Origin of the sequence: Streptomyces sp. NBC_00989 (assembly GCF_045162655.1) — a bacterium.
Lineage (GTDB): Bacteria > Actinomycetota > Actinomycetes > Streptomycetales > Streptomycetaceae > Streptomyces.
Window position 1 is genome coordinate 4941667 of the sequence record NZ_CP108728.1, and the last position, 55394, is coordinate 4997060.

General features: G+C 67.1%; 60 protein-coding genes and 3 tRNA genes (1 of these 63 running past the window's edge). 31 read left to right on the forward strand and 32 right to left on the reverse strand.

Translation table 11 applies throughout. From position 1 onward, the window contains the following. Nucleotides 1–146: 146 nt before the first annotated feature. The 3 genes from OG714_RS21460 to OG714_RS21470 are packed head-to-tail and all read right to left on the reverse strand — an operon-like array spanning nt 147 to nt 1358. Entirely contained in the window at nt 147–353 is a 207-nt protein-coding gene (locus OG714_RS21460) for a hypothetical protein (RefSeq protein ID WP_406123208.1), read from the reverse strand. Further along, on the reverse strand, nt 350–1021 hold the full coding sequence (locus OG714_RS21465; protein WP_406123210.1) for a hypothetical protein: 672 nt from the start codon (nt 1019–1021) through the stop codon (nt 350–352). The genes OG714_RS21460 and OG714_RS21465 overlap by 4 nt, the downstream gene beginning before the upstream one ends. After that, the gene (locus OG714_RS21470) at nt 1014–1358 is read right to left on the reverse strand and encodes a WhiB family transcriptional regulator (protein ID WP_406123212.1); all 345 of its coding nucleotides are present in this window, start codon (nt 1356–1358) and stop codon (nt 1014–1016) included. The genes OG714_RS21465 and OG714_RS21470 overlap by 8 nt, the downstream gene beginning before the upstream one ends. A gap of 275 nt (nt 1359–1633) precedes the next feature. Here OG714_RS21470 and OG714_RS21475 point away from each other — a divergent pair, with 275 nt between their 5' ends. The 5 genes from OG714_RS21475 (at nt 1634) to OG714_RS21495 (ending at nt 4443) form a co-directional block, all read left to right on the forward strand. Continuing rightward, entirely contained in the window at nt 1634–2101 is a 468-nt protein-coding gene (locus tag OG714_RS21475; RefSeq protein ID WP_406123213.1) for a helix-turn-helix domain-containing protein, read from the forward strand. Nucleotides 2102–2471: 370 nt separating this feature from the next. Then, nucleotides 2472–2885: a hypothetical protein gene (locus tag OG714_RS21480; RefSeq protein WP_406123215.1), complete on the forward strand. Its 414-nt coding sequence runs from the start codon at nt 2472–2474 to the stop codon at nt 2883–2885. 142 nt (nt 2886–3027) lie between these two features. Beyond that, nucleotides 3028–3627 (forward strand): phage tail protein, encoded by a 600-nt coding sequence (locus tag OG714_RS21485; RefSeq protein ID WP_406123216.1) that lies wholly within the window; start codon nt 3028–3030, stop codon nt 3625–3627. A 91-nt stretch (nt 3628–3718) separates the two neighbouring features. Continuing rightward, nucleotides 3719–4009, forward strand: coding sequence for a hypothetical protein (locus OG714_RS21490; protein WP_200691634.1), 291 nt, complete (start codon nt 3719–3721; stop codon nt 4007–4009). Nucleotides 4010–4074: 65 nt separating this feature from the next. Further along, nucleotides 4075–4443, forward strand: a complete 369-nt coding sequence (locus OG714_RS21495) for a hypothetical protein (protein ID WP_406131903.1) — start codon at nt 4075–4077, stop codon at nt 4441–4443. Nucleotides 4444–4485: 42 nt separating this feature from the next. On the opposite strand, the gene OG714_RS21500 is transcribed toward OG714_RS21495, so the two are convergent. Next, nucleotides 4486–5400 (reverse strand): hypothetical protein, encoded by a 915-nt coding sequence (locus OG714_RS21500; RefSeq protein ID WP_406123218.1) that lies wholly within the window; start codon nt 5398–5400, stop codon nt 4486–4488. Between the two features lie 288 nt (nt 5401–5688). Between OG714_RS21500 and OG714_RS21505 the strand changes: the two genes are divergently transcribed. Further along, nucleotides 5689–5895 carry a hypothetical protein gene (locus OG714_RS21505; RefSeq protein WP_033279999.1) on the forward strand — a complete coding sequence of 69 codons (207 nt, stop codon included), beginning with the start codon at nt 5689–5691 and terminating at the stop codon, nt 5893–5895. Between the two features lie 28 nt (nt 5896–5923). Here OG714_RS21505 and OG714_RS21510 read toward each other — a convergent pair whose 3' ends face one another. Beyond that, entirely contained in the window at nt 5924–6355 is a 432-nt protein-coding gene (locus tag OG714_RS21510; RefSeq protein WP_406123220.1) for an ATP-binding protein, read from the reverse strand. Between the two features lie 160 nt (nt 6356–6515). Between OG714_RS21510 and OG714_RS21515 the strand changes: the two genes are divergently transcribed. After that, nucleotides 6516–7367, forward strand: a complete 852-nt coding sequence (locus tag OG714_RS21515) for a helix-turn-helix domain-containing protein (RefSeq protein ID WP_406123222.1) — start codon at nt 6516–6518, stop codon at nt 7365–7367. Nucleotides 7368–7378: 11 nt separating this feature from the next. Next, nucleotides 7379–7573, forward strand: a complete 195-nt coding sequence (locus tag OG714_RS21520) for a DUF397 domain-containing protein (RefSeq protein WP_406123224.1) — start codon at nt 7379–7381, stop codon at nt 7571–7573. A gap of 269 nt (nt 7574–7842) precedes the next feature. On the opposite strand, the gene OG714_RS21525 is transcribed toward OG714_RS21520, so the two are convergent. From OG714_RS21525 to OG714_RS21535, 3 genes are all read right to left on the reverse strand, one after another. After that, the gene (locus tag OG714_RS21525; protein WP_406123225.1) at nt 7843–8271 is read right to left on the reverse strand and encodes a DUF3592 domain-containing protein; all 429 of its coding nucleotides are present in this window, start codon (nt 8269–8271) and stop codon (nt 7843–7845) included. A 277-nt stretch (nt 8272–8548) separates the two neighbouring features. Then, nucleotides 8549–8965, reverse strand: a complete 417-nt coding sequence (locus OG714_RS21530; RefSeq protein WP_406123227.1) for a hypothetical protein — start codon at nt 8963–8965, stop codon at nt 8549–8551. Between the two features lie 61 nt (nt 8966–9026). Next, on the reverse strand, nt 9027–9440 hold the full coding sequence (locus tag OG714_RS21535) for a hypothetical protein (RefSeq protein ID WP_406123229.1): 414 nt from the start codon (nt 9438–9440) through the stop codon (nt 9027–9029). Nucleotides 9441–9951: 511 nt separating this feature from the next. On the opposite strand from OG714_RS21535, the gene OG714_RS21540 reads away from it, so the two are divergent. The 14 genes from OG714_RS21540 to OG714_RS21605 all read left to right on the forward strand — a co-directional run bounded on the left by OG714_RS21540 (nt 9952) and on the right by OG714_RS21605 (nt 23182). Continuing rightward, complete coding sequence (locus OG714_RS21540) at nt 9952–10920, forward strand: hypothetical protein (RefSeq protein ID WP_406123230.1); 969 nt, start codon at nt 9952–9954, stop codon at nt 10918–10920. Nucleotides 10921–10946: 26 nt separating this feature from the next. After that, nucleotides 10947–12143 (forward strand): phage tail protein, encoded by a 1197-nt coding sequence (locus OG714_RS21545; protein WP_406123231.1) that lies wholly within the window; start codon nt 10947–10949, stop codon nt 12141–12143. Further along, complete coding sequence (locus tag OG714_RS21550; RefSeq protein WP_406123233.1) at nt 12140–13423, forward strand: tape-measure protein; 1284 nt, start codon at nt 12140–12142, stop codon at nt 13421–13423. Before OG714_RS21545 ends, OG714_RS21550 begins: the two co-directional genes overlap by 4 nt. 36 nt (nt 13424–13459) lie before the next feature. After that, nucleotides 13460–14383 carry a phage distal tail protein gene (locus tag OG714_RS21555; protein WP_406123234.1) on the forward strand — a complete coding sequence of 308 codons (924 nt, stop codon included), beginning with the start codon at nt 13460–13462 and terminating at the stop codon, nt 14381–14383. Between the two features lie 4 nt (nt 14384–14387). Further along, on the forward strand, nt 14388–15581 hold the full coding sequence (locus tag OG714_RS21560) for a hypothetical protein (RefSeq protein ID WP_406123236.1): 1194 nt from the start codon (nt 14388–14390) through the stop codon (nt 15579–15581). Between the two features lie 111 nt (nt 15582–15692). Further along, nucleotides 15693–16916, forward strand: a complete 1224-nt coding sequence (locus tag OG714_RS21565) for a hypothetical protein (RefSeq protein ID WP_406123237.1) — start codon at nt 15693–15695, stop codon at nt 16914–16916. After that, entirely contained in the window at nt 16913–18103 is a 1191-nt protein-coding gene (locus tag OG714_RS21570; protein WP_406123239.1) for a hypothetical protein, read from the forward strand. The genes OG714_RS21565 and OG714_RS21570 overlap by 4 nt, the downstream gene beginning before the upstream one ends. A gap of 103 nt (nt 18104–18206) precedes the next feature. Beyond that, nucleotides 18207–19313: a hypothetical protein gene (locus tag OG714_RS21575; RefSeq protein ID WP_406123241.1), complete on the forward strand. Its 1107-nt coding sequence runs from the start codon at nt 18207–18209 to the stop codon at nt 19311–19313. Continuing rightward, entirely contained in the window at nt 19310–20443 is a 1134-nt protein-coding gene (locus OG714_RS21580; RefSeq protein WP_406123242.1) for a hypothetical protein, read from the forward strand. The genes OG714_RS21575 and OG714_RS21580 overlap by 4 nt, the downstream gene beginning before the upstream one ends. Continuing rightward, nucleotides 20443–21138, forward strand: coding sequence for a hypothetical protein (locus tag OG714_RS21585; RefSeq protein ID WP_406123243.1), 696 nt, complete (start codon nt 20443–20445; stop codon nt 21136–21138). Before OG714_RS21580 ends, OG714_RS21585 begins: the two co-directional genes overlap by 1 nt. A gap of 20 nt (nt 21139–21158) precedes the next feature. Continuing rightward, the gene (locus OG714_RS21590) at nt 21159–21590 is read left to right on the forward strand and encodes an ATP-binding protein (protein WP_406123244.1); all 432 of its coding nucleotides are present in this window, start codon (nt 21159–21161) and stop codon (nt 21588–21590) included. Between the two features lie 149 nt (nt 21591–21739). Beyond that, the gene (locus OG714_RS21595; RefSeq protein WP_406123246.1) at nt 21740–22618 is read left to right on the forward strand and encodes a peptidoglycan-binding protein; all 879 of its coding nucleotides are present in this window, start codon (nt 21740–21742) and stop codon (nt 22616–22618) included. Nucleotides 22619–22643: 25 nt separating this feature from the next. Next, the gene (locus tag OG714_RS21600; protein WP_406123248.1) at nt 22644–22919 is read left to right on the forward strand and encodes a hypothetical protein; all 276 of its coding nucleotides are present in this window, start codon (nt 22644–22646) and stop codon (nt 22917–22919) included. Further along, nucleotides 22916–23182, forward strand: coding sequence for a hypothetical protein (locus OG714_RS21605; protein ID WP_406123250.1), 267 nt, complete (start codon nt 22916–22918; stop codon nt 23180–23182). Before OG714_RS21600 ends, OG714_RS21605 begins: the two co-directional genes overlap by 4 nt. A 56-nt stretch (nt 23183–23238) precedes the next feature. On the opposite strand, the gene OG714_RS21610 is transcribed toward OG714_RS21605, so the two are convergent. The 10 genes from OG714_RS21610 to OG714_RS21655 form a co-directional block, all read right to left on the reverse strand. Next, nucleotides 23239–27138, reverse strand: a complete 3900-nt coding sequence (locus tag OG714_RS21610; RefSeq protein ID WP_328680157.1) for a DNA-directed RNA polymerase subunit beta' — start codon at nt 27136–27138, stop codon at nt 23239–23241. A 94-nt stretch (nt 27139–27232) separates the two neighbouring features. Beyond that, nucleotides 27233–30718, reverse strand: coding sequence for a DNA-directed RNA polymerase subunit beta (gene rpoB, locus OG714_RS21615; RefSeq protein ID WP_406123252.1), 3486 nt, complete (start codon nt 30716–30718; stop codon nt 27233–27235). A gap of 571 nt (nt 30719–31289) precedes the next feature. After that, nucleotides 31290–31670: a 50S ribosomal protein L7/L12 gene (rplL, locus tag OG714_RS21620; RefSeq protein ID WP_266776508.1), complete on the reverse strand. Its 381-nt coding sequence runs from the start codon at nt 31668–31670 to the stop codon at nt 31290–31292. A 122-nt stretch (nt 31671–31792) separates the two neighbouring features. Next, nucleotides 31793–32323, reverse strand: coding sequence for a 50S ribosomal protein L10 (rplJ, locus tag OG714_RS21625; protein WP_019055481.1), 531 nt, complete (start codon nt 32321–32323; stop codon nt 31793–31795). A 361-nt stretch (nt 32324–32684) separates the two neighbouring features. After that, nucleotides 32685–33626 carry a hypothetical protein gene (locus tag OG714_RS21630; RefSeq protein WP_406123254.1) on the reverse strand — a complete coding sequence of 314 codons (942 nt, stop codon included), beginning with the start codon at nt 33624–33626 and terminating at the stop codon, nt 32685–32687. Between the two features lie 159 nt (nt 33627–33785). After that, the gene (gene rplA / locus OG714_RS21635) at nt 33786–34511 is read right to left on the reverse strand and encodes a 50S ribosomal protein L1 (protein WP_406123256.1); all 726 of its coding nucleotides are present in this window, start codon (nt 34509–34511) and stop codon (nt 33786–33788) included. Between the two features lie 79 nt (nt 34512–34590). Then, nucleotides 34591–35025: a 50S ribosomal protein L11 gene (rplK, locus tag OG714_RS21640; RefSeq protein ID WP_019072313.1), complete on the reverse strand. Its 435-nt coding sequence runs from the start codon at nt 35023–35025 to the stop codon at nt 34591–34593. A gap of 206 nt (nt 35026–35231) precedes the next feature. After that, nucleotides 35232–36089 carry a transcription termination/antitermination protein NusG gene (gene nusG, locus OG714_RS21645; protein ID WP_406123258.1) on the reverse strand — a complete coding sequence of 286 codons (858 nt, stop codon included), beginning with the start codon at nt 36087–36089 and terminating at the stop codon, nt 35232–35234. A gap of 77 nt (nt 36090–36166) precedes the next feature. After that, a complete protein-coding gene (gene secE, locus OG714_RS21650) occupies nt 36167–36454 on the reverse strand; it encodes a preprotein translocase subunit SecE (protein WP_405862856.1) in 288 nt (95 codons plus the stop codon). A 113-nt stretch (nt 36455–36567) separates the two neighbouring features. Continuing rightward, nucleotides 36568–36640, reverse strand: a tRNA-Trp gene (locus OG714_RS21655). Nucleotides 36641–36899: 259 nt separating this feature from the next. On the opposite strand from OG714_RS21655, the gene OG714_RS21660 reads away from it, so the two are divergent. Both OG714_RS21660 and OG714_RS21665 read left to right on the forward strand, forming a co-directional pair. Next, nucleotides 36900–38126, forward strand: coding sequence for a pyridoxal phosphate-dependent aminotransferase (locus tag OG714_RS21660; RefSeq protein ID WP_406123260.1), 1227 nt, complete (start codon nt 36900–36902; stop codon nt 38124–38126). Between the two features lie 129 nt (nt 38127–38255). Further along, nucleotides 38256–39296: an adenosine deaminase gene (locus OG714_RS21665; RefSeq protein ID WP_406123262.1), complete on the forward strand. Its 1041-nt coding sequence runs from the start codon at nt 38256–38258 to the stop codon at nt 39294–39296. On the opposite strand, the gene OG714_RS21670 is transcribed toward OG714_RS21665, so the two are convergent. Then, nucleotides 39277–39942: a hypothetical protein gene (locus OG714_RS21670; protein WP_406123264.1), complete on the reverse strand. Its 666-nt coding sequence runs from the start codon at nt 39940–39942 to the stop codon at nt 39277–39279. The two genes, OG714_RS21665 and OG714_RS21670, sit on opposite strands and share 20 nt — an antisense overlap. 30 nt (nt 39943–39972) lie before the next feature. After that, nucleotides 39973–40611 (reverse strand): TetR/AcrR family transcriptional regulator, encoded by a 639-nt coding sequence (locus OG714_RS21675; protein ID WP_406123266.1) that lies wholly within the window; start codon nt 40609–40611, stop codon nt 39973–39975. A 123-nt stretch (nt 40612–40734) separates the two neighbouring features. On the opposite strand from OG714_RS21675, the gene OG714_RS21680 reads away from it, so the two are divergent. Then, complete coding sequence (locus OG714_RS21680; RefSeq protein WP_406123268.1) at nt 40735–41367, forward strand: NAD(P)-dependent oxidoreductase; 633 nt, start codon at nt 40735–40737, stop codon at nt 41365–41367. A gap of 19 nt (nt 41368–41386) precedes the next feature. Here OG714_RS21680 and OG714_RS21685 read toward each other — a convergent pair whose 3' ends face one another. The 8 genes from OG714_RS21685 to OG714_RS21720 form a co-directional block, all read right to left on the reverse strand. Further along, nucleotides 41387–42442: a UDP-N-acetylmuramate dehydrogenase gene (locus OG714_RS21685; RefSeq protein WP_406123269.1), complete on the reverse strand. Its 1056-nt coding sequence runs from the start codon at nt 42440–42442 to the stop codon at nt 41387–41389. A gap of 234 nt (nt 42443–42676) precedes the next feature. After that, nucleotides 42677–44149, reverse strand: a complete 1473-nt coding sequence (locus OG714_RS21690; RefSeq protein ID WP_406123271.1) for a DHA2 family efflux MFS transporter permease subunit — start codon at nt 44147–44149, stop codon at nt 42677–42679. 96 nt (nt 44150–44245) lie between these two features. Then, a complete protein-coding gene (locus OG714_RS21695) occupies nt 44246–44815 on the reverse strand; it encodes a TetR/AcrR family transcriptional regulator (protein WP_406123272.1) in 570 nt (189 codons plus the stop codon). A gap of 178 nt (nt 44816–44993) precedes the next feature. Further along, nucleotides 44994–45422: a MaoC family dehydratase gene (locus tag OG714_RS21700; RefSeq protein ID WP_266860859.1), complete on the reverse strand. Its 429-nt coding sequence runs from the start codon at nt 45420–45422 to the stop codon at nt 44994–44996. A 1-nt stretch (nt 45423) separates the two neighbouring features. Further along, nucleotides 45424–45876: a MaoC family dehydratase N-terminal domain-containing protein gene (locus OG714_RS21705; protein WP_406123273.1), complete on the reverse strand. Its 453-nt coding sequence runs from the start codon at nt 45874–45876 to the stop codon at nt 45424–45426. A 121-nt stretch (nt 45877–45997) separates the two neighbouring features. Next, nucleotides 45998–46162, reverse strand: a complete 165-nt coding sequence (rpmG, locus tag OG714_RS21710) for a 50S ribosomal protein L33 (RefSeq protein WP_003948671.1) — start codon at nt 46160–46162, stop codon at nt 45998–46000. An 88-nt stretch (nt 46163–46250) separates the two neighbouring features. Continuing rightward, nucleotides 46251–46323 (reverse strand) — tRNA-Met (locus tag OG714_RS21715). Between the two features lie 46 nt (nt 46324–46369). After that, a tRNA-Thr gene (locus OG714_RS21720) sits at nt 46370–46442 on the reverse strand. A 270-nt stretch (nt 46443–46712) separates the two neighbouring features. Here OG714_RS21720 and OG714_RS21725 point away from each other — a divergent pair. Beyond that, a complete protein-coding gene (locus tag OG714_RS21725; RefSeq protein WP_406123274.1) occupies nt 46713–47990 on the forward strand; it encodes an amidohydrolase family protein in 1278 nt (425 codons plus the stop codon). Between the two features lie 143 nt (nt 47991–48133). Then, on the forward strand, nt 48134–48790 hold the full coding sequence (locus tag OG714_RS21730; protein ID WP_406123275.1) for an NAD(P)H-binding protein: 657 nt from the start codon (nt 48134–48136) through the stop codon (nt 48788–48790). A gap of 77 nt (nt 48791–48867) precedes the next feature. Here OG714_RS21730 and OG714_RS21735 read toward each other — a convergent pair whose 3' ends face one another. From OG714_RS21735 to OG714_RS21745, 3 genes are all read right to left on the reverse strand, one after another. Then, nucleotides 48868–49080 (reverse strand): hypothetical protein, encoded by a 213-nt coding sequence (locus OG714_RS21735; RefSeq protein ID WP_266860852.1) that lies wholly within the window; start codon nt 49078–49080, stop codon nt 48868–48870. Between the two features lie 47 nt (nt 49081–49127). Further along, on the reverse strand, nt 49128–49940 hold the full coding sequence (locus tag OG714_RS21740; RefSeq protein WP_406123276.1) for a polysaccharide lyase family 7 protein: 813 nt from the start codon (nt 49938–49940) through the stop codon (nt 49128–49130). Nucleotides 49941–50318: 378 nt separating this feature from the next. Beyond that, entirely contained in the window at nt 50319–50711 is a 393-nt protein-coding gene (locus tag OG714_RS21745) for a hypothetical protein (RefSeq protein ID WP_406123277.1), read from the reverse strand. Nucleotides 50712–51019: 308 nt separating this feature from the next. Between OG714_RS21745 and OG714_RS21750 the strand changes: the two genes are divergently transcribed. The 4 genes from OG714_RS21750 to OG714_RS21765 are packed head-to-tail and all read left to right on the forward strand — an operon-like array spanning nt 51020 to nt 54719. Next, nucleotides 51020–51805 (forward strand): hypothetical protein, encoded by a 786-nt coding sequence (locus OG714_RS21750; RefSeq protein WP_406123278.1) that lies wholly within the window; start codon nt 51020–51022, stop codon nt 51803–51805. After that, the gene (locus OG714_RS21755) at nt 51802–53745 is read left to right on the forward strand and encodes an NACHT domain-containing protein (RefSeq protein WP_406123279.1); all 1944 of its coding nucleotides are present in this window, start codon (nt 51802–51804) and stop codon (nt 53743–53745) included. Before OG714_RS21750 ends, OG714_RS21755 begins: the two co-directional genes overlap by 4 nt. Then, nucleotides 53742–54137, forward strand: coding sequence for a cytidine deaminase family protein (locus tag OG714_RS21760; protein WP_406123280.1), 396 nt, complete (start codon nt 53742–53744; stop codon nt 54135–54137). The genes OG714_RS21755 and OG714_RS21760 overlap by 4 nt, the downstream gene beginning before the upstream one ends. Before the next feature lie 48 nt (nt 54138–54185). Further along, nucleotides 54186–54719, forward strand: a complete 534-nt coding sequence (locus tag OG714_RS21765; protein WP_406123282.1) for a hypothetical protein — start codon at nt 54186–54188, stop codon at nt 54717–54719. A gap of 470 nt (nt 54720–55189) precedes the next feature. Here OG714_RS21765 and OG714_RS21770 read toward each other — a convergent pair whose 3' ends face one another. After that, nucleotides 55190–55394 carry the 3' end of a GntR family transcriptional regulator gene (locus OG714_RS21770; protein ID WP_406123284.1) on the reverse strand. 563 nt of this gene lie beyond the right edge of the window, so the window shows 205 of its 768 coding nt (coding positions 564–768); its start codon lies off the right edge, out of view; the stop codon is at nt 55190–55192.

Sequence of the window (55394 nt, forward strand, 5' to 3'; positions counted from 1 at the left end):
GAGCACCTCCCCCGGCGCCGGAGACCGAATGCCTTCATCATGCTCCAACGCACAGAAAACGGCACCGGTTCCCCACAGCCACGTAAAGAGGCCGCCACCTCGCTGCCGCAGGGTCGCCCTATAGAGGGGAGCGAGGTGGCCGTCCCTCAGCGTGTGCGCCGGGTGCCGCCGGCGGCGCGTTCCGCGGCGAAGACGTCCTCCAGCCGGAACAGCTGCGCCCGCCCCGCCCTGCCGACCGGCGTCAGATGCCCGAGCTGGACCCACTTGCGGATGGTGGCGGGCGCGACCCCGGCCTCCTGCGCGGCGAGCGGCCCGGGAATCAGCGTCGGCAGCCCACCCCTGGTGCCCGTCATCGGTTCCACTCCCCCTCGTTCCAGGTGTGCCGGTAGGCCGGATCGTCGTGGCAGCCGCAGTCCGGCGCCGAGCAACGGCAGGCCGGGTTCACACAGAGCACCGCGCCCCGGTCCGGGAAGGCCCGCAACGAGACCGAGTCGCACCAGGGGCAGCGCCCCGACACCCGTACGACCGTCTCGGTGTCCCCCAGCGCGCGGGCACAGCGCCGCGCCATCCGCCGGGTCTCGTCCCGCACGTGCGCCGCGAGCACGGCGTCGGCGGCCACCTCGTCGAGCAGCCCGGCGATCCGCCGCAACCGCTCGGGCACGGACGCCCGCCGCGCCCGCGGCAGCCCGAGCCGGTCCCGCACGGCCTCTTCCAGTTCTACGACGCCGTCGCTGATGTCGCGGATCGTGTCGGAGATGTGCAGGCGCAGCGGGGCCGCGCTGTGGCCGGGGGTGACGAGTCCGTGCCGTTGTTCCAGGAGGAGTGCCTCGGCACGCTCCTCACGGAGCCGGTCGGCGAGGTCGGGCGGGGGCGGCGGGGTGGGTGCGCGGTGGGCCGGTGAGGTGCGGCCGGGGGCGAGTTCGACGGTCAGTTCGGGGAACTGCTGGAGCAGCGTGCCGATCCATAGGGCTGCGTGCGTGGTCGGGTCCGTCGCGGCGGACGCCTGACTCGGGTCAGGCAAGGGAGCCTCCCCGCGGAGCGCGCGTGCTCGGCAGCGTCGGCAGGGCGATCAGGGCGGCCGGGAGGAGGTGCGCGGGGATCTCGACCGGGCGGCCGGAGCGGTAGAGGCGGCCGCCGCAGACGCCGTCGAACCAGTTGTCGGCCGGCGCGACGATCCGCTCGCAGTCCCGCCGTACCGGGCAACGGGCGCAGGCCCGCAGGACGGGGGCGGCCTCCTTGACCTTCTTCGAGAAGACGGCCTTGGGCGGGAGCCCGGCGCAGGCGGCGGCGGTCTGCCAACCGACGGGTCCGGCGGGTTCGTCGTAGCGGCGGAGTGGTGGGCAGGTGTCCGTGGACATGGGGCCTCCCTGGAGGACGGGTGTGGCACAAGCGGCTGGCAAGTGCCGTCCGGCCGTCCAGGTTTACAGATTGCGCGCGCGCTCGCAACGAAAACTTTGGTCACTCACGTCACAGACCCGGCGACAACCCGTCACGAAACCGGCCTCCGCGCCCCCATCTCCACCGAACCTCCCCCTGATTGAGCCCATTTTTCTTAGTGCTTGCACGCGAGCACGTAATTCCGTGCGCGCAAGCAAGCTAAACTCGCTGCCATCCAAAGGAAGCGAGCACACAGATGACCAGCCAGGATCTGGACGCGTTCGCCGCGTGGGTCGAGGACCTGATGCGCGACCGCGGCTACGACATCGACAGCCCGCGCGGCGGCGGCAAGTCCCGGATAGCGGACGAGGCGGGCGTCCATCGGGCCGCCGTCACCCGCCTGTTGCAGCGCCAGAGCATGCCGGACCTCGAGACCACACGCAGGCTCGCCCGCGTGCTGGGGGTGCCGGTCCGCGACATGCTCATCCGCTCCGGCCGGCTCACCGCGGAGGAACTCGCCGACCCCCACGACTACTTGGCGTCCCCCGCACCAGGCGCCGAGTTCGCCCGACGCCCCACGCTGGAGGAGGTCGCCGATCTGCTGGGGGTGCCGGCCGACCGGCGGGAGATGTTCGTGCGCGTGGTCGAGCAGTTCCTGCCGAACGACGTGCCCGCCGTAGAACACGCGGAACGCGCGAACGCACGGCTGCTGATGACCGACTGACCGGCTGATCCCCGGTCACTCACAGCCGGTCACTCACCGCCGGCCGCTCGCCTCCGGTCACCTACCTCCGGTGACCCGTCGGCGGTCACCGGTACGCGGTACGCGGTACGCGGTACGAGGGAACTGGTCCCTCCCTCCCCGCTCCCAGACTTCTCCCCCACTCCCCCACTCCCCCACTCCCCCCGCCCCCTCAGCCTCCCCCGCTCACCCGGTTCTCGGTTTTTAGTTGCGTGCGCGCACGCTCGTCTGTCACAGTTGGTGCAGCGGCGGAGCTGCGCCCGCAGGCCGGCCGCTCAGCGCCTCGTCGCGGTGTACAGGTGTACCGCCGCGTCCCGCACTCTCTCCCGAAGCTGCCCCGAGGTGACCCGGCATGACCACACCCACTCCACCGAGCGCCTTCCCGGACGTCGAGGCGATGATCGTCGACGTCCTGGAGGACGACTCCCGGCTCTCCGGCGCGATCGTCGCCGTACAGGCGCCGACCGGCTTCGACGGCACGGCCGCCGCCGTGTTCGTCAACCGGCGCGGCGGCGCCTGGGTCGGCGAACGCCATGTCGACCAGCCGCTGATCGAGCTGGAGGTGTACGGCCCGACCAAGCAGGCCGCGCACGTCCTGGCCAACGACGCCCGTCAGGCCCTGCTGGCGATGGCGAACAACAAGTACGGCACGAACCTCGTCACCGAGGTCGAGGAGCAGGACGGCCCGCGCTGGCTGCCCGACTACCTCTACTCCGCGGCCAACCGCTACGTCACGGTGATGAAGGTGTACGTGGACGTCTACTGATCGACCCCACCGGTCCCTCAGACGCTCCACGCCCCACAGACCGAAGGCCCCGCCACCCCCCGGCGGGGCCTTCTTCGTACCCGGACCTCCCGAGTACGACGGCACCCCATCTCGACTCACCCTGAAAACAAGGAGATTCACCATGGCAGGAACCAACTCCTCCGAGATCCGCATCGCCGGCGTAGGCCGCCTCTACGTCGCCCCGGCCGACACCGCCGTACCGTCGACGTTCTCCACCGACACCGCCACCGACTGGGCGACCTGGAAGAACCTCGGGTTCACCTCCGGCGACGGCGTCACCTTCAGCAAGAAGGACAAGCTGGAGCCGGTCGACGTGTGGCAGGCCGTGAGCCCGGTGCACTTCGTGTACTCGGACCGCGACCTGACCCTGAAGTTCTCGCTGATGCAGTTCAACGAGGACACGCTGCCGTTCTTCATGGGCGGCGGCGGGGTCGACGCGGTGACCGGTTCGACGGGCGTCTACCAGTACGACATCGCCGACCGGCCGTTCGCCGATGTGCGCGCCCTGGGGCTGGAGTTCACGGATGTGCGGGCGAGCGACGGTTCGACCGTGACGTACCGCTTCGGCATCCCGCGCGGCCAGGTCACGGCGTCGGACGACATCAAGCTGGCCCGCAAGTCGGCGGCCCAGCTCGGCATCACGTTCAGCGCGATGTCCGCCGCCGACGGCTCGCCGCTGGCCAGCTTCCTGATGAAGGACGCCGCGTACGCCGCGTCCTGACCCACCGGGGTGGGACAGGCACGCCCGTCTGTCCCACCCCGGGCCCCCAACTCACCTTTTCCGAATCGCCTGTTAAGGAGTGCCCATCACCATGGCCCGTTTCGACGTCAACGCAGCCCGCGCCCAGCGGCTCGAAGCCCTCGGCCGCACCTGGTCGTTCGAACTCGACACCGAGAGCTACACCCTCCCCACCGAGCTGACCCGCGCCACCGCCAAGGCGCTGCGCAAGCTCGACGACAACGACGTGGACGGGCTGCTCCGACTCCTCCTGGGCGAGAAGCAGTTCACCCGCTTCGAGCAGCACGAGGTCACGATGCAGGACATCGCCGCCATCCTGGAGGCCTACGGCAAGGAGACCGGGCTCGGCCTGGGGGAAGGCTGAGCCTCGTCGGGTTCGTCGACGAACACGCCGAGGCCCTCGAAGCGGACCTGCTCCGCTATTACGGCATCGATCTGCTCGACTGGCACCGTGACCGGCTCTCCGCGCGCCGACTCACCGTGCTCGTCAGGCAGTTGCCGCACGACAGCGCCCTCAACCGGGAGCTGCACGGCGAGGCCGCCGACTGGTCGGTGACCGACCATCTGCTGGCCGCCGCCGTGGACCATCTCGCCGCCGCCAACTGGATGTTCGCCTCCGTCAACTCGGAGGAGGGCGACCAGCCGGACCCCCCGGCACCGGTACCGCGTCCGTCGTACGACGGCACGGAGACCGGGGGCGAGGAGGCACCGGGCGGAGGAACCGAGAAAACGGCAACGGCGGATACGGATACGGACGCAACGCCGTCGACGGTCCAACTGGCCCGTTTCTTCGGTTGATTGGGCTCCGGTGGGCCCAGTGCCGGTGTTCGCCGACACTGTTCAGCCCGCCGGGTCCTCCGCCGGCCCTGCCCCCTCCTCCCGGCGCCGGCCGGGGGCCCGCCCCTCCAACTCGTCAGCGAGGGCACGGACCTTGGCGGAGAGTCGGGGACGTTTCTCACTCCGGTCGCCGGCGGGGGCGGGGGCGGAGGGTGATGACGGCGACGGCGACGGTTCGGCCGACTCCGTCCTGCGTCCTTTCTCGCGCCCGGTGCCGGTGTTCAGCGGGGGCACGCTGGGCCGGCCGTTGCGCCGTACGACCGAACGCCGTTCGGCGGGCGCGGCACGCTTCTCCCGCACGTCACGGGCGGTGACAAGGATGTCGTCGGCTTCGATACCTACACCCACACCCACATCCGCATCCCGTACGTCTCCATCCCGTACGTCCGTGTCCGCATCCGGTACGGGTGACGGCGTCCCGTCCGCCACGACCCGCTCCCGTTCCCCGCGCTCTTCTACCCGCGTCAACTCCGATGGAGGGCGCAGCAGTTGGACGTAGGGAAGCTGGATGACCTCACCGCCACCACCTCCGCTCCCAGGCTCCCTCGCGCGGCGCGGCCGACGCCCGGTGCGGGCGTCCTCCTGCCCCTGGAGGTAGGCGGCGGTGATCCGTTGCTCGTACGCCCGCCGCACGGCCGGGAGTTGCTCGTCGACGACGTCGGCCCAACCCGCGCTGTAGGCGGCGAGTTCACGCCGGTCGAGTTCGGCGCGGGGCAGGATGACGAGGTCGTCGGGGGCGTGGCCGAGCCGTAGGACGAGTTCGGACAGGCGGGCGATGAGATGAGGGAGATCGGGGGCTTGTTCGAGCCAGTCGATCACATGCGTCTGCCGCGCGTTGCTCGCGTTCCCATCCACCCCGTAGGCCTTGCTCTCGTCCCTGCCCCACCGCGCCCCCCAGCGCGAGGACGGCCGCCCCATCGCCGCCCACCGTCGTAGCCAGGCCCCAAATGCCTCACCGGGCCTGGTAATTCACCTTTCATTCACCGACGGGAGAACGGCCGGATCCCACTTCACCAACCTGGCACAACTGCCACCGCACCCCACATCACCGCAGGTCCGGACCGCACAGCGGGCAACTGTCTTCGGCAAACACGAAACACCACCACAGGATTACTCGTACACTAGTTCGAACCGACGCTTCGAGCGCACCAGGAGCGCCACCTGTACCACCAGCCGAGCGGACAGACAGGAAAGCAGGACGACGACATGGCGACTGGCACGAGTCACTCCCCGCAGCAGCCGATCGACACCTACACCCGCCTCGCCCACCTCCTGCACTCCCCCGCCCCCGACCGCACGGCCCTGCTCGACCGGCTGTACGAGGAGTTGCTCACGCGGGAGTCGCGGGCGTACGCGGCAGGGTGGACGGACGCGCTGACGGAGGCGGGACGGGGACGCGGGGGCCGGCCGTAAGCACCGATCACCGCCTACGGCTCACAGCTCACACGGCGAACGTGCACCACACCTGCTTCTCGTCGAACCCCGTACGGTGCCACCCCCACCGCCGCGCCAACGCCTCGACGAGCCGCAGCCCCCGCCCGCCCTCGTCCAACAGGTCGGCGCACGCGGGCAGTTCGGGCACCAGCGCGGGGGCATGGTCGGTCACCATCACCCGTAGAAACGGCGGAGCGAACTCCCGCCCGACCCCGAGCGTCAGCTCCAGCCCGGCGAGCCCACCACCGTGCCGTACGGCGTTGGTGCACAGCTCCCCCACGGCGAGCTCGACGGAGTCGGCCAACTCGCCCAGTTTCCAGTGCTCTTGAAACCAGACGCGGGTGCGGTGCCGGGCTTCGGCGACGGGGCGGAGGGGGTCTAGGGCGGAGGTGTCCCAACCGACGCGGGTGGGAGTGGTGTTGAAGGGCGGGAGATCCATCGTTCACCTCGCGGGGAGTCGATGAGTGGCTTGCATCACAAGCTACCGGTGAAACTAAAACGCGTGCTACCTGATTCACTAAAACGAGTACTAATCTCGAACCAGGTGGACGCCCGGCTCACAGGTCGGCAAACTGTGCGCGCGAGCGAGGAGTTGATCCATGGCACCCCGACAGACCCCCACCATTCGCCAACGGCGTTTCGGCGCCGAGCTGCGCAGACTGCGTGAGGGCGTCGGCATGTCCGCCCCGGTCGCGGGCGAACGACTCGGCGCCGACCGGACGATGATCTCCAACATCGAGGCCGGCCGATTCGGCATCAGCGAGGAACGCCTCCGCCGCCTCGCGAGCATCTACGAGTGCGACGACACCGAACTGATCAATGCCCTCGCCTCGATGACCGGCGGACGTTCGAAGGGCTGGTGGGACGAGTACCGGGGCAAGATCCCGCCGGACTTCCTGGACGTGGCGGAACTCGAACATCACGCCACCGGCCTGCGCACGTTGCAGACCGCCCACATCCCCGGCCTCTTCCAGACCGAGGAGCACGCACGGGCACTGTTCGACCTCTTCGTCCCGGCACTGCCGCGCCTGGAGGTCGAGTTGAGGATCGCCCAGCGCCTGGCGCGTCACGCCGTGATCGCGGACGAGCCGGGTGTTCCGTACGTCGGCATGGTCCACGAAACGGCGCTGCGCATGCGCACCGGAGGCCGCCGGGTCGCCAAGGCCCAACTCGGCCGGCTGCTGGAGGAGAGCGAGCGCCCCAACGTCCGGCTGCTCGTGATTCCGTTCACCGCCGAGGGCTTCCCCATGGCCGGCGACACTTTGATGTACGTCTCGGCCGCCAGCGCCCACCTGGACACGGTCGAGGTGGACTCCCCCATCGGCGCGGTGTTCTTCGACTCACCGACCCAACTGGCCAACTTCCGACGACGGCTGGACTTGGTCGAACGGGTCGCGTTGAATCCGAACAAGTCGAGAGACCTCATCCTCTCGATCGCCGACGACCTGTAAGAGGTACCCGCGTGTCCGAGCCGAAGTGGCGCAAGTCCTCGTACTCGGAGGCATCCGGCAACGCCTGCGTCGAGATGGCGACCGCCGGCCCCCTCATCGCGCTCCGCGACTCGAAGCACCCGGAACTGCCGTGGGCCACCGTGAGCCGGGCGGCGTGGTCGGAGTTCACCGGCGCCCTGGGAACCGGCGGCCTGTCCAAGCGTTGAGGCACCCGCGCCGCCCATCGACGCAGCCCTCCTCCGAGGCCCGGAATCCGTTCAAAGCGTGAGAACGAATACGGCGGCCCCCAGGAACATCACACCGATTCCGGCCCACAGCGCAACAAGCTTGGGCTTCGACTGGATCGTCGAGACTCTCCGAGCGCTCTCCCACATCGAGAAGGAAACAAAGAAAGAGGTCGCAGAAACCGCCAAGGTTCCGACCGAAATAAGAAAGTACCAGAGCTCCACGCTTCTCCCTTTCTCGGTGCCGTGATTCAGTAGAAGAAGATCGCGAGCACGGCACCCACGGCGATGAGCGCCAGTCCAGGTGCCCAGAAGAACACCACCATGCCTCGCTCTTCGGAAGAGTCGATTTCCGCGAGACTGCCAGTCTTGGCCCGCTTCGGCTTTCTGCGGTCGTAAACCACCGGAACGACCGTGCCCACCGGCCCCCTCGGCTCTGGCCCGACTTCGATGAACTGGGGCGGTGTGTCCTGGGGCGGGGCTCCCGGGATACGGATGTGGTAGTAGACACGATGTCCACTGCTAATCCATTCCTGAAGGTCGGACACCGCCTCCCCCTCGACACCATGACGCTCAAGACTTCTCAGCTTCATAAACTTCACGAATCCCCCTGAATTCGCGAAGCAGAGGAGCACACCAATACCCATCAGGACGAATCCCACACTCGCGATGTTACCCATCACATCTCCTTCTCGAGTGTGCGCGAGGCTGCCAATTTCTCACCTGAACTTTCGGGCCGCCACCGGCCGTGCGAACACCCAGAGCCCCGCAGAAATGACACCCGCGACAAGGACTGCGACTACCCTCTTCGGTCTCGTTCCGGAGAACCAGTGAATACTGCTGAGGTAGCACCCAGTCAGACCATCACGAGCAGCACGACGCCTGCAACAAAGAACACCAGGCCACCGTATCCGAGACAGAAAACGGCGAGTCTTTCCGCCCTGTAGTCGATATCCCTCAGGAACCCGGTCTTACCGCGTCGCGGATTCCCTCTGTCATACACAACGGCGACAACAGAACCGAGAACAACCTCGCCTCGTTGAATTTCACCGAACTCGACTTTGGAATCGGCTCCGTCAACGCTGATTTCGTAAGAAACACGATAGTTCCCGAGCCGGCGTACTCCTGAGACTTCGCAAGCGCCTCGGTTTCGACGCCGAACCGAGCCAGCCGGCGAAGACGGCGATACTCCAGAAATATTCCTGCTTGGGAAACGGCGGCAGCGAAACCGACCATCACCATAATGCACGCGACAACAAAGAGAAACGTCGAGTTTTCCACGGCACCGTACCAATTCATCATCACATCACAAGCCGCCTTCGCAGACCAAAAAAAGTTCACCGATTCCAGCCCGCGGCGCGACAAGTCAGTCACACTGCAGGCGGCGATGGACCAAAATCCCGGGAATTGGCAAGCATCTCGGTTTCGGCAATTTCTAGTGAAATACCAGAATGAGCACCAACCCCAGGCCGATGCACGCGAACCCAGTACCCCAGAACGCCTTCACACCGCCCCACTCGTCGGACAGATCGATGTCCGCAAGCTTTCCCGTCCTGGCCCGACTCCGTTTCCTGGAGTCATACACCACCGGCACAACCGTACCCACCGGCCCCTGCGGCTCCGGGCCGACCTCGATGAATCGGGGCGGCACGCTCTGAGGTGCGGCTCCCGGGAGTCGGACGTAGTAGTAGACGCGTTGTCCGCTGCTGATCCACTCCTGAAGCTCCGACACCGCTTCACCCTCAACATCGTGGCGTTTCAGATTCCGCAGCTTCAGGAAAATAACCAAACCCCCCGAATTAAGCGTGTAAGCGACCACATCGAGAACAACCAGGATAACTCCGGCCATGGCACGGACGCCCTACGGTCAGGCCGGCTGCGCGCGCAGCCGCAGCGGTAGGCCCGACTCTCGCGTCCTCCGAAAGTAGAGCCCAGAGCTCCCCGCCACGTACAAAAAAGGCGGCTCCATCATAGCGACAGAATTCACGCCACCCTCTCCCGCTGCGGAATTTCCACACGGGAATTTCCGTAGGCCGAACGCTCAGGGTGTGAATCTGAAGAAAAACACCATGAGCGCCTCAGCGGCAACCCCTGCACTGGCACACAGAAAGAATCTCATGAACGAATACCCAGTCAACCGCTGTCGCCATCCGAGGAAAAACGCGAAAGCGAAGTAGAAACAAAGCAGTCCAGCAATAAGGAAACAGCTACCGATAACCCAGAACAGGAAACCCGCCATCTCTCCCCCTCAATCCCACATTCCCGTATTGGATCTTCGAGGGTACCGAGAATCCGTCACGCGAGCAAGACCCAGAACGGGACAAAATCCCAAGTGAGAGATGTCAACGAGGAGCAGACTCATGGGAAAGCACACCACGGACGAGGTATACGACCGTCTGGCCGAGGTGAAACAGAGACTCGAAGAGAACTCCAAGTCTGACGTCACCACCGGTCACTTCGACTCGAAGATTTCCGACCTGAAGGCAGCGATCGAGAAGGTCGGGAATGCCGTCAGGGCATCCGAAAAGAAAGAGGAGAAGAATAAGAGCGGCTGGGAACTCATCAAGGAGCAGCCGCTCGTCGCGGATGTTCTGGCGATTTTCAAGCAGATCATGGATGTTTTCCAGGGTAAGGATCTTCTGGCGAAGATCATCCTGGCCATCGGCGTTGTCGGCGCCTCCGTCGCTCTCGTCGGCAAGGTTCGCGCGCTGATCACCGGTTTCATCGAAAAGATCAAAGGCGCCCTGGCGACGTTGAAGAACCTGATGCTGAATGTCACGGGCAAGCTCTCGGGAGGAGATCGCCGGTACCTCGGACGGGACGACAACGGCCGACTGGGACTCCGGCCGGAACGTACCTCCGGAGAGATGCAGCAGGCACAGCAGGCGGCCAGTCGGCAGTTCCGTCAGCGGACACGACAGCTCGGCCGCGGCGCCTCGGGGGTGCCCTCGGCCGGCGGCGCGCAGGCGCTCGGACAAGCGATGAGCCGGGTCAACAGCGGGATCGAGGCCTTCGACAGACTCAAGTCGAAACTCCCCTCCGCAGCCAAGATGAAGCGGACGGCGAGCGCGACGAACCGGTTGAGCGAAGCGCTGGAGAAGGTGACCGAACGACTGCGTCCTGCGGAGCTCGATGACCTGACCGAAGCCACAAGCCGGCTCACCCAGAAGATGTCCGCCTTCGATCACGAAAAACTCCCCAAGCCCGGAACGCTGCGGGACATCTCCAAGGCGGCCAAGGACCTTCACGACAACGGGAACAAGGTCAGGGAGATGTTCCAGAACCTCGCCACCGCGTCCGCCCAAGCCGCTGACTCCATCGGCGCCTGATCCCCTCTCTCCGAAGGAGGTGTGCAATGAGTCTCGTTAGTTCCCTCAAGAAAGCCTCCGGCTCCCTGGACGACTTCAAGTCCAAGGCGTCCGGTGCCGGTACCGCGGCCAAGGGGATCGGCAGCAACAGTCAGAAGGGCGCCGATCAGCTCAAGGCCCTCAAGACCGCCGCCGACGGTTCCGGAAAGGAGCTGAAGGACCTCAGGACCGCGTCGGACCAGGCCGAGAAGTCACTCGGAAAGGCAGGAAAGACCGGTTCCAGTGCCGGGACCAATCTCGGCAAGTACGAAACCGGGGCCGGCAAGGCGGCCAAGGGCCAGGACAAGATGAACACGTCGATGAAGGGCAACTTCTTCGGCCTGCTCATGAGCCTGCTCCAACCGCTCATCGACAAGGTCATCGACATGGTGACCAACTCGAAGACCATGCAGAGGGTCCTGAAGCAGGCCTTCGAGGTCATCAAGGCCGTGATCAGCAGCGTCATGAAGGCCATCGAGCCGATCATGAAGAACGCCGGCAAGCTGATCAAGTCGGTCTGGAGCGGCATCAAGACGGCGATCACGAACATCGTCAAGGCCGTCGCCACGGTCATCAGGACCTACGTCAACGTATGGAAGTCCATCATCACCGGCGTCCTGAAGGCGATCAGCACGGTCGTCTCCAACGTCTGGAAGGGCATCAAGGCCGTCATCTCTCCAGTCGTCAGCTGGGTCAAGTCGGCGATCCCGGAAGCCTTCCGGGCCGTAAAGGACCGGTTGTCCAGCATCTGGGGCGGCCTGAAGGGCATCGCCGGCCGGGCCTTCGACGGCATCAGGGGCGCGGTCCGCGACCCGATCAACGCTGTCATCGGTCTCATCAACCGCGCGATCGGCGCCCTCAACGGCATCCACGTCTCCATCCCCGGCTGGGTCCCGAAGGTCGGCGGCAAGACCTTCGGCGTCAGCCTGCCGAGGATCCCCGCGCTGGCCACCGGCGGCGTCGTCATGCCCCGTTCCGGCGGCGTCCCCGCGCTCCTGGCCGAGGCGGGCGAGGCGGAGGCAGTACTCCCGCTCAGCAAGCTCGACCGCCTGCTGAAGCGTGCCGCCTCGCAGGGGCGGGCCTACGCCGGTGTCTCCGGCGGCGACGGCAGCGCGCTGCACATCGAGCACTACTACGCGGCCGAGACCAGCACCCCGCAGCGCACCGCCGACGCGCTGATGTTCCTGGCGAAGGCACGCGGATGAGCAGCGCGGCCCCCGCCCTGCGCAATCCCCTCGCCGGTGCCACCCCCTCCCTGCGTTCCTTCCGGACCAGGGTCGAGCAGACCCACTCCGGCGTACGGTCCTTCACCCAGCGCATCACGGGTGCCACCGCCGACCTCGACCGCGTCAGCACCCCCACCACCCAAACCGCCACAGCCGTCCAGCAGATCAGGACGAACGCCGACACCGCAGCCCGTTCCATCACCAGAACCGGCCAGACAGCCGCCACCACCGGCGCCTCCGGCATCAAGTCCACCGGCACAAAGGTCAGGTCCGCCGGAAAATCCCTCGGCAAACTCACCACAGGCCTGGGCGGTGTCTTCGCCATGGTCGGCACCCTCATCGCCGCCTCCGGTGTCCTGGGCGGCCTCCTCGACACCTTCGGCACGGCCATGACCATCGGCTCCGGCGTGATGATCGTCATCAACGCCCTCACCCGAGCCAACCCGATCGGTTTCGTAGCCGGTCTGCTCCTCCCGCTGGCCGGCTGGCTGCTGGACATCGCGCTGAACTCCGAGACCGGCCAACGCCTGATGGACCAACTGGCCACGCTGATCCTGAAGTACGTCCAGAGCTACCTCACGATCCTCGGCCCGATCCTCAAACTGATCGCCGGCGCCGTGAACACCTACGTAACCGGCTACCTCACCCTGATCACCACCACCCTCTCCGTCCTGGGCACGGTCATCGGCACCGGCTTCGCCGCCCTCAAGGCGCTGACCACCGGCGACACCCGTGCCCTCAGCGGCAGGGTGTCCGCGATCTGGACCGGCTTCAAGTACGCCGTCAAGCCGGCCCTGAACTGGATCACCAAGGAAATCCCGGCAGGCTTCACCCGGGTCAAGAACGCCACCGCCAACACCCTGCGCGCGATGGGCCAGTTCGTCACGACCGGCGCCCAGACCGTGGCCGGCGTCGTAAAGGGCCCCATCGAAGGCCTCGTCGCCTTCGCGAACTGGGTGATAGACGGCCTGAACAAGATCAGCTTCAGCATCCTCGGCAAGAAGTTCGGCGTACATCTCAACAAGATCCCGATGCTCGCGGAGGGCGGTATCGCCGTCCCCGGCGCCCGCACCGGCAAGGTCCTGTCCCTCACCGCGCTCGAACGACAGCGCGCCCTCGCCGCCCGCAGCCGGGCGACCAGGCGCGCCCAACTCACCCCCCACATCAGGGAGTTCCACGAGAGCAACGGCACCGGCGCCCACGGCACCGCGGCCGACCTCCTCTTCCTGGCCTCCGCCCATGCCCGCGCCCGCGCATGAGACAGCAGCCCTCCACCCCAGTGAGGTGACGCCCCCATGGCCGACCTGACGACCACCACATCCACCACCGACGACGTTCCCCCCGGCTCACTCATCACCCGCGACGGGCAGATGCAGTGGGCCGGACTGCTGCTCGGCCCCGGTACGCCGTACGAGATCGGCAGTGACGGACTGACCGGCTGGGAGGACCTGCCGGACTACGACACCACAGACGCCGATCACCCCACCGCGCACGGCGCCTGGCCGGGCGCGCGCTACGCCAAGCCGCGCAAGGTCGGCGGCTCGGTGTGGACCGTGCCGCCGCAGGACGACACCGCCTCCGCCCTCTCCGCGATGCGCGCCCTGCGCCAGGCCCTGCTGCTCGGCGACTCCGAACGCTGGCTGACGGTACGGCTGCACGGCGAGACCCTGGCCATCCGAGCCCGGGTCAGCCAGCGCATCCTGGCCGCCGACCGGACGTACACCACGCAGGGCGTCTCCAAGGCGTCCGTGCAGTGGTACGCCACCGACCCCCGCCGCTACACCGTCGACGAGCAGACGGCGGTCACCGGCGCCCCGCAGCCGGAGAGCGGCCTCACCTGGCCGCTGACCTGGCCGCTGTACTGGGGCCAGGCGTCGTCCACCGGTGACGTGGGCGCGGACAACTCCGGTTCGGCGCCCACGCACCCGATCCTGACCTTCACCGGCCCGTGCACCAACCCCACGGTCACGGACCGGACTTCGGGCCGCCGGCTGCGCTACGAGATCGGTCTCGCGGCAGGCGACGAACTGGTCGTGGACACCGCGGCCGGCACCGTCACCCTCAACTCCACGGCCTCACGCCGCCACACCGCGGCAGCGGACAGCAGCCCCGAGGAACTCTTCGCCTTCGAACCGGGCCGCGCCGAGCTGGCGTTCCGCCCGGACACCTACGACACGGGCGCGCAGCTCTCGGTGCGCTGGCGCTCGGCGGAGTGGTGATCGCATGACGGTCAGATCGGCCTGGCTCACCACGAACGACCAGACCCGCCAGGACACCCGGCTCACCCTCTCCGGCCTGCTCACCATCAACGCGAGCGCGGCCGAGAACGTCCCGCTCAAGGCACGCGGCGGCATCGTCCCGGGCGGCTTCGCGCTCACCGGCACCACCGGGGCGATGACGTTCACCATCGGCACCGGGCGGGCCTTCGTACAGAGCGGCCGGATCCTCCAGGGCGCCTACCCGGTCGCGGTGACCGACCCGGAGCCCCTGACCGTGCCGGACGGCGACGCCCAGTACGGCCGCATCGACCTGGTCGAACTCGCCGTACTGGACGACGAGTTCGACGGCACAGGATCAACCACCGCACTGGTACGGCTGGTTCAGGGCACCCCGGCGGCCACACCCACCGCGCCCAACACCCCGAACGGCAACGCCCTCCCCCTCTACCGGATCGCGGTACCGGCAGGCGCCTCGGCGGGCAACGGCGGCCTGTCCTGGACCACGGCCGTCACCAACCTCCGCTATTCCACGGCGGCGTTGGGCGGAATCGTCCCGTCATCCGGCTTCGACGGCGCCTACGCCGGCCAGTACCGGGACACCCCGGGCACGTTCCAGCGCTGGGACGGCTCGGCGTGGGTGTCGTATCCCAAGGCCGTCGGCGGTATCGCACCGATCGGCGCGCTGAGTACGGGAAGTTACACCGGCCAGTACCAGGAGAACGCGGCCGGGTTACTACAGCGCTGGGACGGCTCCAACTGGCAGTACTCAGAGGGCCGTTCAAAAATCCTGCTCAGCGTCGAACAGACCACGGCCCAGTCCGTACCGACCGGCACCTGGACGCAGATCACGCTCCAGACCACAGACGTCGACGACGTCACCGGCTGGTCGGGATCGAACACGTACACCGTGCCCAGGGCGGGCTGGTGGCGGTTGACCGGCACCGTCACCTGGTTCAACGAGTCGACGACAGGCTCACGCGGCGCCCGCATCCACCAGAACGGCACCGGAGTCCCCCGCGCCACTTGGCTGATAGGCGCCGGCCCCGGCGCGACCAGCGTCACCGGCACCGCCCTCCTCAAATGCGCGACCGCCGACAAACTCGCCCTCTACGGCCTCCAAAATTCCGGCTCCACCCTCACCACCCTGGGCGGCTCCGGCTACGCCACCAGCCTCACAGCCGAGTGGCTCCGCTCCTGAAAGACCGCTCAAACAGGCCCAGTCGACCCGCCCGATTCGAGGCGGAATGGACCACGAGCCCGCACCCGCAGGCACCCCGCACCACCTCATCCCACCCCAGGAGACCCGTACATGAACCTCCGCAGCTCATGGGTGGCCGAGACCGGCCAGACCCGCGAGGACACCCGCCTGACCCAGCTCGGCGCGACCACCCCGGCCAACCCCCTGGAAGTCCGCTCCGGCATCCTCCCGGGCTCGTACGACGGCCTCAACCGGATGGCCGGCTTCTGGATGGAGGGCGCATCGGGCGCGATGACGGCGACCGTCCACGAGGGCCGCGCCGTCGTGGCGGCCGGCGCCACCCAGGGCGCCTACCCGGTCACCCTCCCCGAACCGAGCGGCCTCACCTTCACCGACGGCGACGCGACCAACCCCCGCATCGACCTCGTGGTCCTCCGGATCTACGACTCCCTCTACGACAACTCCGGCCAGACGAAGGCGGCCCTGGAAATAATCAAGGGCACCCCGGCCGCCACCCCCACCGCCCCTTTGATCCCCGGCATCGGACTCGCCCTCTACCAGGTCAAGGTCGCCGCAGGCATCAGCGCAGGCAAGGGCGGCATCACCTGGAGCACCGACGTAACCGACCTCCGTACACCCGTAGTAGCGGTCGGCGGCATCCTCCCCGCGTACGGCGAGACCGGCACCGGCGCCTACCCGGGCCAGTTCCGCGACTCCGGCGGCGCGCTACAGCGCTGGGACGGCTCGGCCTGGGTGTCGTACCCGAGCGCCCTGGGAGGCATCGCCCCGGCCGGCGCGGTCGCCACGGCGAGCTACACCGGCCAGTACAGGGACACCTCCGCCGGGGTGCTGCAACGCTGGAACGGCACAGCCTGGATCAACTATCTCCCCTCCCCGACCTGGACCGACTACACCCCGGTGTGGGGCGCCGAGACCGGCACCGCGCCCGCGATCGGCAACGGCACGCTGGCGGGGTCGTACGCGAGGCTGGGAACGGTCGTGCACGTCCGGATCTACTTGAAGATCGGGTCCACGACCAACCTGACCGCCCAGGACGTCAACGCCAACTGGACGTTCCGGCTTCCGGTCCTGCCGGTCGCCACCCCCACGTGGAAGCTGGACGGGCGGGTGCTGAACGCGGAGTACTTCGACTCCTCCACCGGGCTGCTCTACCAGGGCAGCGCCCTGCTCGCGGTGACCGGCAGCATCGGCTACGTCCGCTCGGTACGCGACACCCTCGCGAACAGCGACACCATCTGGGACAAGTCGGCGCCCGTCGCCTGGGGCACCAGTGACATCCTGTCCATCCACGGCACCTACGAGTGCGCGCCGTGACCGTGACCTCCGCATGGCTGTCCCCGGACGGCCAGTCCCGCGCCGACACCCGCGCCACCCAGATCGGCGCGCTCACCCCGGTCACCGACATCAAGGGCCGCTCCGGCGTCCTGCCCGGCTCCGAGGGCGGGGTCTACCGCGTCACCGGACTCTGGCTGGCCGGCACGACCGGCACCATGAGCGGCACGGTCGGCGTGGGCCGAGCAGTCGTCCAGTCCTCGGTCGCCCGCGGCGCCTACCCGGTCGCGGTCACCGCCCCGGTCCCGCTGACCTTCGCCGACGGCGACGCCCAGTACGGCCGTATCGACCTGGTCGTCCTGCGGATCCACGACGACGAGTTCGACGGCTCGGGCCGCAGCGAGGCCGCCATAGAGATCGTCCCCGGCACCCCGGCCGCCGTCCCGGTCGCCCCCGCGGTCCCGGACGTCTCGCTGCTGCTGTTCACCGTCGCGGTGCCGGCCAACACCAGCAACGGCAGCGGCGGTATCGCGTGGACCACCGCGAGCACCGACCTCCGCCCGACCACCGTTCCACTGGGCGGCATCCTGCCGACCCGATCCGACGACACCGCGGCGGGCGGCTACCCCGGCCACTACCGCGACATCACCGACACGCTCCAGCGCTGGAGCGGCTCGGCGTGGGTGCCGTATCCGAAGGGGCTGGGCGGCATCGCCCCGGCGGGCGCGCTGACCACCGGCGGCTACACCGGCCAGTACCGGGACAGCTCGGCGGGCCAGCTCCAGCGCTGGAACGGCACCGCGTGGCAACCCGCCGTACCGGGCCCGGCGTTCGCGCAGTCGCTGGACGCCGGCTCGACCACGTCGACGACGTACACAGCCGCGCTCGCGGGCACCGCGGTCACCGCGGTCACGCTCAACTTCACGGCGCCGCCGTCCGGTTCGGTGATCATCAGCCTCGGCTCGCGGGTCTACACGGTGAGCAGCGAGACCACGACAGCACACATGTCCCCGCAGGTCGCCCTGGGTTCCACGGTGGTCTGGGCGGCGGACGACGAACGGGCGGCGTCCGGTTCGGGCGCGGTCAGCAAGTCGGTCTCGACCCAGCTGCGGCTCAACTCCCTGACGGTGGGCGCGACTTACACGATCACCGCGATGCACCGGTCGACGTCGTCGACGGTCACGTGCTGGTTCGACACCATCTACCTCCGCGTGGACCCGATCGCCTGACGCTCAGTCACCACCACCGAACACCACTCACCGCTCCTCACCGCCTCCCCCTCTCCCCTCCCCCTCTCTCCTCAACTCCCCACGCCCTGATTGGAGTCAGACCATGCCCGTACGCACCGGCTGGCTGTCCCCGGACGGCCAGTCCCGCGAGGACACCCGGCTCATCTCGCTCGGCGCCCTCACCCCGACCTCACGCATCGCGACCCGCTCCGGCATCCTGCCCGGATCCGCCGAAGGCCTGTACCGCATCTCCGGGTTCACCCTGTACAGCGCCTCCACCGGCACCATGACGGCCGCCGTCTACCCCGGCCGCGCCGTCATCCAGGGCACCGATGCCCAGGGCGCCTACCCGGTGGCCCTGACCGACACCCTCCCGCTCACCTTCGCCGACGGCGACGCGCTGTACAGCCGCATCGACCTGGTCGTCCTACGGGTCTACGACGACGCCTACGACGGCTCCGGCCGCACCGAGGCCGCCGTGGAGATCGTCCAGGGCACCCCGGCGGCCACCCCGGCCGTCCCCGCCACCCCCGGCCTGGCCCTCCCGCTGTATCAGGTCTCCGTCGCCAAGGGCACGAGCGCGGGCACAGGCGGCATCGCCTGGTCCTCCGCCCTCACCGACCTCCGCAGGTCCACGGTCGCCATCGGCGGCATCCTCCCGGTCACCACCGACACCGCGAACGGCGCCTACCCGGGCCAATACCGCGACAACAACGGCCAGTTGCAGCGCTGGAGCGGCACCGCCTGGACCGACTACCCGGTCCTGCCCACCTGGCAGAACTGGACCCCTGCCTGGACCACCGGCTCCGGGGCCGCCACACCGTCGTACGGCAACGCCACCGTCAGCTGCCGGTATCTCAAGTCCGGTACGACCGTGCACCTCAACTTCTCCATCCAGTTCGGCACCACCACGGACTTCGGCACCAGCCCCACCACCGCGGACAACTGGCGGTTCTCCCTGCCGGTGACCGCGGCCACCGCCCAGCCCGTCATCGGCTTCGCCGAACTGTCCGCCTCCAACAGCGGCCGGGTCATGGGCCGGGTCTATCTCGCCACGACCGGCACCTTCGAGCTGACCATCGGCACCGGCCGGGTGGACGCCGGCGCCATCGCCTCCGCCAGCCAGGGCACCGTGGACTCCCTGTCGCCCTGGACCTGGGTGTCCCCGTACGCCCTCCGGGGCACCGCGACCTACGAGGCCGCCGCATGACGACCGTCAACACGCCCTACCGGGCGATCTTCTGCGACCTGCTCACCGACAGCACCATCGACATCCTCCCCCTGCGGGACGTCACCGTCGACGACTACATCGGCAAGGCCGGCTCACTGTCGGGCACCATCCCCGTCCCGGACGCGGCGATGGCCGCCCGGGTCCGCCGTATCGAGGAGGGCCGCACCTCGGTCTACCTCCAGCGCGGCAACGACCTGTGGTGGGGCGGCATCGTCTGGACGAGCACGCTCCAGAGCGACGACCAGGGCGTGCTCACCCTCGGCGTCCAAGCGGCGACCTTCGAGTCGTACGCGGGCAGGCGCCTGATCCGGGCGACGACCCCCGAATACGACGCGAACTACCAACTGGCGCTCAACGGCGACCAGTTGGACATCGCCAGGGCCCTGTGGACGGACCTCCAGACCGCGCTCCCCGGCGGCGACATCGGCGTCACCTACGGCACCGAGACCTCCGGGGTGACCCGCTCGGCGAGTTACCGCGACGGCGACGAGACGGTCTACCTCGACGCGCTGGACGCGCTGGCCGCGCTGGAGAACGGCTTCGAGCACTACATCTCGGTGTACACCGACCCGACCACCGGAGCCCGGGTACGCCGCCTCCGTCTGGGCAGCCCGAAGATCCTCACCGGCGCCACCGACCTGGTGATGGACAGGCCGGGCACGATCCTGTCGTACTCCTTCCCGCGCGACGCCACCCGCGGCGGCACCACCGACCGCGCCCGGGGCGCCTCCACCAACTCCGACCAGGCCAGCGAGTCCCGGCCGCTCTGCTCGACGGTCGCGGTCGCCAACGACCTGATCGGACAGGCGGGTTACCCGCGCATCGACCTCACCTCGGACCACAACGACATCACCGACGCGGCCACCCTGACCGCCCTCGCCCGCACCGAACTGGCCGCCGCCACCGGCGCGGTGGTGATCCCCGAGATCAGCGTGCGCCTCGACGACCTGGTCCCGTCCGCACTGATCGGCCGCACGGTCCGCATCCGGATCACCGACGAGTGGTACGCCGAGGGCCTCGACACCCGCTACCGGATCGTCGGCGTCAAGGTCAGCCCCGCCCAGCGCGGCCGCCCCGACACCGCCGAGCTCTACCTGGAGGAGGTCTGATGCCCCAGCTCCCCGAAGACATCATCGACCGGCTCACCCAGATGGAACGCCGCATCCAGCAGCTCTCCACCGCCGTCAACACCCGCCCGGCCCTCAACACGGTCTCGGGCGGCACTCTGGAGGTCGGCCCGGCCACCGGTTCCCCGGTCTTCAAGATCGGCAAGTGGCCAGGCACCGACGAGTACCGCATGGAACTCCGCCGCCAGACCGGCAAGTTGGCGCTGAGCATGTACAACGGCGACGGCACCGCCGACTCGCTGCAACCCCTCCGCTTCTACGACAAGGCCGAGCGAGAGATCGTCTCCGACGACATCAACACCGGCGGCCTCGCCCGCCCCTGGCTGAACATGCTGCCGCCGCAGGACACGACCATGACCCGCTGGCCGCAGACCACGTCGACCGCGATGACGACGATCGCGATGTCCTACAACATCGCCTGGCAGCCGAAGATGCGCCTCGTCATGAACACCCGAGCCAGCTCCGGCGCCACCGGCTCCGTCCAGGTCCTCGTGAACGGCGCCCAGTGGGGCAGCACGGTCAGCGCCGGCACGGACTTCACCTACGAGGCCCTGATCAGCTCCGACTTCGGCTCGGTCTACGGCACCCAGCTCAAGGTCGAGATCCAGGCCCAGGTCACCAGCGCCTCCGGCACGGTCTACGCCAACCCCATCCTCATGTACGGCCGCCAGACCTGACGAAAGGAATCCATCAACCCATGGACATCGACACCACCCAACCCTGGGGCCTGGCCATCGACTTCGCGGGCCGAGCCACCATCACCGAGGCCGGCCACACGATCTACGTCAACGTCTCCGACTCCAGCTACAACAGCGTCATCGCCCCCGACTCGGTCAGCGGCACCTACGCGCCCGTGACGGTAGCCGCCCAGTTCACCGAGACCGGCGCGAACGGCGCCGCCATCCGAGGCAGCGCCCGCACCACGATCATGCCCATCGGCACGGCCATGGTCGTCCCCGACCAAACCGCGATCCAAAGCGTGGTGGCCGCGGCCCTGGCCAACTTCGTGGACAACACGGCGTCTTACACCGCCTTGGCCGCCAAGTGGACCCCGTCGACCGACGACCCGGGCGACGACGACGGTTCAGGAGACGGAGACGTGGAACCCACGGCAACCGCAGCTCCCTAAGGGGCGCGGGGCTGTATCTATCAGCGGCTCCGCCGCGGGGCGCGACCAGCCCCCACGCACCCGCACTCCGCACACAACCCGAGCCACCCACCCCTGGCCCGGGTTTTTTCATGCCCAATTCCCCCCGCTCACCTCCCGAAAGGCACCCCATGGCCACACCCCTCTCCCCAGACGCCCTGATCGCAGCCCTCAAGGCCGAGGGCATCACCGTCATCGAGCACCCCGGCTGGCGCACCAACAACCGCAACAGCAAGGGCAGTTGGGGCCCGGTGAACGGCGTCGTCATCCACCACACCGTCACCTCCGGCACCACAACGTCCGTCAACCTCTGCTACAACGGCCACTCCGAACTCCCCGGCCCCCTCTGCCACGGAGTCATCGCGAAGGACGGCACGGTCCACCTGGTGGGCAACGGCCGAGCCAACCACGCGGGCAGCGGCGACGGCGACGTACTGAAGGCCGTGATCGCCCAGAGCGCGACCCTCCCCGCCCCGAACCAGAACAACACGGACGGCAACGTCCACTTCTACGGCTTCGAGTGCGTCAACCTCGGCGACGGCAAGGACCCCTGGCCCGCGGTCCAGCTGGACGCGATGGTCCGGGCGTCAGCCGCCCTGTGCCGGGCGCACGGCTGGAACGCGCACTCCGTCATCGGCCACAAGGAGTGGACGAACACCAAGATCGACCCGCGCGGCTTCACCATGTCCGGCTTCCGCACCCGGGTGGCAACCCGCCTCGGCACGAAGGTCACCACGCCCACCAAGCCGGCCGGCCCCACCTACCAGCCCTTCCCCGGCGCCGACTGGTTCAAGAAGAACCCCAAGTCCGCGATCGTCACGGCCATGGGCAAGCGCCTCGTCGCGGCCGGCTGCTCGGCGTACACCTCCGGCCCCGGCCCCCAGTGGACCACCGCCGACAAGGCCTCCTACGCCAAGTGGCAGCGCAAGCTCGGCTACACCGGCACGGCGGCGGACGGCTGGCCGGGTGCCACCTCCTGGATCGCGCTGAAGGTCCCGTACAGCTCCTGAACCCCCGGAAAGGCAAGGTCCACCCATGTCAGAGGCCGCCAAGCGCACCCTCCGTACCGTTCTCCAGACCGCTGTCGGCCTGTGTGTCCTGCTGCCGACGGTCGTCGACGCCGCCGGTGTCCCGGACACCCTGCCCTGGGTGGCCGCGGCGCTGGCCGTAGCCGCCGGGGTCACCCGGGTCATGGCCCTGCCCGCCGTACAGGCGCTGTTGCCTTCCTGGCTGCGCACCGACGTGCCGGCGGCCGGCGACGGCGCGCTGCTGAAGCTGGTCAAGGCCGAGCCGGAACGGGAGGACGCGTGAACGAACCCACGTCCCTGTCCGACCCGTACGCCGTCGCCGTGGAACTGGAACGGCTGCGCGGAACCGTCGAGGCCGGCTTCGCCCGGGTCGACGGCTCGCTCGCGCTGCTGGTCCAGCGCAGCGACCAGACCGACCGCCAACTAGCCGACCACGAACAGCGGTTGGACGCCCTGGAGCGCTCCCGCTGGCCGCTCGCCAGCATCGGCGCCCTGGCCGCGATCGCCACGGTGGTGGTCACCGCCTGGGAGCTGACACCGCACTGAGAAACGCCGAAGGGCGGCCACCCCGCGATGGGGTGACCGCCCTTCAGAACCAACTACTACTGGTTGTACGGACCGTAGTCGTAGTCCTCCAGCGGGACGGCCTGGCCGGAGCCCGTGCCGAACGGCGAGTAGTCGATGTCGTCGTAGCCGACGGCCGAGTACATCGCGGCCTTGGCTTCCTCGGTCGGCTCGACCCGGATGTTGCGGTAGCGGGACAGGCCCGTACCGGCCGGGATGAGCTTACCGATGATGACGTTCTCCTTGAGGCCGATCAGGGAGTCGGACTTGGCGTTGATCGCCGCGTCCGTCAGAACCCTGGTCGTCTCCTGGAAGGACGCCGCCGACAGCCAGGACTCCGTGGCCAGCGAGGCCTTGGTGATACCCATGAGCTGCGGACGACCGGAGGCCGGGTGACCGCCCTCCTGGACCACACGACGGTTCTCCTGCTCGAAGCGCGAACGCTCGACCAGCTCGCCGGGCAGCAGCTCGGCGTCGCCGGACTCGATGATCGTCACACGGCGGAGCATCTGCCGGATGATGATCTCGATGTGCTTGTCGTGGATCGACACACCCTGCGAGTTGTAGACCTTCTGGACCTCGCCGACCAGGTGGACCTGGACGGCACGCTGACCCAGGATGCGCAGCACGTCGTGCGGGTTGGTGGCACCCACGGTGAGCTTCTGGCCCACCTCGACGTGCTCGCCCTCGCTGACCAGGAGACGGGCACGCTTCGAGATCGGGAACGCCGTCTCGTCGCTGCCGTCGTCCGGGGTGACGACGAGCTTCTTGGTCTTCTCGGTCTCCTCGATCCGCACGCGGCCCTGGGCCTCGGAGATCGGGGCGACACCCTTCGGCGTACGAGCCTCGAAGAGCTCGACGACACGGGGCAGACCCTGGGTGATGTCGTCACCGGCCACACCACCGGTGTGGAAGGTACGCATCGTCAGCTGGGTACCGGGCTCACCGATGGACTGGGCGGCGATGATGCCGACCGCCTCACCGATGTCGACCAGCTTGCCGGTGGCCAGCGAGCGGCCGTAGCACATGGCACAGGTGCCGACGGCGGACTCGCAGGTCAGGACCGAGCGGGTCTTGACCGTCTCGATGCCGTGCTTGACCAGCTCGTCGATGAGGACGTCGCCGAGGTCGGTGTTGGCCGGGGCCAGCACCTTGCCGTCGACGGTGATGTCCTCGGCCAGCGCACGGGCGTACACGCTGGTCTCGACGTTGTCGGCCTTGCGCAGGACACCGTCCGCGCCGCGCTCCGCGATGTGCAGCTTGAGGCCGCGGTCGGTGCCGCAGTCCTCCTCGCGGATGATGACGTCCTGGGAGACGTCGACCAGACGACGGGTGAGGTAACCCGAGTCGGCGGTACGGAGGGCCGTGTCCGCCAGACCCTTACGAGCACCGTGGGTCGAGATGAAGTACTCGAGCACCGACAGGCCTTCACGGAAGGAGGCCTTGATGGGGCGCGGGATCGTCTCGTTCTTGGCGTTCGACACCAGACCGCGCATACCCGCGATCTGACGCATCTGCATCATGTTTCCTCGGGCACCCGAGTCGACCATCATGAAGATGGGGTTGGTCTTCGGGAAGTTCGCGTTCATCGCCTCGGCGACCTCGTTGGTCGCCTTGGTCCAGATCGCGATGAGCTCCTGCGTGCGCTCTTCCTTGGTGATCAGACCGCGCTCGTACTGCTTCTGGACCTTCTCGTCCTGCGCCTCGTAGCCCTTGACGATCTCCTTCTTCGCCTCGGGAACGACGACGTCGGAGATGGCCACGGTGACACCGGAACGGGTCGCCCAGAAGAAGCCGGCCGCCTTCAGGTTGTCGAGCGTCGCCGCCACGATGACCTTGGGGTAGCGCTCGGCCAGGTCGTTGACGATCTCGGAGAGCTGCTTCTTGCCCACCGAGTAGTCGACGAACGGGTAGTCCTCGGGCAGCAGCTCGTTGAAGAGCGCGCGGCCCAGGGTCGTCTTCAGGCGGAAGGTGTCACCCTGCTGCCACTCGGGCTCGCCCTCCTCGCGGACCGGCGGCACCCAGCCACGCGGCGGGATGGTGCCCACCGGGAAGCGGATGTCCACGGCCGACTGGAGCGCCAGCTCGCCGCCGTCGAACGCCATCGTCGCCTCGGCCGTGGAGCCGAACGCGCGGCCCTCGCCCTTGACGTCACGGAGTTCACCGTCGGTGGTGAGGAAGAACAGACCCAGCACCATGTCCTGGGTCGGCATGGTGACGGGACGACCGTCGGCCGGCTTCAGGATGTTGTTCGAGGACAGCATCAGGATGCGGGCCTCGGCCTGCGCCTCCGCGGAGAGCGGCAGGTGTACGGCCATCTGGTCACCGTCGAAGTCCGCGTTGAACGCGGTGCAGACGAGCGGGTGGATCTGGATGGCCTTGCCCTCGACCAGCTGCGGCTCGAAGGCCTGGATGCCGAGGCGGTGCAGCGTGGGCGCACGGTTCAGCAGAACCGGGTGCTCGGCGATGACCTCTTCGAGGACGTCGTAGACGACCGTGCGGCCGCGCTCGACCATCCGCTTCGCCGACTTGATGTTCTGCGCGTGGTTCAGGTCCACCAGGCGCTTCATCACGAACGGCTTGAAGAGCTCCAGCGCCATGGCCTTCGGCAGACCGCACTGGTGGAGCTTCAGCTGCGGACCGACGACGATCACGGAACGCGCGGAGTAGTCCACGCGCTTGCCGAGCAGGTTCTGACGGAATCGACCCTGCTTGCCCTTGAGCATGTCGGACAGCGACTTCAGCGGACGGTTGCCGGGGCCCGTCACCGGGCGGCCACGACGGCCGTTGTCGAAGAGCGCGTCGACGGCCTCCTGAAGCATGCGCTTCTCGTTGTTCACGATGATCTCGGGGGCGCCGAGGTCGAGGAGTCGCTTCAGGCGGTTGTTGCGGTTGATCACACGGCGGTACAGGTCGTTCAGGTCGGAGGTCGCGAAGCGGCCACCGTCCAGCTGCACCATCGGGCGGAGGTCCGGCGGGATGACCGGGACGCAGTCGAGGACCATGCCCTTGGGGCTGTTGGAGGTCTGCAGGAAGGCAGACACAACCTTCAGCCGCTTCAGCGCACGGGTCTTCTTCTGGCCCTTGCCGGTGCGGATGATCTCGCGAAGCCGCTCGGCCTCTTCATCCAGGTCGAAGGACTCCAGGCGCTTCTGCAGCGCCGCGGCACCCATCGAACCGTCGAAGTACGTGCCGAAGCGGTCACGCAGCTCGCGGTAGAGCAGCTCGTCACCTTCGAGGTCCTGGACCTTGAGGTTCTTGAACCGGGTCCACACCTCGTCCAGGCGGTCGATCTCGCGCTGCGCACGGTCGCGCAGCTGCTTCATCTCGCGCTCGGCACCTTCGCGCACCTTGCGGCGCACGTCGGCCTTGGCACCCTCGGCCTCAAGCTCGGCCAGGTCGGTCTCGAGCTTCTTGGCACGGGCCTCGAGGTCCGAGTCACGCCGGTTCTCGACCTGCTGACGCTCCACGGAGACGTGCGCCTCAAGCGAGGGCAGGTCACGCGTACGGCGCTCTTCGTCGACGAACGTGATCATGTACGCCGCGAAGTAGATGACCTTCTCGAGGTCCTTCGGGGCGAGGTCGAGCAGGTATCCCAGACGCGACGGGACACCCTTGAAGTACCAGATGTGCGTGACGGGCGCGGCCAGTTCGATGTGGCCCATCCGCTCACGGCGCACCTTGGCGCGGGTCACCTCGACGCCGCAGCGCTCACAGATGATGCCCTTGAAGCGAACGCGCTTGTACTTGCCGCAGTAGCACTCCCAGTCCCGGGTCGGACCGAAGATCTTCTCGCAGAAGAGTCCGTCCTTTTCGGGCTTGAGCGTGCGGTAGTTGATGGTCTCAGGCTTCTTGACCTCGCCGTGGCTCCACTGACGGATGTCGTCAGCGGTGGCCAGACCGATCCGGAGCTCATCGAAGAAGTTGACGTCGAGCACTATGCGTCAATCCCTCTCAGGGTTGTAAGTCTTGGGGTCTGATACGGGGGTCCTGGGGCCGGAGACCTGCTTGGCGCAGGTCTCCGGACTCCCGTCAGACCTCTTCGACGCTGCTCGGCTCGCGCCGGGACAGGTCGATGCCGAGCTCTTCCGCCGCGCGGAAGACGTCCTCGTCGGTGTCGCGCATCTCGATGGACATGCCGTCCGAGGACAGCACCTCCACGTTGAGGCACAGGGACTGCATCTCCTTGATGAGCACCTTGAAGGACTCGGGGATGCCGGGCTCGGGGATGTTCTCGCCCTTGACGATGGCCTCGTAGACCTTCACGCGGCCGGTGACGTCGTCGGACTTGATCGTCAGCAGTTCCTGGAGGGCGTAAGCGGCGCCATAAGCCTCAAGCGCCCACACCTCCATCTCGCCGAAGCGCTGACCACCGAACTGCGCCTTACCACCCAGCGGCTGCTGGGTGATCATCGAGTACGGACCGGTCGAACGGGCGTGCAGCTTGTCGTCGACCAGGTGGTGCAACTTCAGGATGTACATGTAGCCGATCGAGACCGGCTCCGGGAACGGCTCGCCGGAGCGGCCGTCGAACAGGTTGGCCTTTCCGGAGGCCTGGACCAGGCGGTCGCCGTCGCGGTTCGGGATCGTGGCCTCGAAGAGACCGGAGATCTCGTCCTCGCGGGCACCGTCGAAGACCGGGGTCGCGACGTTGGTACCCGGCGCGACCTGGTCGGCGCCGATGACCTGAAGGCGCTTCGCCCAGTCCTCGCTGAATCCGGAGACGTCCCAGCCTCGGCTGGCGAGCCAGCCGAGGTGGATCTCCAGGACCTGTCCCGGGTTCATTCGGGACGGGACACCCAGCGGGTTCAGGATGATGTCGACCGGAGTCCCGTCCTCGAGGAACGGCATGTCCTCGATGGGCAGGATCTTGGAGATGACACCCTTGTTGCCGTGGCGGCCGGCCAGCTTGTCGCCGTCGGTGATCTTGCGCTTCTGCGCAACATACACACGGACCAACTGGTTGACGCCGGGCGGCAGTTCGTCGCCCTCCTCGCGGTCGAAGACGCGGACGCCGATGACCTTGCCGATCTCGCCGTGCGGCACCTTCAGCGAGGTGTCGCGCACCTCGCGCGCCTTCTCACCGAAGATCGCGCGGAGCAGGCGCTCCTCGGGGGTCAGCTCGGTCTCACCCTTGGGCGTGACCTTGCCGACGAGGATGTCACCGGCGACGACCTCGGCACCGATACGGATGATGCCGCGCTCGTCGAGGTCGGCGAGGACCTCCTCGGAGACGTTCGGGATGTCCCGGGTGATCTCCTCGGGGCCGAGCTTGGTGTCACGGGCGTCGACCTCGTGCTCCTCGATGTGGATCGAGGAGAGGACGTCGTCCTGTACGAGGCGCTGCGACAGGATGATCGCGTCCTCGTAGTTGTGACCCTCCCACGGCATGAACGCCACGAGCAGGTTCTTGCCGAGCGCCATCTCGCCGTTCTCGGTCGCCGGACCGTCCGCCAGCACCTGGTTGGCGATGACCCGGGAACCCTCGTCCACGACAACCTTCTGGTTGACGGACGTGCCCTGGTTGGAGCGGGAGAACTTCGCGAGGCGGTACGTCGTGTACGTGCCGTCGTCGTTGGCGGTGGTGATGTAGTCCGCGGAGACCTCCTGGACCACACCGTCCTTCTCCGACTTCAGGACGTCACCGGCGTCGACCGCACAGCGGTACTCCATGCCGGTGCCGACCAGCGGCGCCTCGGACTTAATCAGGGGCACGGCCTGACGCATCATGTTCGCGCCCATGAGGGCACGGTTGGCGTCGTCGTGCTCCAGGAAGGGGATCATCGCGGTCGCGACGGACACCATCTGGCGCGGGGAGACGTCCATGTAGTCGACGTCGTCACCGGGGACGTAGTCGACCTCTCCGCCACGACGGCGGACCAGGACGCGGGACTCCTCGAACCGGAAGTCGTCTCCGAGCGGCGCGTTGGCCTGCGCGATGACGAATCGGTCCTCTTCGTCGGCGGTCAGGTAGTCGACCTCGTCGGTGACGACACCGTCGGTGACCCGGCGGTACGGCGTCTCGACGAAACCGAACGCGTTGACCCGGCCGTAGGAGGCGAGCGAGCCGATCAGGCCGATGTTCGGGCCTTCAGGGGTCTCGATCGGGCACATGCGGCCGTAGTGCGAGGGGTGCACGTCACGGACCTCGAAGCCGGCCCGCTCACGGGAGAGACCACCCGGGCCAAGCGCCGAGAGGCGGCGCTTGTGGGTGAGACCCGACAGCGGGTTGTTCTGGTCCATGAACTGCGACAGCTGGCTGGTGCCGAAGAACTCCTTGATGGAGGCGACGACCGGCCGGATGTTGATCAGGGTCTGCGGCGTGATCGCCTCGACGTCCTGGGTCGTCATCCGCTCGCGGACGACTCGCTCCATACGCGCCAGGCCCGTACGGACCTGGTTCTGGATGAGCTCGCCGACGTTGCGCAGACGACGGTTGCCGAAGTGGTCGATGTCGTCGGTCTCGACGACGATCGTCGTGCCGTTGTCACCAACGGTCTCGGTCTCGCCGGCGTGCAGCTTCACCAGGTACTTGATCGACGAGATGATGTCCTCGACGGTCAGCACACCGGCGTCCAGCGGGGCCTCGCTGCCCAGCTTCTTGTTGACCTTGTAGCGGCCGACCTTGGCGAGGTCGTAGCGCTTCGGGTTGAAGTAGAGGTTCTCAAGAAGCGTCTGCGCGGCCTCGCGGGTCGGGGGCTCGCCCGGACGCAGCTTGCGGTAGATGTCGAGGAGCGCGTCGTCCTGGCCCTGGGTGTGGTCCTTCTCCAGGGTGGCGCGCATGGACTCGTACTCGCCGAACTCCTCCAGGATCTGCTCGGTCGTCCAACCGAGAGCCTTGAGCAGGACGGTGACGGACTGCTTGCGCTTGCGGTCGATGCGGACACCGACCATGTCGCGCTTGTCGATCTCCATCTCCAGCCAGGCGCCCCGGGACGGGATGACCTTGGTGGAGAAGATGTCCTTGTCGGACGTCTTGTCGATCGAGGAGTCGAAGTAGACGCCCGGCGAACGGACCAGCTGCGACACGACGACACGCTCGGTGCCGTTGATGACGAAGGTGCCCTTGTTGGTCATGAGCGGGAAGTCGCCCATGAAGACCGTCTGGGACTTGATCTCGCCGGTCTCGTTGTTGGTGAACTCAGCGGTTACGAAGAGCGGGGCGGCGTACGTGAAGTCGCGCTCCTTGCACTCGTCGATGCTGTTCTTGGGAGGTTCGAAACGGTGGTCGCGGAAGGTCAGCGACATCGACCCGGAGAAGTCCTCGATCGGAGAGATCTCCTCGAAGATCTCCTCCAGACCGGACTTCGTGGGGACGTCCTGACCGGACTCCAGAGCCGCCTCGACCCGACTCTGCCAGGCGGAGTTGCCGAGCAGCCAGTCGAAGCTCTCGGTCTGCAACGCGAGCAGGTTGGGAACCTCGAGGGGCTCCTTGATCTTTGCAAAGGAGATGCGCAGCGGGGCGGTGCTGGCGCCGTTGTTCATATTCGCGGTCGAGGCAGTGCGCGAGGCGGCCAAGAGGGGGTCCTTCCGAGGGCTCGGACTCACTACGCGCGTACCGGCCCCTCTCAGGGGCAAAGAGACATGGACTTCCTGAGACGGCCCGGAAAGGCCAGGTCAGAGTTGGTCCGGTCATCGATGCTCAAGTGAGGGCATGCCCCTGGTGACGGGCAGGGAGCAGCTAACAGGCAGCGCAAAGGGTCAGTGTAGCCACTTGGCGCACTGATGTCCAGCCCCGCTTTTTTGAGACCCTCGTCGTGCTCAACACCCTCGGCAAGCTCACGTCCTCAACGCGTTGATACTGCCCTCTTCGCCGCCGATCCATGCCTCGGATTCGGATCGTTGTGACGACGCGTCCTGAGAATTGCGCGCTGCGTGCGGTTCGTCAAGGCCTCCATGGCCCACACCACATACCACCAGGGATGCCGGGAGGCACGAAGAAGATCACCATACTCCGCGAACCCCTGATCGCAAGGCTGCCGCTCACCCGACCCAGGAACGCCGAAGAGCGACCACCCAGATGGATGATCGCTCTTCGGTGCTTAGGCGTTACAAGGTCCTTGGGACCTCGTCCACGGCCTAGACGGTGTTACTTGACCTCGACCGAGGCGCCGGCGCCCTTGAGGGACTCGGCGGCCTTCTCGGCGGCGTCCTTGGCGACCTTCTCGAGGACCGGCTTCGGAGCGCCGTCCACGAGGTCCTTGGCCTCCTTGAGACCCAGCGAGGTCAGCTCACGCACGACCTTGATGACCTGGATCTTCTTCTCGCCGGCGCCGGTGAGGATGACGTCGAACTCGTCCTGCTCCTCAGCGACCTCGGCGGCGGCGGCCGGACCGGCCGGCGCAGCGGCGACCGCGGCGGCGGCGGTGACGTCGAACTTCTCCTCGAACGCCTTCACGAACTCGGAAAGCTGGATGAGGGTCATGGTCTCGAACTCGGCGAGCAGTTCGTCCTGGGTGAGAGCCACGATGGCTTCCTTCCACTAATTTCGGCTGGTGCCGGGGTGTACATGTCTGGCGGGCGTACGTTCGGCCCGCTACGACCGTTGCCGTGGGCGCGGAGCCTCAGGCGGCGGTCATGCTGCGAGCCGAATTACTCGGCACCGCCCTGCTCTTCTTGCTTGGCGCGAAGGGCGTCCACCGTGCGGACGAGCTTCGACGGAAGCGCCTGGAAGAGCTGCGCAGCCTGAGTCTGCTTGCCCTTGAAGGCACCCGCCAGCTTGGAGAGCAGAACCTCGCGGGACTCGAGGTCCGCGAGCTTCTTGATCTCGTCGGCGGACAGCGCCTTGCCGTCAAGGACACCGCCCTTGATGACGAGGTTCGGGTTGTCCTTGGCGAAGTCACGAAGACCCTTCGCCGACTCCACCGGGTCACCGGTGATGAAGGCGACCGCCGTCGGACCGTTGAACAGGTCGTCGAGCGTAGAGATCCCGGCCTCGTTGGCCGCAATCTTGGTCAGCGTGTTCTTCACCACGGCGTACTGGGCGTTCTCACCGAGCGAACGACGCAGCGTCTTGAGCTGCGCCACGGTGAGACCCCGGTACTCGGTCAGCACGGCGGCGTTCGAGTCGCGGAACTGGTCCGCGAGCTCGGCTACCGCGGCAGCCTTGTCGGGCCTTGCCATAGAGCGTCGGCCTCCTTCCGGGTGATGAGGACCGCTCAGAAGGGGCTGGGACAGAAAAAACGCCCCGGCGCAGGCGCACGGGGCGTAGCTCGACCGGCAATGAAACTCACCGGGAACACATCCAGTTCACCTGCGCGGGTCGTCCACTGTTCAGCGGATCCTTCGGTCACCACACCCTTTGACAGGCGCGGCAACGACCAGCGGTCTTTGGCTTCTCCCGAAGAGTACGGGACCCCCATACTCCCAAGCAAATCCGCCCGTACGGCTCAGCGGCTCCACCGTGTCAACGGCTCCGCCGGCGAGCAGCAGGGCGGCAGGCTCCCGGCGAATTCCCGTCCCTCGCACCGGAGTTGAGCCCGGCTCAGGAGCTGGTGTCGGACCCCGTCGCCGTGTCGCCGCTGCCCGGTGTCAGGCCCTGCTGCTTCAGCAGTGCCGTGAAGTCCTCGGTGTCGCTCGCCGGGGGCACGGTCGCGTCGACCTTCACGCCGTAGTCGCTGTAGTAGGCGGTCTGGGTGTACTGGCCCGAGGACATCTGGCCCTTCTCGACCTTCTTGACCAGCAGGTCCTGGGCGTTGACCCAGATGTCGACCTGCTCCGTGGTGACGCCGGCCGCGGTGAGCTGCTTCTTGAGGCCGGCGAGCTGGCTCGCGGTGAGGCTGGAGTTCTTGGCGGCGAGGTCGGCGACGTCGACCGTGCCCGAGTAGTGCGTGGCCTGCTGGCCGCGCACCGACTCCGCACCGACCTTCTTGACGTCCCCGGAGGCGAGCAGGAGCTTCACCGACTGGTTCGGCGTGGAGTTCTGCATCTGGTCCTTGAGGTACGCGCCGGAACTGCCACCGAGCTTGGCCAGGTCGTCGTAGTCGTACTTGAGCCAGTGCTTGCCGCCCGCCTGCTCGGCGAACTTGTCGCCCATCTTCGCGTAGTAGGCGTCCGGCAGATAGCGGGCCTCCATCGACGTGCTGCCGGCCGCGCGCATCGTCTCGGCCATCGTGCCGCCGGTGTACGTCATCGTGAGGACGCCGGTGATGCCGTCGCCCCAGCCGAGGCTGCCCTTGGCGTCCATGGACATCAGGGAGCCCATCACGGTGGAGGACTCGACCTTGGCGGAGTCCGCCTTGTCGGTGGACTTCTCGGCGCTGCGCAGGGCCGCTATCGGGCTCACCCGCGTCGAACCCTTGCCCGCGGCCCTGTCGTCCTTGCCGGAGCCCCCGGAGGAACCCGAGGAACCACAGGCGGCCACCGAGGCCAGCGCGGTCGCCACCGCGATCGAGAGGCCCACCCGGCGCACGGTCGTGCTCTTCATTCGTCCCCACCCCTATGCGATTGCTGTGCCTGCCAAGAACGCTAGCGCAGCGCACTGACACCCCGTACGAAAAGAGGACGAGCCCCGCAACCGGAACGGTTGCGGGGCTCGTCCAATGCTGACGCGTACCTGACGCGGCTACCGAGGTGAGCGCGAGGCTCAGACGGAGGCCGGGTCCTCCTCGACGAGGAGGTTACGGGTGCGGTTCGGGTCGAGCGGAATGCCGGGGCCGATCGTCGTGCTGATCGCGGCCTTCTTGATGTAGCGACCCTTGGCGGCGGACGGCTTCAGACGGAGGATCTCGTCCAGGGCCGCGCCGTAGTTCTCCACCAGCTGGGTGTCGTCGAAGGACGACTTGCCGATGATGAAGTGCAGGTTCGAGTGCTTGTCGACGCGGAACTCGATCTTGCCGCCCTTGATCTCGTTGACGGCCTTGACCACGTCCGGCGTCACGGTGCCGGTCTTGGGGTTCGGCATGAGACCACGGGGACCGAGCACGCGGCCCAGGCGGCCGACCTTGCCCATGAGGTCCGGGGTGGCGACGACGGCGTCGAAGTCCAGCCGGCCCTTCGCCACCTCGTCGATGAGTTCGTCGGAACCGACGATGTCGGCGCCAGCGGCAGTCGCGGCCTCGGCACGGTCACCGGTCGCGAAGACCAGGACCCGGGCGGTCTTACCGGTGCCGTGCGGGAGGTTCACGGTGCCACGGACCATCTGGTCCGCCTTGCGCGGGTCGACACCCAGACGGAAGGCGACCTCGACGGTGCCGTCGAACTTGGAGGTGGAGGTCTCCTTGGCGAGACGGACGGCCTCGAGCGGGGCGTAGAGCTTGTCCCGGTCGATCTTCTCGTCCGCAGCGCGGAGAGACTTGCTGCGCTTGCTCACTACTGCTCCTGTGTGTGTTCTGAGGAGTCGTGGTGTGGGCCGAGCAGGCCCTGCCACGGTCTTTCCTACGAGGTGAAGGTCAGCCCTCGACCGTGATGCCCATGGAACGGGCGGTGCCGGCGATGATCTTCGACGCGGCGTCCAGGTCGTTGGCGTTCAGGTCGGGAAGCTTGGTCGTGGCGATCTCACGGACCTGCGCCTGGGTGATCTTGGCGACCTTGGTCTTGTGCGGCTCGCCGGAGCCCTTCTCGACACCAGCGGCCTTGAGGATCATCTTCGCGGCCGGCGGAGTCTTGGTGACGAAGGTGAAGGAGCGGTCTTCGTAGACCGTGATCTCCACCGGGATCACCCAGCCACGCTGCGACTCGGTCGCCGCGTTGTAGGCCTTGCAGAACTCCATGATGTTGACGCCGTGCTGACCGAGCGCGGGGCCGACCGGCGGAGCCGGGTTCGCCGCACCGGCGTTGATCTGGAGCTTGATGAGCCCCGTGACCTTCTTCTTCTTGGGAGGCATTGCTCTCCGGGTCCTTTCGATTCGGGTCCTGCCCACCTCCGGGAATCACCCGGACGCAGGCATACCGCACAACGATAGCGGGTAGAGCGCCGTGACCAAAAACGAGAAAGGTCAGGGGGCCCACTTGGCACCCACCTGACCTGACCCACCCAGGGGCGCGGGGAACTGCGCGACCAGCCCCCACGCACCCGCAGCCGAAGTACTACTTAGTTCTTCTGAATCTGATCGAACGAAAGCTCGACCGGCGTCTCGCGGCCGAAGATCTCGACGAGACCCTTGACCTTCTTCGAGTCGGCGTTGATCTCGTTGATGGTCGCCTGCAGCGTCGCGAACGGACCGTCGGTGACGGTGACCGAGTCGCCGACCTCGAAGTCCAGCACCTGGACCTCGACCTTGCGCTGCGGAACCGGCTTGCCCTCGGCCTCGGCGGCCTCACGCGCGGCCTTCTCCTCGGCCTCCGGGGCGAGCATCTTGACGATCTCGTCCAGGGTCAGCGGGTACGGGTCGTAGGCGTTGCCCACGAAGCCGGTGACGCCGGGGGTGTTGCGGACGACGCCCCAGGACTCGTTCGTCAGGTCCATGCGGACCAGGACGTAGCCCGGGAGCTTGTTCTGCTTGATGGTCTTGCGGTCGCCGTTCTTGATCTGGACGACCTCTTCTTGCGGCACCTCGGCCGCGAAGATGTAGTCCTCGACGTTCAGCGAGACGGCGCGCTGCTCCAGGTTGGTCTTCACGCGGTTCTCGTAACCGGCGTACGTGTGGATGACGTACCACTCGCCGGGCAGGAGACGCAGTTCCTCGCGCAGGGCGACGACGGGGTCGACGGGCTCGGCCGGCTCGGCCTCTTCCTCGTCGTCCTCGGCCGTGGCCTCGTCGTCGAGGTCCTCGGTCGCTTCCTCGTCCTCGTCCTCGACGTGCACGGCGGCTTCCTCGGCCGGCTCGCCCGCGTCGGCGTCCGCAGCCTCGACCTCGTCCAGCTCCTCGTCCGCGCCCTCGACGATGTCGAGTTCGTCTTCCACGGACTCGTCCGGCTCGACGGCCTCGTTCAGGTTCGGGTCAGACACGTGGCTGCTTCTTCCTGGATACATGGGGGTGGAACACGCGAAAGGGGCGCCGGTCAGGGCGCCCTTCGCTTCCGGCCTCAGCCGAAGACGTATTTCGCGGCGTGATTGAGTCCATAGTCAATCACGGTCACCAGACCGATCATGATGACGACGAAGACGATGACAACCGTCGTGTACGTCGTCAGCTGGTTGCGGGTCGGCCAGACGACCTTGCGGAGTTCCGCGACGATCTGGCGGTAGAAGATGCCGAGGCGCTTCAGCGGGCCCTTCTTGGCGCGCTTGCCGCCCTTGCGGGCCTTCTTCTTGGACTCCGTCACCTCGTCCTGGGCATCAGGCATGTCGATGGAGCCCACGGCGTCCGCCATTCATCCTCACCTGTTCCCGGGTCGTGGCCGTGCCGCGCCCGGTCTGAGCCGCACGGCGGTGCATTGCTGTACGTACATGCGCTGCGCACACATCCTGGTGAAGGTGTGTGTAGCAGGGCCGGAGGGACTTGAACCCCCAACCGCCGGTTTTGGAGACCGGTGCTCTACCAATTGAGCTACGACCCTTTGTGACGTCCCCAACGTACCGCATCCACCCGAGTGCTCGGTGTGCACCTGGTAGGGCGCGGCTGTTGAAGGCCAACGAGCTAGGAGTGTACGTGCTCCGGAGCCGGTCGTCGAACAGAAAGTGCCTGTACGGGGATTGCCGGAGGAAGATCGCCCAGGCCGGGGCGGGAATCCGGACGGTTGTTCAATGCCTTCCCGATCCTGTTCAGTCTGTGAAACCGGTGTGCCGGGCGGGTTTCCGGTCTGAAACGATGGGCCCATGAGCGCCTCAACCCCTCCCACCGAGCGCCGGGTCTCCGCCCGAGTCGGCGCGATCTCCGAGTCCGCCACCCTCGCCGTGGACGCCAAGGCAAAGGCCCTCAAGGCCGCCGGACGTCCGGTGATCGGCTTCGGCGCGGGTGAACCGGACTTCCCGACCCCGGACTACGTCGTCCAGGCCGCCATCGAGGCCTGCTCGAACCCCAAGTACCACCGCTACACCCCGGCCGGCGGTCTGCCGGAGCTGAAGGCCGCGATCGCCGCGAAGACGCTGCGCGACTCGGGCTACGAGGTGGACGCCTCGCAGATCCTGGTCACCAACGGCGGCAAGCAGGCCATCTACGAGGCCTTCGCCGCGATCCTCGACCCGGGCGACGAGGTCATCGTCCCGGCGCCGTACTGGACGACGTACCCGGAGTCGATCCGGCTCGCGGGCGGTGTCCCGGTGGACGTCGTCGCCGACGAGACGACCGGGTACCGCGTCTCCGTCGAGCAGTTGGAGGCGGCCCGCACCGAGAACACCAAGGTCGTCCTCTTCGTCTCGCCGTCGAACCCGACCGGCGCCGTCTACAGCGAGGCCGAGGCCGAGGCGATCGGCCGCTGGGCCGTCGAGCACGGCCTGTGGGTCATGACGGACGAGATCTACGAGCACCTGGTCTACGGCGACGCGAAGTTCACCTCGCTGCCCGCGATCCTCCCGGAGCTGCGCGACAAGTGCATCGTGGTCAACGGCGTCGCCAAGACGTACGCGATGACCGGCTGGCGGGTGGGCTGGATCATCGGCCCGAAGGACGTCGTCAAGGCCGCGACCAACCTCCAGTCGCACGCCACGTCGAACGTCTCGAACGTGGCCCAGGTCGCCGCACTGGCCGCCGTCTCCGGCAACCTGGACGCCGTCGCGAAGATGGGCGAGGCCTTCGACCGCCGCCGCAAGACCATCGTGCACATGCTGAACGAGATCGACGGCGTGCTCTGCCCGGAGCCCGAGGGCGCGTTCTACGTCTACCCGTCGGTCAAGGCGCTGCTCGGCAAGGAGATCCGCGGCAAGCGCCCGCAGGACTCGGTCGAGCTGGCCGCGCTGATCCTGGAGGAGGCCGAGGTCGCGGTCGTCCCGGGCGAGGCCTTCGGGACCCCCGGTTACCTGCGGCTGTCGTACGCCCTGGGTGACGAGGACCTCGTCGAGGGTGTCAGCCGTATCCAGAAGCTGCTGGCGGAGGCCACGGACTGAGTTTTCGTACCTCTACGCGTGCGTGCGGGCCGTTTCCCTCCGGGGAGGCGGCCCGTTGCTTTGTGCGAGCAAGACCACGATCGAGGAAAGTGGTACCGGCGCGGCGCGAACGTACGGCAGGATTCCCAGATGGAGCGTGTACGTGATGTCTCTGAACTGCCGAAAGCCCATCTGCACCTGCACTTCACCGGGTCGATGCGGCCGACCACCGTGCTGGAGCTCGCCGACAAGTACGGCGTAAGACTTCCGGACGCCCTCACCGAGGCGTTGACCAGTGGGGAGCCGCCGAAGCTGCGGGCGACGGACGAGCGGGGCTGGTTCCGTTTCCAACGGCTGTACGACGCGGCGCGTTCGTGCCTGCGGGAGCCCGAGGACATCCAGCGGCTGGTCCGCGAGGCCGCCGAGGAGGACGTCAGGGACGGCTCGGGCTGGCTGGAGATCCAGGTGGACCCGACGTCGTACGCACCGCGCCTGGGCGGGCTGATCCCGGCGCTGGAGGTCATCCTGGACGCGGTCGAGACGACCTCCCGCGAGACCGGGCTCGGGATGCGCGTGCTGGTGGCCGCGAACCGGATGAAGCACCCCCTGGACGCGCGCACGCTGGCCCGGCTGGCCGTGCGGTACGCGGACCATGGAGTGGTCGGTTTCGGCCTCTCGAACGACGAACGCCGGGGTATGGCACGGGACTTCGACCGGGCCTTCGCGATCGCCCAGGAGGGCGGCCTGCTGTCGGCGCCGCACGGCGGCGAGCTCGCGGGCCCTGCCTCCGTGCGGGACTGCCTGGACGACCTGCACGCGACCCGGATCGGCCACGGAGTGCGCGCTGCGGAGGACCCGCGGCTGCTGAAGCGGCTCGCCGACCGGGGCATCACCTGCGAGGTCTGCCCCGCCTCGAACGTGGCGCTGGGTGTCTACGAGAAGCACGAGGACGTGCCCCTACGGACCCTCTTCGAAGCGGGCGTCCCGCTGGCCCTCGGCGCCGACGACCCCCTCCTGTTCGGCTCCCGGCTGGCCGCCCAGTACGAGATCGCCCGCCGCTACCACGCCTTCTCGGACCGCGAACTGGCCGAACTGGCCCGGCAGTCGGTACGCGGATCGGCGGCCCCGGAGGACATGAAGACCAAGCTCCTGTCGGGCATCGACGACTGGCTCAGTGCCCCGGTCTCTTGAAGTGCGCGTAGGGCGGATACGGCTTGAAACAGATCGCGACCTCGGGGCAGCGCGAGCCGTGCGGGTAGGGAAGCAGTTCGCTGCTCAAGGAGGTCATGAACGCCGACCGCCCCTTGACGACCCCCTTCTCCCGCGGCCCCCAGCCGGCCGCGTAGGCGAAGTGGGTGGCGGCAGTGGCGAGGACGTCACGGTCACCGATGAGGAAGTACGTACGCGCGTGCGTGCTGTGCCGCAACTGCCCACGGTCGTACGACCGCTCCTCCCACGCGCGCGCGTGGCGCTCGGTTCGTGCCTCGTCCGTGCGCACGGTGAGCGGTGTGCCGCGTCCCAACGACCGCCGCAGTTCGGGCCACTTGGAGGGCCGCAGCCCCGCCTCCGAGTGCGCCACCACCAGATCGACCAGCTCCCCGCACCCCTCGTCGGGCGGCACGCCCTCGCGCAGCGGGACGTGCACGATGGTGTGCCGGGAGTACGCGGCGAACGAGAACAGGCCGGCCAGCCGGCTCAGCCCGTCATGATCCCCCAGGAGCGTCCCGTACGGTGCGGGGTCGCGCAGTGAGGTGTGGCGCAGGGGTTGCCCGGGCTGGACGACACGGTGTTCGTGCGGGCCGGTCCGGGGTGTGAACTGGCGGAGTCTCAGCTCCATTTGGGATGCCTCATAGGACAAGGGTCCCGGTCAGGAGGGGTCCTCGGCAACGGAGATTCCGCCCAGCAGCGTCCGGGCCAGGCGTGGCGCGAAGTCGTCCACGGGCGGTCGTACGCCGGGTCCCGCCGCCTCGTAGGCGAACGCGCGCTGTGCGCAGGCGCCCAGGAGGAGCGACGCGGCCGCGAAGGTGTCCGCGTCGGGGCGGACGCGGCCCGCGGCCTGTTCGGCGCGCAGATAGGCGTCCAGGCCCTCGATCGGCTTGTGGGGGCCCGAGCCGAGCTGCCGTAGCGCCTCGTCGTGGCGCCGCTTGAGCTGGGTCTCGGCGTACAGGGAGGCCGCGATCGGGAAGCTCTGCTCGTAGAAGAGGGCCGCCTGGCGGGCGATCTCGGTGAGGTTGTCCTCCAGGGAGTGCTGTCCGGGTTCGGCGGCGAGGCTGCGCAGCAGCGGGGTCAGCCGGGGCAGCCGTTCCGTGAGGACGCGGATGAACAGCTCCTCCTTGCTCGCGAAGTACTTGTAGAGCGCGGCTTCGGAGCAGCCGGCGGCCTTCGCGATCTCCTTGGTGGTCGCCTTGGCCAGGCCGACGGTGAGCATCAACTCGTGGGCGGCGTCGAGGATGCGGACCCGGGCGGGTTTCTGCGCGGCGGGCTCCGCGGCCTGTTTCTGCTGCATGGGGCCCAGGATTCCATGGCCGGCCCTTTCGGGCTTGACGGGTGGGTGAGTACTTACTCACTCTAGAGGCATGCAGGGGTGAGTGAACGCTCACCCACCCAGTGACAGGCTTAGGAGTAGGCCATGAAACTCACTGTCTTCGGTGCCACGGGAGGCATCGGCCAGGAGATCGTCCGCCAGGCACTCGCCTCGGGCCACGAGGTCACGGCGGTCGTGCGGGACCCGGCGCGGCTGACCGTGCGGGGCGCGGGCCTGGAGGTGTTCCGCGCGGACCTCGGCGACCCGGAGTCGCTGCGCCCGGCGGTCGCGGGCCGGGACGCGGTCCTGTCCGGGCTCGGCGCCCGCAGCCGCAAGGACGCGGGGGTCGCGACCCGGCTCACGCGCACGGTCCTGACGGCCGTGGAGGCGGAGGGGGTGCGCCGGGTGCTGGTGGTGAGCGCCGGTCCGATCGGCCCGGACCCGGAGGGCGCGGGGCTCGTCGACCGCACCGCGCGCGGGCTGATCTCGGCCCTCCTGAAGGACGTCTACGACGATCTGCGGGAGATGGAGGCGGCCCTCGCCGCCAGCGCCACGGACTGGACGACCGTCCGCCCGCCACGCCTCCAGAACAAGCCGGTGACGGGCACGTACCGCACGGTCGTGGGTGGGTTCCCGGACAAGGGCCGGTTCATCGCGCGGGCCGATGTCGCGCACGCGATGCTGGCGATGACGGACGATCCCCGGACGGTCAAGCAGGGGGTGGGGGTGGCCTATTGAGCCCCTCCGGAGGGTGCCGTCAGAGGCTGACGCCGACCGTCACCGGTTCGTTGACCAGGGTGACCCCGAAGGTGTCGTGGACGCCGGCGACGACCTCGCGCGCGAGGGTGAGCAGGTCCTCGGTGGTCGCCTCACCCCGGTTGGTGAGGGCGAGGGTGTGCTTGGTGGAGATACGGGCGGGCCCGCTGCCGTACCCCTTGGTGAAGCCGGCCTTGTCGATCAGCCAGGCGGCGGAGGTCTTCGTGTGCCCCTCCCCGGACGGGTACGCGGGCGGCTCCACGCCCTCCCCGAGACGCTCCTCCACGCGCGCGTGGAACGCGGTGAACTGCGCGTCGGTGAGAATCGGGTTGGTGAAGAAGGAACCGGCCGACCAGGTGTCGTGGTCCTCGGGATCCAGGACCATGCCCTTGCCGGCACGCAACGCGAGCACGGTCGCCCGCGCCTGCGCCAGCGGCACCCGATCACCGGGCTCGACTCCGAGGACGCGGGCCGTCTCGGCGTACTTCACGGGCGCGGACAGCCCGTCCGCGTCCTCCAGGTCGAAGCGGACGCGCAGCACGACATACCGCTCGGGCTCGGCCTTGAACCGGCTGTGCCGGTAGGAGAAGGCGCACTCCTCGTTGGTGAGGGTGACCGTCTCGCGGATGGTGCGGTCGTAGGCGACGACCTCGGTGATGGTGGCGGAGACTTCCTGCCCGTACGCCCCGACGTTCTGGATCGGGGTCGCACCGGCCGACCCGGGGATCCCGGCGAGGCACTCGACCCCGGCGAGTCCGGCCTCCACGGTGCGGGCGACAGCGTCGGTCCACACCTCACCGGCCGCCAACTCCAGCCGCGTGCCGTCGAGTTCGAAGCCACGGGTGGCGATACGCAGGGCGGTCCCCTCGAACCCCTTGTCTCCGATGACGAGGTTCGACCCACCCCCGATGACCAGCAACGGCGTCCCGGCGTCATCGGCCTCACGCACGACGTCGATCACCTCGGCGTCGGTGCCCGCGGTGATCAACCGGGTCGCGGGACCGCCCAGCCGGAAGGTGGTGAGGGGGGCGAGGGGAGCGTCGTGGAGTTCCTGCACGCGCTCAAGACTACGAGACGGGACTGACAAGTCCGGAGGTGGCGGGGTGTGGTCCGCGGTTTCGGCGCGGGGCGGGCAGCGCCGTATCCGCCACGAGCCCCCGCATCCATCCGTAGGGCCTCGCCGCCGAAACCGGACGCACGCACGCGCGAAGCCCCACCGGCGAAGCCGCACACGCGCGTGGGGCCCCGCCGACAACGGCGGGGCCCCACGCGTGCGTGCCAGGTGTCCGGCTCAGCGACCGGCGTTCTCCAGTACCGCGTCGAACTCGGAAGCCCCGGCCGGGTCCGAAGGCCCCGCCGAACCGGACGTCGCCGCAAGCTCCGCCGCCCGCCGCCTCGTCGGGATCAGCAGCGTCGCGACTCCCGCGAGGGCGACCACCGCCGCGCCGGTGACCAGTGCGGGCTTCAGGCCGTCGACGAAGGTCTGTGCGGTCTGGTAGCCGCCCTGGGCCGAGAAGATCGACGCCATGATCGCGATGCCGAGGGCGCCGCCGACCTCACGAAGAGCGTTGTTGGCGCCGGAGGCGATGCCCTGCTCCTTCGGGCTGACGCTGGACATGACCAGGTTGGAGGCCGGCGCGAAGAACAGGGCCATGCCGATCCCGCTGAGGATCAGGCCGGGCAGCTGAGCGCCGTAGGAGACGTCGGTGGTGACTACGTAGGACATGTAGCCGAGACCGGCCGCCTGTAGGAAGAGGCCGGCGGCGACGACCGGGCGGCCGCCGATGCGGTCGGAGAGGATGCCGGCGATGGGGGCGACGAGCATCGGCATGCCGGTCCAGGGGAGCATCCGCAGGCCCGCCTCGGTGGGCGAGTAGCCGAGGACGCCCTGCATGTACTGGCTGAGCAGGAAGATCGACCCGAACATCCCGAGGAACATCAGCAGGCTCGCGGCGTTGATCCCGGAGAAGGCGCGGGAGCGGAACAGCCGCATCGGGAGCATGGGGTTCTTGGCGTTGACGCTGTAGATGATGAAGCCGGCGAACAGCGCGCTCCCCGCGAACAGCCCGGTGAGGACGAACGAGCTGGTCCAGCCGTCGGCGGGCCCGCGGACCAGGCCGTAGACGATGCCGAAGAGGCCGCCGCTGGCGAGCAGGGTGCCGGGGAAGTCGAGCGGGGCGCCGGTGCCGTGGGACTCGGAGAGGCGCAGGCGGGCGAGCGGCAACAGGGCCAGGCCGAGCGGGACGTTCAGCCAGAAGATCCAGTGCCAGGAGATGTGCTCGGTGAGGCTGCCGCCGATGAGGGGTCCGGAGGCGACGGCGAGTCCGTTCACCGCGCCCCATATGCCGTACGCCATCCCGCGCTTGGCGACGGGCACGGCCGCCGTCAGCAGGGTCAGTGTCAGTGGCATCATGATCGCCGCGCCGACGCCCTGGACCGCGCGGGCCGCGATGAGGGACTCGATGCCGGGCGCCATGGCCGCGGCGGCGGAGGCGACGGTGAAGACGGTGATGCCGACGAGGAAGAGCCGGCGGCGGCCGAACCGGTCACCGAGCGCCGCGCCGAACATCAGCAGGACGGCGAAGGTGAGCGTGTAGGCGCTCACGGTCCATTCCAGGTCGCCGAGCGCGCCCCCGAGGTCCTTGCGGATGGACGGCAGGGCGGTGGTGACGACGAGGTTGTCCAGAGCCGCCATGAATCCGGCGACGCTCGTGATGACGAGGGCCCAGACCATTCCCCCGCGGCGTTCCGTTGGCTGTGACATCGCTCCCCCAGAGGGCGCTCGTACCGATGATTAGTTATTGATGACTAACTTTGATGGTCATGAAAAGGCGCAGAATCCGCTCCTTCTCGATGCCCGCTACTTCTCCAGTCGGCCGGTGACCCGCGCCGACGGATACAACCCTTCCCAGACCCGGTGTTCGGGCGGAAAACCCATGGCCGCCAGGGTGTTGATCAGCATTCCGTACGCCATGAAGGTCGTGGTGTCGTTGACGTCCGCCCCCAGCGGCAGATGCACGATCTCCCAGAGCTTCATCCAGCCGTTCCGGACGGCCTCGCCGAACTCGTGATCACCCTCCGCCTCGGCGGCGGCCACGGTGATGTACGTCTGCATCTGCATCTGGAGCTTCTCGGGGTTCTCCGTGATCAGCCGCACGTAGGCGTTGGCCATGGCGTGCAGGGCGTCCTCGCCCTGCAGCCCCTCGGCCGCCTCCTCGACGGCCTGGCACACGTCCGCCACACACCGCAGCGAGGCCGCCGCGAAGATCGCCTTCTTGCCCGGGAAGAGCCGGAAGAGATACGGCTGCGAGACACCGACCCGCTTGGCGATCGCCTCGGTGGAGGTGCCGTAGTACCCCCGCTGCGCGAACTCTGCGATCGCCGCGCGGACGACGCTCTCACGCCTCTCTTCTGCGCTCATCCTGACCATGCGAGAAAGTTAGTACTCAATCACTAACTACGTCAAGAGGTGTGGGGCACGGCACACAGGCGGGCCGCGCGATGTCACCGCAAGTCACCAAGTCGGCCCGGGCCGACCGACAAGTAAGGGGCGCCCGCAATGGCGGATGCCCCTTACCTCAACTCGCCCCGACCCGGCGGCCGACCGGTCAAGCCAGTCGTACGACCGCCCGCGACATACCCAGCACCTTCTGCCCGGCACTCATCGCCACCAGGTCCACGCGGACCGTGTTGTCGTCGAGCTTGGCGGCGACCTTCGCACTGACCTCGACGGTCGCGCCCTGGTCGTCGTTCGGGACGACGACGGGCTTGGTGAAGCGGACCCCGTACTCGGCGACCGCGCCCGGGTCGCCGGTCCAGTCGGTGACCACGCGGATCGCCTCGGCCATGGTGAACATGCCGTGCGCGATGACGTCCGGCAGTCCGACCTCCTTGGCGAACTTCTCGTTCCAGTGGATCGGGTTGAAGTCCCCGGAGGCACCCGCGTACTGGACGAGGGCGGCGCGGGTCACGGGGAAGGTCTGGGCCGGCAGCTCGGTGCCGACCTCGACGTCGTCGTACGCGATCTTCGCCGTCATGTCAGTTCCCCTCCGCCGCGCGGGCCACGAGCTTGGTCCAGGCGGTCACGACGTGCTCGCCGGCCTCGTCGTGGACCTCGCCGCGGATGTCCAGGATGTCGTTGCCCGCCATCGACTTGATCGCCTCGATCGTGGAGGTGACCGTGAGGCGGTCACCGGCGCGCACGGGGCGGACGTAGACGAACTTCTGGTCGCCGTGCACGACGCGGCTGTAGTCGAGGCCCAGCTGCGGGTCCTGGACGACCTGTCCGGCGGCCTTGAACGTGATGGAGAAGACGAAGGTCGGCGGGGCGATCACATCGGGGTGACCGAGCGCCTTGGCGGCCTCCGGGTCCGTGTACGCCGGGTTGGTGTCCCCCACCGCCTCCGCGAACTCACGGATCTTCTCCCGGCCCACCTCGTAGGGGTCGGTGGGCGGGTAGGTCCGCCCCACGAAGGACTGGTCGAGCGCCATGGCCCGGTACCTCCTGATGTTCCTGCTGCCGTGTGGCCTGCTGCTGGGTGGCCTGCTGTGTGGAGAACGACGCGAGGCCGCCCCCAGACTTCGGGGACGGCCTCGTGTACGAGCCTGATTCTTATCGCGTTTCGCGGTGCGCGGTGTGCGCATTGCAACGCGGGCAGTGCTTCTTCATCTCCAGTCGGTCCGGGTTGTTACGCCGGTTCTTCTTGGTGATGTAGTTCCGCTCCTTGCACTCCACGCAGGCCAGCGTGATCTTCGGGCGGACGTCGGTGGCAGCCACAGGAGTGCTCCTTGACGAACGGATGGGACTATGAACGCATAACAGAGTAGCCGATCGAAGGACCGACCCCGCAATCGGCTACTGTCAGTAGCGGTGACCGGACTTGAACCGGTGACACAGCGATTATGAGCCGCTTGCTCTACCGACTGAGCTACACCGCTGTGATGCGATCAGCTCCCGTCTTGCGACGGGAACCTTTCACACCAGAGCCCCAATACGGAATCGAACCGTAGACCTTCTCCTTACCATGGAGACGCTCTACCGACTGAGCTATTGGGGCGAGCGATGAAGACATTACACGCTCGGCGACCGTTCGCCCAAATCCGTTTCGCGGCACCGCTCCAGCCTCTTCCACGGCCCTCCCAGAGGCCTCGGGGGCCCCTCTCGTATGGGGGACCACACCGGTACGACTATTGCGCTCCTCCCGGCCGTGAGCGGATCACCGCCCTAGGCTCGACTCACTCTGTGTGATCTTGCGCCCCTTTGCGCAGCCCCCCGGTCCTGAGCCCCGAAGCCCCGAGCCCGCGAAGCCCTGAGCCCCTGGAGCGCGATGCCCGACAGTCAGCCCCAGCCGCCCCATTCGTCGTCTGGTCCGTCGGGTTCCTCAGGCTCGTCGGGACCGGCCGACCCGGCCGCGCTCCTGTTGTGCGGGGCCCGGCTGACGGACGGCCGGACCGTGGACGTACGGCTGGGCGGCGGGCGCATTGAGGCGGTCGGCACCGCCGGCAGCCTGGCGACGGACGCCACGCGCGCGTGCGGCGCGCGCGTGGACCTCAACGGCTACCTCCTCCTCCCGGCCCCGGCCGAGCCGCACACGCACAGTGACACCGCCCTGTCGGCGGAGAACGGCGGACCGGTCTCCTACGACCCGCAGGACGTCCAGCGCCGCGCGACGGAGGCGGCGCTGCTGCAACTCGGGCACGGGGCGACGGCGCAGCGGGCACACGTGCGCGTGGGGGACGTCCAGGGGCTGAGCGCGCTGGCCGCCGTACTCCAGGCGCGGCGGGCGCTGCGGGGGCTGGCGGAGTTGACGGCGGTGGCGATGCCCCGGCTGCTGACCGGGGTGGCGGGGGCGGACGGGCTCGCGATGCTGCGGGACGCGTTGAAAATGGGTGCCTCCGTAGTGGGCGGTTGTCCAGATCTGGACCCCGATCCGACGGGGTACGTGGAGGCCGTCCTGGAGGTCGCGTCCGAGCACGGCTGCCCGGTCGACCTGCACACGGACGCCGCCGACCCGACCCGCCTGGCCCGGCTGGCGGCGGTCGCGGGCGGGATGCGCCCCGGCGTGACGCTCGGCCCGTGCGGAGGCCTGGGACGGCTGCCCGCGGACACGGTCACGCGGATCGCGGACCAACTGGCCGCGGCCGGCGTGACGGTGGTCTGCCTGCCGCAGGGCGGCTGCGGCGGCGTCGACCGCCGGGGCACGGCTCCCGTACGACTGCTGCGCACGGCCGGCGTCCAGGTGGCCGCGGGCAGCGGCGCCCTGCGGGACGTGTCCAACCCGGTCGGCCGCGGGGACCCCTTGGAGGCGGCCTACCTGCTGGCCTCCCGCCATGGGATGCGGCCCGAGGACGCCTACGACACGGTGAGTTCGTCGGCACGCGCGGCGCTCGGTCTGCCCGAGGTGCGGGTCGAGGCGGGATTTCCGGCCGAACTGCTCGCGGTGCGCGGCGACCGGCTCGCGGGCGCGCTGTCGCTGGCGTACAGCCGGATCGTGGTGCACCGGGGGCGCGTGGTGGCACGGACGAGCGCGGTGCGGGAGTACTGCAACACGGCGGCGGGCTCGGAGTTGGGGCTGCCCCGGCAGGGACGGGGCGAGTTGTCGTGAGCGGTTGTCGCTGCGCGGGGGCGTACGCCTGAGGCGCTGCGGCTCTAGTCCGCGCGCCCGGCGCGTACGGCGCGGGTGTGCGCTGCTGGGACGCGGCTGAAGTCATGCGGCGCGTGCGGCCGTCCGGGCGTACGGTCGAAGGCATGCGCATTGTCATCGCTGGAGGTCATGGTCAGATCGCGCTGCGGCTGGAGCGCCTGCTCGCCGCGCGCGGTGAAGAGGTCGCGGGCATCATCCGCAACGCCGAACAGAGCGACGATCTACGGGCGGCCGGCGCCGAACCGCTGCTGCTCGACCTGGAGTCGGCCTCGGTCGAGGAGGTCGCGGCGCACCTGCGGGGCGCGGACGCGGCGGTCTTCGCGGCGGGCGCGGGCCCGAACAGCGGCACGGCCCGCAAGGACACGGTGGACCGGGGTTCGGCGGTGCTGTTCGCCGACGCGGCGGTCCTGGCGGGCGTCCGGCGCCATGTCGTCGTGTCCTCGATGGGCGCGGATCCGACGCACTCCGGGGACGGTGTCTTCGACGTGTACCTGCGGGCCAAGGGCGAGGCCGACGCGTACGTACGGGGCCTGGACGCCCTCGACTGGACGATCCTGCGCCCCGGTTCGCTCACGAACGACGCCGGCACCGGGCTGGTCCGGCTGGAGGCCCACACCGGTCGCGGCTCGATCCCGCGTGACGATGTGGCCGCCGTACTCGCGGAGTTGGTGGAGACGCCGGCGACGGCCGGCCTGACGCTGGAACTGATCGGTGGGTCCGCGCCGGTGTCGGTGGCGGTGAAGTCGGTGGCGGGGAACTGAGGTTCGGGCCGGGTGGGGGAACTGGGGTTCGGTCCGGGTAGTTGCCCTATGGCTCAGCTGCCCAACTGCCCAACTGCTTAGAACAGGGGCATCTGTCCGGGGAACTCCGGGACCGCGTACCCGTCCAACGCGGGCTGGGCCGCCCCGAGTTCCGCCTGGCGGCGGGACCCGGGGCACGACACGAGGTCCCCGCTCTCCCGCGCGCCGGGCGGATCGTGTCGCGCGAACCGGCCGGCCACGACGGCGATTTCACGACGGCACTCGGGGCAGCTTCTGCGGCGTGACGACATGAGATCAGTCTGCCCCGCCGCAGGCCGCATCGGCTGTCGTGGCTCGCTCAGCTGTGGGCGACGGTGAGGCCGTAGAAGGCGACCCGGGCGCCCTTGGTGGTGCTGTCGGAGGACGACTGGTTGTACGAACCGGCCTTGAAGTACTGCTTGTAGGCGTTGAACGACGACGGTATGGCGTAGTGCGTGGTGCTCCCGTTGACCGTCAGGTTGATGGTGTTTCCGCCCGAGACGCCGATCGTGTAGCTCCACGTCTTGCCGACCGACACGTTGCCGACGGTGTGCAGGGTCTGGCCGCCGGAGGGCGAGTTCTCCGTGCCGAGGACGATGTCGCCGCTCGACCGGTAGTACAGCTCCAGGAGCGGCTTGGTGGAGGTGCCGCCGGTGCCGAGGTGGATCTGGCCGACGCAGACGTTCGAGGTGACGGATACGACCCGTAGCGTCGCCTTCATCGTATGGGTGCCGCTGAGCGACCAGTTGGCGGCGCTGCCGCTGCGGTTCATCTCGCGCAGTTCGGAGCGGGCGTAGTTCGAGTTGGGGGTGGTGACGCCCTTCTCCGGCGCCCAGAAGGTCATCGCTCCGTCGCGGGTGTCCGTGTAGAAGTACGAGTCCTGGAACCCGCTGGCCCCCTGGAGCCGCGACGACGAGATCGTCGTGGGCGAGCCGGGGGAACCGATCGGCTCCTGGAGCTGCCACACCCCCAGATCGAAGTTCCCGCCGGGCGCGACGGAGGGGTCCGCCAGTGGTGAGGCGACGACGTCGGCTGCGCCGGTACTGCCCGACGCGGCGGGAGCGGTGAGGGCGAGGCCGCCGGTGACGGCGACGACGGTGGCCAGGGAGGTGAGCAGCGTACGCATGCGCATGGGGGGTGCCTTCCTGTCTGCTCTGTGGACTCGGTTGGCGCACGCCCATGTGTTCACATAGATGAACTTTGTGTTTCAACATGAACGCGGTGTCGCGACAGTAGGACCGTGGCACGGGCACGTCAAGACTGGTGGCGGGGTGGGGGATGCCGCGGCAGAAGGCTCCGGGAACGACAAAAGGGTCCGTGATCAGCATTACTGCTGATCACAGACCCTTCGATCATGTGGCGGCGCCAGGGTTCGAACCTGGGTAGGCTAAGCCGGCAGATTTACAGTCCCCCCAAGAGGGCTCTCCTTGAACCGGGCTGACCTGCACAGACGACCGAGCCAAGAGGAAACCCGACCCGAGACGTCCACGCCTCGTCCACACGCAACCCGCTAGGGCCTTCGGCGCTGGCTCGGGACGGCGGTGTACAGCTGTCGGAAACCGTGCAGAGCGGCATGGAACGCAGCCGCGATCTCGCGCGCCCTCTGCTCGCTCTCGATCGCCCACATAGAGATGTAGTCAGCCGCAATGTTGGCCTGCGTCACTGTGTCCGCGAGCACCAGTGCTTCGGCCGCGGACCGCAGGACCGTCACCGCCTCGTCCGGGATGGTGGGCCCGCTGCAGGACATAGCGTCAAGCTGCACCTTCCACCGCGGGCCCTGACGAGCGATGCACACAAAGATCACGTCGTCGGTCTTGGCTCTTTTGTAGGCAGCGCGGTGAGCTTCCGGTTCGGTGCAGTCGGGGATGAGTGCAGCTGAGAGAGGCGTTCCGAGCGTCGACATGCTCACATCATCTCAGCCGCCCACGCTGCGATCAGACGAACGCATATCACCGCAATCGCGCCGCTGGCTCAACGCCGACACTTCTTAGCCCTGTGCACAACCCCTCGGACACCCTCTAGCTCGTCGTTGCGCGCTGTTGCTCAAGCGAAAGTTGCGTCGGGCGTCCACCTCCCGGTCACGCGGTCACCGAAGTAGCATCTGCGACTACGGCGCGCAAGCGTTGACCGTGTTGGGGCCGACTCCAGGGGGATTCTATGCCACTTACCGGTGGGCGACTTGGTCACGCCCGTGTGGCAGTTTTGACGGCCGTGCAGGAGGAGACCGAAGCCTTGAGAGCCGTTGGTGGCCTAACCCAGCGCCTTCGAGGGAAGCCTTACTACGTCGCTGCAGAGGACGACCCCAAGTATCCGGACGTCGTTCACCGAGAGATCGATCGGAACAATATCCAGTCGGGCGAAAAGGTTAGAGATGTAATCGAACACTGGCAACCAGAACTCCTGGTGCTATGCGGGATTGCCGGCGGGATCAACGGACGTGCGGATGTTTCCGTCGGCGATGTAATCATTCCGCCGTATATTCACTACTGCTCCTTCGCCAAGTTGAGTAGCCAAGGAGCGCGCCGACGATACATTCCATTCGACTATCCATCTATTAATCTTCATCAGGACTACGTCGCTCCACTCAGGGACGATCATTCATGGCTCACAGATTCACTCAAGAATGAGCTTCCTGAAGGCTGCCACCCCAAAGTTCACATCGAGAGCCTCGTAGCTGGTGACAAAATCTACGGTGATCCCGACTCGGAAGAGCAACAGCGGATTGTTCAGGAATACGATGAAGCTGTCGCAATCGACATGGAATCAGTGGGCCTCTGCCGTGGCGTTGCAGCTTCTAGAAGTAACCCGCAATACAACCCACGCTTGCTCATCGTCCGAAGCGTGTCAGACATAATCGATGACCCCGACAACGATGATAGCCGCAAGCTGTGGCGACCGCACGCCTGCGCAATCGCGAGCACCTTCACGTGGCGAGTTGTAACAGATATCGTGGAAATGGAACCAGATCCACGGCGCACTCCGGAGGCTGCGGCATGACCGCCACCAGGGAAGAATCGGCAGTTTGGTCACGTATGAGAAGGGACGCACTCGCGTACTTCACGGCACTCAGCCGTGGGCGCACTCCTTTCAGCCTGCAGATCGCACTTCCTGATTCGTACGACCAGCTTATTTCTGGGCAATGGGATGAAGTCGCACCGGAAGAAGACCTTGCCAAACTAGCCATTGAATCTGGCCGAGTCCTGCTCTCTGCGGAAGCTGGAAGCGGAAAGACGCATCTCCTGGTCCGAGCTGGCGCATCAGCCGCCGCCGGCCCTGACAATGTAATTCCTTTCTGGCTACCTTTGAGGGACCTTCCGTCTACAATCAGGAGCAGAGAGCCTGAATCTTTTGTTCAAGCTCTGATCGGATTGAGCTATCCCTCATTGAAGCCGGTCCTGACCAGCTCTTCAGAAGTCCCAATGCTACTGCTCCTCGCAGATGGACTAAACGAAATCCCTAGAGAGCTATCGCAACCTGCACTGGACGCCCTAGATGAACTAGCCAGAAGATTTCCCTTTATCAGCGTCATCGTCAGCGAGCGTCTGGTCAGGCGACCAGTTCCACTCGATCGCTGGAAGCTTGCAACCGTACTACCCTTGTCGGATAAGCAGGTCGACGATTTCTGGAGCGCCAATCGGGAATTCGAGAAAGCGCCACAGGCAGCACTCAAACTGCTCAAGAACCCCTTCTTCCTCGACAAGGCAACAACTTTTAGCCTCACTGACGGTAGTGCCGCGAAGATGATTGAGGCCTACTTTTCGAAGATGGCGTGCGTGAATGACGCGGGACTCGACACGCTTAGCAAGGTTTGCTACGAGTCGTACTCGCGAGAAAGAGGAATGCTAATCCCATTGACGGATTTCACGAACCGAGTAGAGGAACCCCTATTTCAAACCCTCAAAGAGAATGAACTGGTCCGCACTAGTGGCACTTTCGTCTGGTTCGCCCATCACCTATTCCACGATTTCCTTGCCTCTCGCTACCTAGTCCGACATAGGAGTATCTGGGGGCCGGAAGCATTTGACATCGTCACTACAGGCGCATCTTCATTTGATTCGCTCCGCCTAGCAGTGGATCAGATTCACGACCCTGCGGTCGCGGACAATTTGGTTCGGCTGGTATACGACTGGAACTATTTCGGCGCCGCTTATTCTCTCGTAGCAGGGCGCGTGACAAGCGAAATGCAGGTGGAACTTCTGGCGATGCTTGCCGATAAACGATGGGATCCAGTCGCAGCAACTGTGCAGGCAGCTACGGATGCCCTCAGGCTCAACGGGTCAATCATCGCCGGGAAAATGCTGGCCGCTTCCAACAGAACTCAACTATTTAGGGTTGTTGAGGAGGTGCCCTCGGTCAACCCATCCTTCATTCGCTGGAAAACGATTTTCACGATCCAAGACGGTGAATATGTCGGGGCAGAAATAGTCCAAAGCTTGGCCTCCGACGATCCTATCGAAGCTTGGACATTGGCCAACGTGCTCCGAAGGTGCAGACTGACCGCGGATGGAGCGAAGAAGCTTCTAGGTATTGCTCGAAATGAGTCACCCGTGACACGCTGGCGTGCTGTCCACGTACTGGGACTCCATCCGAGCCCAGATACCGCCACGGTGGTCAAGTCTTTGACCCGAGACCCGGACAAGTGGGTGAGGTATGGAGCAGTACGCGCACTGATTGAAGTCACAGCGAATACAAACGACAATTCCTTGAGAATCGGAATTGTCACGTGGCTCGGGGAACAACTGGCAGCAGAAAAATTCGACACAAAGATGGTGCAAGAGTTGGGCAGGGTTCTCGATGTCAGACCGCAGCCCCATGATTGGCCACAGGTGGTAGCGCCGCTCGTCCAACAACTAGCGAGCACCTCACGCAATTCATTCCAACAAGATAGGTGGAACACGCTAATGGCAAGCATTTCTTCAGGCCGGGAGCCCAAGTGATTGAGCTGACGCAAGAACAACGAAGGTCCCTGTCTCTCGCATCCTGGGAAGCGCGTTCCCACGCCAGGGTTCACGGTCCCACCCAGGTGGGTTGTGCGGCTTTGGCGGACGATGGGCGCATCTTCCAGGGATGCAATGTTGAGCACAGGTTCAGGTCTCACGACATTCACGCTGAGACCAACGCTATTTCGTCACTCGTTGCTGGCGGAGCGAGGAGGCTCGTAGCTGTCCTAATCTCAGCCGAGCGAGAAAGATTCACGCCGTGCGGAAGTTGCATGGATTGGATTTTCGAGATCGGCGGGGATGATTGTTTCGTGATCAGCGAAAGGCATCCAGGGGAAGTGAACCACGAGCTTCGAGCAAGTGACTTGATGCCTTTTTACCCCCACTAATTGGATGGTTGAGAGAGAAATCAGCCCTCTATAGTCTGCGAGCAGCGAATGACTTACGAAATCCTCAAGGTCGAGTACGAGCGACTGAAAGAGGAGCAAGTACGTCGAATCGGGTTCCGAGATAACCTTATCTATGTAGCCTTGGCCACGACGGGCGCTATTTTCGCTTTCTACTTCGACGGGCCCGAACGTGCATACGTACTGCTAATTCCACCTTTTGCTATCTCGGTTCTTGGGTGGACGTATCTTGTCAATGACGAGAAGATTTCATCCATCGGCAGATACATCCGCAGCGTATTGCTGCCTGAACTCAAGGGACACGGATTTACCAGTGATGTAACCCTAGGGTGGGAAAACTACCACCGCTCGGACGTTGACCGAGTATGGAGAAAGAAGGTGCAGGCCGGAGTAGACATCATAGCTTTTTGTGTCCCGTCGGCAGTCGCCTTGTCTATTTTTTTCAGCAAGAAATCTCTAGGAGTTTACGAATGGATCCTGGGATCCCTGGAGGGCCTGGTAGTCGCCGTGCTTATCGGCGCTTTCATTCGTTTTGCCGACTTTTCCCGTGACAGCTCTGCCTGATTCACACCATCACCGGGGACATCGAAAATTCTCGACCAACGCTCTCGCCAATCGCAGAATGATTTACTAGTATCCACGCTTTGGCCAGGGGCCTCGGCCACACGGGCGACGTTGCGGTCTAAGACCAATACCCTTTTCACTTTCCTGCAAGATTCCCCTCACGAAGGACCAGTTGCCCAGGGTCAGCGATCCAACGGATGGGCGGGGTCAAACGCTCAGCAATGGAGCCGCGGGTGCCACTCCACTGGTACGCCCCACTTGCGATCGGAGAGTGGCGCGGATGGGACCGAGACGAATTCTATTCCAATGGCCCGCCACTCCATTGTTCATAACGCACAGAGAGCTAATCGACTCCGGCGCTCTCGTGCCTTGCTCCAAATCCTGGCGACCGAGGCAAGCCGGGAGTCACAACAGTGTGCTGAGCAGGTAAACACCCCTCTCAACATTGGAGAGACTTGCGGGAATGATTGTCAGACGAACTCGTACTGAAGCTCATAGAGATGCCCCGCCTTGGCCATCACCGTGACCTCGATCGGACGTTGGTCGTCGCTGTAAACCACGCGGAACGTGCGAAGCACGGGCAAGTCGCTGGGCAGTTGCAGCGCCTCGAACTGTTCCTGGGTAGGCACACGGGCCGACACCCGGTCCACGGTGTGGCGCGGTGGGTACCCCATC

Bases quoted from the DNA above. Each gene is read 5' to 3' on its own strand.
- OG714_RS21755 (WP_406123279.1), top strand. From the start codon at position 51,802: ATGACCGCCACCAGGGAAGAATCGGCAGTTTGGTCACGTATGAGAAGG.
- OG714_RS21585 (WP_406123243.1), top strand. From the start codon at position 20,443: ATGCCCCAGCTCCCCGAAGACATCATCGACCGGCTCACCCAGATGGAA.
- OG714_RS21695 (WP_406123272.1), bottom strand. From the start codon at position 44,815: ATGGTCAGGATGAGCGCAGAAGAGAGGCGTGAGAGCGTCGTCCGCGCG.
- OG714_RS21540 (WP_406123230.1), top strand. From the start codon at position 9,952: ATGGGAAAGCACACCACGGACGAGGTATACGACCGTCTGGCCGAGGTG.
- OG714_RS21700 (WP_266860859.1), bottom strand. From the start codon at position 45,422: ATGACGGCGAAGATCGCGTACGACGACGTCGAGGTCGGCACCGAGCTG.
- OG714_RS21670 (WP_406123264.1), bottom strand. From the start codon at position 39,942: ATGGAGCTGAGACTCCGCCAGTTCACACCCCGGACCGGCCCGCACGAA.
- OG714_RS21545 (WP_406123231.1), top strand. From the start codon at position 10,947: ATGAGTCTCGTTAGTTCCCTCAAGAAAGCCTCCGGCTCCCTGGACGAC.
- OG714_RS21690 (WP_406123271.1), bottom strand. From the start codon at position 44,149: ATGTCACAGCCAACGGAACGCCGCGGGGGAATGGTCTGGGCCCTCGTC.
- OG714_RS21510 (WP_406123220.1), bottom strand. From the start codon at position 6,355: ATGGATCTCCCGCCCTTCAACACCACTCCCACCCGCGTCGGTTGGGAC.
- rplK (WP_019072313.1), bottom strand. From the start codon at position 35,025: ATGCCTCCCAAGAAGAAGAAGGTCACGGGGCTCATCAAGCTCCAGATC.
- OG714_RS21725 (WP_406123274.1), top strand. From the start codon at position 46,713: ATGCCCGACAGTCAGCCCCAGCCGCCCCATTCGTCGTCTGGTCCGTCG.
- OG714_RS21575 (WP_406123241.1), top strand. From the start codon at position 18,207: ATGCCCGTACGCACCGGCTGGCTGTCCCCGGACGGCCAGTCCCGCGAG.
- OG714_RS21590 (WP_406123244.1), top strand. From the start codon at position 21,159: ATGGACATCGACACCACCCAACCCTGGGGCCTGGCCATCGACTTCGCG.
- OG714_RS21630 (WP_406123254.1), bottom strand. From the start codon at position 33,626: ATGAAGAGCACGACCGTGCGCCGGGTGGGCCTCTCGATCGCGGTGGCG.
- OG714_RS21550 (WP_406123233.1), top strand. From the start codon at position 12,140: ATGAGCAGCGCGGCCCCCGCCCTGCGCAATCCCCTCGCCGGTGCCACC.
- OG714_RS21680 (WP_406123268.1), top strand. From the start codon at position 40,735: ATGAAACTCACTGTCTTCGGTGCCACGGGAGGCATCGGCCAGGAGATC.
- OG714_RS21765 (WP_406123282.1), top strand. From the start codon at position 54,186: ATGACTTACGAAATCCTCAAGGTCGAGTACGAGCGACTGAAAGAGGAG.
- OG714_RS21745 (WP_406123277.1), bottom strand. From the start codon at position 50,711: ATGTCGACGCTCGGAACGCCTCTCTCAGCTGCACTCATCCCCGACTGC.
- OG714_RS21675 (WP_406123266.1), bottom strand. From the start codon at position 40,611: ATGCAGCAGAAACAGGCCGCGGAGCCCGCCGCGCAGAAACCCGCCCGG.
- OG714_RS21735 (WP_266860852.1), bottom strand. From the start codon at position 49,080: ATGTCGTCACGCCGCAGAAGCTGCCCCGAGTGCCGTCGTGAAATCGCC.
- OG714_RS21470 (WP_406123212.1), bottom strand. From the start codon at position 1,358: ATGTCCACGGACACCTGCCCACCACTCCGCCGCTACGACGAACCCGCC.
- OG714_RS21555 (WP_406123234.1), top strand. From the start codon at position 13,460: ATGGCCGACCTGACGACCACCACATCCACCACCGACGACGTTCCCCCC.
- OG714_RS21485 (WP_406123216.1), top strand. From the start codon at position 3,028: ATGGCAGGAACCAACTCCTCCGAGATCCGCATCGCCGGCGTAGGCCGC.
- OG714_RS21580 (WP_406123242.1), top strand. From the start codon at position 19,310: ATGACGACCGTCAACACGCCCTACCGGGCGATCTTCTGCGACCTGCTC.
- OG714_RS21560 (WP_406123236.1), top strand. From the start codon at position 14,388: ATGACGGTCAGATCGGCCTGGCTCACCACGAACGACCAGACCCGCCAG.
- OG714_RS21525 (WP_406123225.1), bottom strand. From the start codon at position 8,271: ATGGGTAACATCGCGAGTGTGGGATTCGTCCTGATGGGTATTGGTGTG.
- OG714_RS21500 (WP_406123218.1), bottom strand. From the start codon at position 5,400: ATGGGGCGGCCGTCCTCGCGCTGGGGGGCGCGGTGGGGCAGGGACGAG.
- OG714_RS21705 (WP_406123273.1), bottom strand. From the start codon at position 45,876: ATGGCGCTCGACCAGTCCTTCGTGGGGCGGACCTACCCGCCCACCGAC.
- OG714_RS21480 (WP_406123215.1), top strand. From the start codon at position 2,472: ATGACCACACCCACTCCACCGAGCGCCTTCCCGGACGTCGAGGCGATG.
- OG714_RS21490 (WP_200691634.1), top strand. From the start codon at position 3,719: ATGGCCCGTTTCGACGTCAACGCAGCCCGCGCCCAGCGGCTCGAAGCC.
- OG714_RS21460 (WP_406123208.1), bottom strand. From the start codon at position 353: ATGACGGGCACCAGGGGTGGGCTGCCGACGCTGATTCCCGGGCCGCTC.
- OG714_RS21740 (WP_406123276.1), bottom strand. From the start codon at position 49,940: ATGCGCATGCGTACGCTGCTCACCTCCCTGGCCACCGTCGTCGCCGTC.
- OG714_RS21595 (WP_406123246.1), top strand. From the start codon at position 21,740: ATGGCCACACCCCTCTCCCCAGACGCCCTGATCGCAGCCCTCAAGGCC.
- rplJ (WP_019055481.1), bottom strand. From the start codon at position 32,323: ATGGCAAGGCCCGACAAGGCTGCCGCGGTAGCCGAGCTCGCGGACCAG.
- OG714_RS21600 (WP_406123248.1), top strand. From the start codon at position 22,644: ATGTCAGAGGCCGCCAAGCGCACCCTCCGTACCGTTCTCCAGACCGCT.
- OG714_RS21515 (WP_406123222.1), top strand. From the start codon at position 6,516: ATGGCACCCCGACAGACCCCCACCATTCGCCAACGGCGTTTCGGCGCC.
- OG714_RS21535 (WP_406123229.1), bottom strand. From the start codon at position 9,440: ATGGCCGGAGTTATCCTGGTTGTTCTCGATGTGGTCGCTTACACGCTT.
- OG714_RS21475 (WP_406123213.1), top strand. From the start codon at position 1,634: ATGACCAGCCAGGATCTGGACGCGTTCGCCGCGTGGGTCGAGGACCTG.
- OG714_RS21505 (WP_033279999.1), top strand. From the start codon at position 5,689: ATGGCGACTGGCACGAGTCACTCCCCGCAGCAGCCGATCGACACCTAC.
- OG714_RS21665 (WP_406123262.1), top strand. From the start codon at position 38,256: ATGGAGCGTGTACGTGATGTCTCTGAACTGCCGAAAGCCCATCTGCAC.
- OG714_RS21730 (WP_406123275.1), top strand. From the start codon at position 48,134: ATGCGCATTGTCATCGCTGGAGGTCATGGTCAGATCGCGCTGCGGCTG.
- OG714_RS21660 (WP_406123260.1), top strand. From the start codon at position 36,900: ATGAGCGCCTCAACCCCTCCCACCGAGCGCCGGGTCTCCGCCCGAGTC.
- secE (WP_405862856.1), bottom strand. From the start codon at position 36,454: ATGGCGGACGCCGTGGGCTCCATCGACATGCCTGATGCCCAGGACGAG.
- OG714_RS21565 (WP_406123237.1), top strand. From the start codon at position 15,693: ATGAACCTCCGCAGCTCATGGGTGGCCGAGACCGGCCAGACCCGCGAG.